Genomic DNA, 55269 nt, shown 5'->3' with positions numbered 1-55269 from the left:
CAGGCGGCTGTGAGCGGGCTGCGGTGCTCGCCCGAACGACCAGTTCGAAAGGCAGGATCAGGCGATGCTCGGCGATGCTCTTTCCTTCCAGCAGGGCGAGCAGCATGGCCACCGCGTGCTGGCCGAAGGCCTCAGCTGGTTGCGCGATGGTGGTCAGCGGCGGGTCGCAAAAGGCGGCGAAGGAGATGTCGTCGAAGCCGGCGACCGAGATGTCCTCGGGAACCCGCAAGCCGGCATGGCGAATACAGCGGATGGCGCCCATGGCCATTTCGTCGTTCTCGCAGAAGATCGCCGTCGGGCGCGGCTCGGCACGCAGCAGGTGCGCCGTCGCGGCATGCCCGGACTGGCAGTCGTAGTTACCGTCCTGCAGCAGGGCGGGATCGAGCTCGATACCCGCGGCGTCGAGGGCTTCACAATAACCGGCGAAGCGCTCGCGGGTCAGCGGGCTGTCCGGCGGCCCCTGGATCAGCCCGATACGGCGATGACCAAGATCCAGCAGGTGCTCGGTCATGGTACGGGCTGCGCCGCGGTTGTTCAGGCTGACCGTGGGCCAGGGGGCGTCGTCGACGATCTCGCAGATGTTCACCAGCGGCGGATGATCCTGGCGCGCGAACGGATCGAAGGCGCGCAGCTGGATGACCCCGTCGGCCTGCCTGGCATCCACCAGCTCGGCAAACTGCCGCTCGGTTTCCGGGTTGCCCAGGGTATTGCACAGCAGCACCCGATAGTCGAACGCGCTGGCCGCTTCCTGAATGCCGCGGATGACCTGGGCGAAGAAGGTATTGGCGATATCCGGCACCAGCACCACCAGATTGCGGGTGCGCTGGGAGCGAAACTGGATGGCCATCAGGTTGGGTTTGTAGCCGGCGTGCTCGACGGCATCGAGCACCTTTTCGCGGGTTTCCGGCGACACCTGGGCAGGGCTTTTCAGGGTACGGGATACCGTGGCGACCGAGACGCCAGCCAGTGCGGCTACCTTGCGGATATTTGTCATGCACCCTCTGTTTTCTGGCCAGCGGCGAGCGCCGGTTCGCCGTTAGATTACCGCAACCCGACCGTCGTGGCGCGCTTGACCTGGCTAAGGCCGAGGTCTATATATCTTTCAATGTAACCGGTTACATTGATGAGAATACCCATAAAAATAGCGCAAGACGGAGTTATTCAATGCCTGCTGCAAACGTAAGGCTGGGAATGATCGGCGGTGGCGCTGGCGCCTTCATCGGCAAGGTGCATCGCCAGGCTGCCGCCCTGGCTGGAGGTATCGAGCTGGTAGCCGGCGCCTTCAGCCGTGATCCGGCCAGCAATACCGAAACCGGTCGCGAGTGTGGCCTGCCTGCGCAGCGTGTGTACGCCAGTTGGCAGGCGCTGCTGGAGGGCGAAGCGGGCCTCGACCCCAGTGAACGCATCAACCTGTTGGCGATCGTTACGCCCAATCACCTGCATGCGCCCATCGCTGCCGCTGCGCTGCAAGCCGGCATTCATGTGTTCTGCGAGAAACCCGCCGCGCTGACCAGTGCCGACACCCGCAACCTGGCGCAACTGCTCGATAGCGCCGATGTTTTATACGGGCTGGCCCACACCTACCAGGGCTACCCGATGATCTGGCAGGCCCGGCACATGGTGCAGGCCGGCGAGATCGGCCGGGTGCGCAAGCTGTATGTCGAATATCCCCAGGGCTGGCTCAGTGACGACTTGGCCGGCCAGGGCAACCGCCAGGCTGCGTGGCGTGGTGACCCGCAGTTGGCAGGGCAGGGCGGCTGCATCGGTGATATCGGCACTCATGCTTTCAGCCTGGTCGAATTCGTCAGTGGTCAGCGTATCGAACGCATCTGTGCGCACCTCGCGACTCACGTGCCCGGCCGGGCGCTGGACGATGATTGCGCGATGCTGTTCCTCACCGAGCAGGGGGCCAGCGGCGTGCTGCTCGCCAGCCAGATCTGCGCCGGGGAAGAGAACGCCCTGAAGATCCGCATCTATGGTGACAAGGGTGGCCTGGAGTGGCGTCAGGAAGAGCCCAACAGCCTGGTTCATCGCTCACTCGATCAACCGATGCGCGTGCTGCGTGCCGGGGCCAACCACAGCTGGCTGTGTGACGAGGCGCTGCGCCGCATTCGTCTGCCGGCGGGCCATCCCGAGGGCTATCTGGAAGCCATGGCCAATCTGTATGGCGACTTCGCTCAGGCGATTGCCGGTTCCCGCAGCGCCGCTGCCGCACTGCCAGGCATCGAGACCGGCGCGCGTGGCATGGCCTTCATCGAAGCGGCGCTGGCCAGCCACGCCAGTGAGGCGAAATGGACGGTGCTGGCACCAACCGCAGGAGTACAGCCATGACGTCCAGTACAAAAGGTATTCGCGGCCCGGGCATTTTTCTCGCCCAGTTCCTCTCCACCGAGGCGCCGTTCGACAACCTGAAGAACCAGGCCGGCTGGGCGGCGTCGCTCGGCTACAAGGGCATCCAGTTGCCGACGCTGGGGCCGCAGTGCATCGACCTGCAACGCGCCGCCGAGAGCCAGACTTATTGCGATGAGCTCAACGGTATGTGTACCGAAGCCGGCGTTGCGATCAGCGAACTGTCCACTCACCTGCAAGGCCAGTTGGTTGCCGTACACCCGGCGTTCGACAGCCTGTTCGACGACTTCGCCCCGGTGCATCTGAGAGGCCGCCCGCAGGAGCGCACCGAGTGGGCGATCAGCCAGTTGAAGCTGGCGGCGAGGGCCAGTCAGCGGCTGGGCCTGTCGGCTCACGCGACCTTCTCCGGGGCGCTGCTCTGGCCCTATCTCTATCCCTGGCCGCAGCGCCCGGCGGGCTTGGTGGAAGAGGGCTTCGCCGAGTTGGCGCGGCGCTGGCTGCCGATCCTCAATGCCTTCGATGAGGCGGGTGTCGACCTCAGCTACGAGCTGCACCCCAGCGAAGATCTGCACGACGGCGCCACCTTCGAACGCTTCCTGGACGCGGTCGGCGGTCATTCTCGCGCGAACATCCTCTATGACCCCAGCCACATGCTGCTGCAGCAGATGGACTACCTGGGCTTCATCGACCGTTATCACCCGCGCATCCGCATGTTTCACGTCAAGGACGCGGAGTTCAGGCCCGATGCCCGTTCCGGGGTGTATGGCGGTTATCAGGCGTGGGTTGATCGGCCGGGCCGCTTCCGTTCGCTGGGCGATGGGCAGATCGACTTCAAGGCGATCTTCAGCAAGCTCACCCAGTACGGCTATCAGGGCTGGGCGGTGCTGGAGTGGGAGTGCTGCCTCAAGGACGCTGCCCAGGGCGCTGGCGAAGGGGCGGAGTTCATCTCGCGCCACTTGATTACCCGCGCGGAGCGCGCCTTCGACGATTTCGCCGGGGTCACCAGCAGCGCCTCGCGCAATCGGGGGCTGCTGGGCTTGGACTGAATATTTTTAACGCTGTCTCGTGAACAACAACAAGGATAAGAACATGAGCACTTTGACTGTCAGGTTGGGCGTGATGATGTTTCTCCAGTTCTTCATCTGGGGAGGCTGGTTCGTCACGCTGGGTACCTTCCTGGGGCGCACCCTGGAAGCCAGTGGCGGACAGATCGGCATGGCCTACGCGACCCAGTCCTGGGGGGCGATTCTGGCGCCCTTCGTGGTCGGCCTGATCGCCGACCGCTTCGTCAATGCCGAGCGCTTGCTGGCGATCCTCCACCTGGGCGGCGCGGTACTGCTGTACCAGCTCTACCGGGCCGAGGATTTCGCCACCTTCTATCCGCTGGTGCTGTGCTACATGGTGGTCTACATGCCGACGCTCGGGCTGGTGAATGCGGTGGCGTTCCGGCAGTTGAGCGACCCAGCGGCGCAGTTTTCCAAGGTGCGGGTGTGGGGCACGCTGGGTTGGATCGTAGCCGGCCTGGTGATCAGTTTCGTGTTCGCCTGGGATGCCCAGCAGGCCATCGCCGATGGCGCCCTGCGCAACACCTTTCTGCTCTGTGCCGGTGCTTCGCTGTTGCTCGGGCTGTACAGCTTCAGCCTGCCAGCGACGCCTCCGGTGCCCGGCCAGCAGACCGGCCTCAAGCGCCTGCTCGGCCTGGATGCCTTGCAGATGCTCAAGGATCGCGGCTTCGCGACCTTCTTTCTGGCCTCCATCCTGATCTGCATTCCGCTGGCCTTCTACTACCAGAACGCCAACCTGTTCCTGACCGAAATCGGCGTCGCCAACCCGACCGGCATGATGACCCTGGGTCAGGTTTCGGAAGTGCTGTTCATGCTGCTGTTGCCGCTGTTCATCAAGCGCTTCGGGATCAAGGCGACCTTGCTGGTGGGTATGGCCGCCTGGGCGCTGCGCTATGTGCTGTTCGCCTACGGCAATAGCGGCGAGCTGGTGGCATTTTTGGTCGCCGGTATCGTGCTACATGGCGTGTGCTACGACTTCTTCTTCGTCTCCGGGCAGATCTACACCGATGGCAAGGCCGGCGAGAGCATCAAGAGTTCGGCCCAGGGCCTGATCACCCTGGCCACTTATGGCGTCGGCATGCTGATCGGTTTCTGGGTGGCCGGCATGGTGTCCGACCACTACTCCATCCAGGGCGCTCACGACTGGTTCAGCATCTGGTTGTTCCCGGCGGTGTTCTCGGCTGGCGTGCTGCTGGCCTTCCTGCTGACCTTCCGCGAGCGTGCCGCGGGCAAGCCGGTTGGCTGAGGGTTGCCGTCGCAGGGGGCACGCCACCTGCGACGGCAGATCAGCCCTCGCAACGGGCCTCGGGATGTTTGAGCAGCATGCTCAATTGCTGTGGCGGGTGATGGATCAGACCGTTTGGTGTTTCGCAGACGCGCTGGATGAAGTTGTCGGTGAACAGCAGCTTGCCATGCACGAAATGCTCGTTGGGGCGCAGGTTGGGGTTGTCGATGCGCGTGCCGAGGCGCGCGGCCAGCCATTTGCCGGCCTCGTAATGGCTGATCCAGCGCTCCGCTGACAGGCTTGCCATGACCTGCGGCTGCGCCTCGCGGCCAATGACGATCACCGGCACGTCGCTGACTTCCGGCACCAGATCGTTGTGGCCCCAATGGCCTCCCTCGCCCAGGCGCTGACCATGATCGCCGGTGATGATCAGGTAACGCTCGCCCTCCAGGCGGTCGAAGTCGGCGATGACTTTGGCCAGCAGGCTGTCGAGGTAATGCACCGAGTTGTCATAGGCATTGCTCTGACCGTTCGCGCCCTGATCCGCCCAGGGCGCCGGCTTCGCCTCATGGCGGTAGTTCTGCGCATAGGGCAGGTGGGCGGTGCGCAGGTTGAGCACCATGAAGTTACGCTCGCCCCAGCGCTGCTTGTCGAGCACGTCGAGCAGGGCGCGATCCTGCTGTTTGAGGAAACGTACCGGGTGATCCTCGCGGGTGATCGATACATCCAGATAGCGGCTACCCAGGTTGGCCAGTAGCTTGGATTCCTGGGAGGAGATCCAGTGGGTGCGAAAGCCCGCCTGCTTGGCGAAGCGGAACAGGTTGATGTCGCCGGTGCGCAGCAGCGAATCCTGCCCCGGTTCACGAATCGGATTGATCAGGTAGGGCAGGCTGACATCGGTGGCCACCCCGGCGGCAATGCCGGGGCGTACGAAGGCGCTGGGGTGGTCACGCAGGTAACTGGCCAGCTGTGGCGTGGTATCGCGGCCGTAGCCGAACACCCCGAGGCGATCACTGCGCAGCGAATCGGCGACCACCAGCCAGACATGTTTCGCCTCGCTCAGGCTGGGGCTGAGCGCGTACGGCGTGAAGGGGGCGGGCGGCAGCTCGACTTCCGGTTTGAACGCCAGATGCACGGCCCAGGCGGAGAACACGTTGAGGTTGTTGTGCAGCGCGCTGCGGCTAGGGCTGGCGGCGAACGAGTCGAGGTTGCGATAGGTGGCGCGGTAGGGTTTCGAGAGCAGCACCACGGCGATCAGTACCAGTGCCCAGCGGCTCTCCGGCAAGCTGATTCTGCCCGGCAGGCGCAGGTGCAGGGCGAGCAGCAGGGCGTAGGGAATGGCCACGCAGAGCAACACCGGCCAGTGCAGGGCGAAGCTGTGAGCCGCGGTTTCGCGCACCTCGCCGGGGTCGTTGAGCAGTGACTGGATATCGATGGCAGTCAGCGGCTCGCCGAAGAAGCTGATATTGGCCAGCTGCATCAGTTGCATCGCCGCGAACAGCACCAGGATGGTCGCGCTCAGCCAGCGCAGGTTGCACAGCCACAGCCCCAGGCTGAACAGCCACAGTACGACGACGTAGCCGGCTTCCAGTTCGGCGTGGTTGTTGGCGGTGAACAACTGCTGCAGGAAGTCATCGGCGAGCAGCAACAGACAGCTGAGGGTGGCCAGGGCCACGAGCGACAACCAGGAGCGCAGCGCTCCAGAGCTAAAACGCGCACGTATGGGCAGCATGGGGTTTTCCTGAGGGATCAGCGGTCTTCGGAATGGGCGCGGCGCTTGCCGGTGATCATCGACAGCGGCAGGTTTTCGCGCAGGTGAACACTTTCGATGAGCGCGGCGGCCATGTGGACGACCACCAGCGCCGCCAGGCCATCAGCGACCCAGCCATGCAGCGTGAGTGGCCAGTCGACGCCCCACAGCGCGTCCACTTCCTGCATCAGGAAGCCGCTGATGCCCAGCGTGGCGATGGCCAGCATCATCAGCAGCATCACCACGGCGCCCAGCGGCGAATGGCCGAGGCGACGATAGGCACGGCCGCCGAGCAGGTGACTCAGGTGTTCGGCGAGGCGCGCGCGAGTCGGCCAGAAGTCTGCCCAGCGGGCGCTGCGCGAACCGACGAAGCCCCACACCAGGCGAACCGCCAGCCAGGCGCAGGCGTAGTAGCCGAGCCAGGTGTGCCAGTCGTCACCTTCCTCGGTGAAGAAATAGTTGGCGACGAAGACCCCGGCCACTGAAGCATGGAACAAGCGGATCAGCGGATCCCAGAGTCGTATCGTCGCCCCGTGCATCAGTCTTCGATCTCGGTCTTGATCGCCTTGCCGGATACCGGATCGTGATAGATCTCGACCTTGCGCTTGTCCTTGTCGAAGCCGTAGATCTCGTAGCAGTTGCCTTTGGTGATCTTGAACTTGTTGATCTGGTAACCCTGTTCCTTCAGTTGTGCCTGGAATTTCTCCGGGTCTTGCCAGGTCGAGCGGTCGGCGGTGGTGCATTCGGTGCTGGCCATGGCCAGCGGGCTGCCAAGCAGCAGTGCGAGAAGGGCGAAGTAACGCATGGTGGGACTCTCCTGTGGTGGTGAGCATCACCTTGCGACGCGAAGCTTAGGAAAGTCTTAATGGGCAAATCTCGGTAACAACAGTCCGTGCAAATCGGGCTGCAGACGGCGCATCATGGCGGCCGCCATATCTGACGAGGTGCGTCGCGTGCGTGTCCTGCTGGTTGAAGATGATCGCGCCCTGGCGCGCGGAATCCGGGTCGCCCTGCGCGGCGAAGGGTATACGCTGGACTGGCTGGAAGACGGCATCGAAGCCGCCCACGCCCTGCGCAGCGAGCAGTTCGATCTGGTGCTGCTCGACCTTGGTCTGCCGCGCCTGGATGGCATGACGCTGCTGCGCCAGTTACGCGCGCGTAGCGAGAATGCCGTGCCGGTTCTGGTGCTCACCGCCCGCGACGCCATGGAGGATCGCATCCTCGGGCTGGATGCGGGGGCCGACGACTATCTGGTCAAACCCTTCGATCCCGAGGAACTGAAAGCACGCATCCGCGCCTTGCTGCGCCGCAGCCAGGGCAGGGCGCAGCCGGTGCTGGAGTACGCTGGCGTGAGCCTCGACCCGGCTACCCAGGAAGTGCGCTATCAGGGCCGCAGCGTGCCGATGACACCCATGGAATATCAGCTGTTGCATCAACTATTGATCCGTCCCGGCGTGGTGGTCACCCGTGAACGCCTCGGCAACGCCCTCTACGGTTGGCAGGAAAGCGGGCCTGGCAACACCCTCGAAGTGCTGATTCACAACCTGCGCCGCAAGTTGTGCAGCGATCTGATCCGCACCGTACGCGGGGTCGGTTACCTGGTGGAGCGCGCGCCATGATTTCCATCCGGACGCGCATTCTTGCGCCGACCATCGCCCTAGTCCTCGCCGGTAGCCTGGCCCTGGTGCTGCTCGCCCTGCGCGACAGTCATCGGCAGACCGAGGCGGTCTACGACGCCCAACTGGTACAGGCCGCTCGTGTGCTGCAAGGCATGCTGCAGCAGCCGGATGGCCAGCCAATCGACTGGCAGTTCGTCAGGCGTGCGCTGGACAACGCCCTGGATCTATCGGCCGACGGCATCTTTTCGCACCCTTATGAAATCAACCTGGCGTTTCAGGTGTGGGCCGCAGACGGCACGCTGCTGGTGCGTTCCGAACACGCGCCGCCGCTGGCGTCGCCGCCCGCGCCAGGGATTCACGACTTCTTTCTCAACGATCAGGAGTGGTGTGGCGTGTTGCTGGAGGATGCCGGCCAAGGCCTGTTGATCTGGGTCGGCGAGCGTGAGGATCTGCGCCAGGATCTGATCCATCAGATTCTCCAGCACACGCTGATGCCGACCCTGGTCTGTTTGCCACTGCTGGCCGCCTTCATCTGGCTGCTGCTGGGCTGGGGACTGCGCCCGTTGCAGCGCCTGGCGCAGCAATTGCGCGATCGCCCCGAGCACAGCCTCGAGCCCTTGCCGGCCGGCCCGCTGCCGCCGGAGCTGGAACCGATGCGCCTGGCCCTGGATGACGTGTTGAGCCAACTGCGTGCGTTGCTCGAACGGGAGCGACGCTTCATCGCCGATGCCGCCCATGAGCTGCGTACGCCCCTGGCGATTCTCGATATCCATGTGCGCAACGCGTTGCAGGCTGACAGCGTGCAGGAGCGCGAAGAAGCCCTGGCATTCCTGCAGCAGGGCGTGCATCGCGCCACCCGCATCGCCAGTCAGCTGCTGACCATGGCGCGCCTGGAGGCCCCCTCGCAGAACCTGCAGCCTCTCGACCTGACGGCGGTGGTGCGCGAGGAACTAGCAGATCTGGCTCCGCTGGCACTGAACCGGCAGATCGAGCTGGAACTGGAGGCTGACGAAGCCGTGGTGATCCAGGGCGAGCGCGGGCTGATCGTCATCCTGCTGCAGAACCTGGTCAGCAACGCGCTGACCTTCTCGTCACCCGGCAGCGAAGTGAGCGTGCGGGTTCGCCGCGAAGGCAGGGGCGTGCAGCTGCAGGTCGTCGATCAGGGCCCGGGTGTCGAAGACGCCCGGTTGCCGCGTCTGGGTGAGCGATTCCACAGTGCGGGCAACCCGCAGGGCGCAGGATTGGGATTGGCCATCGTCGGCACCATCGCTCGCCACCTGGGTGGCTCCATCAGCTTCAGCAACGCCAGCCCGAAGGGCTTCAGTGTGCTGGTCAGGTTTCCCGATTCGGCGAGCTGATGACGGCCTGCCTTGCGGCAGGCAGAGGAGCAATGCTCAGAAACGCATGCCGAACAGGGTGAAGTGCTCGTTGGGGAAGCGTACCCGCACCGGCAGCGAATCCACGCGCCACTCGTTGGCCAACGGTTCGGTGAAGCGTGCCGGCACCATCAGGCCACGGGTCGGGCTGCGAAATGGCTGGCGCAGGTCGCTGGGCAGCGGGTTGGCGCTTTCCGCGGGGTTGATCACTTCGGCCTTGATCCAACCGCCATCGGGCAGGCGCACGTCGAGCTGCGAACCGGGGGTGGCGTGTTCGACGTCCTTGGGGTCCAGGTACACCCACAATTGCGCCGGGCCGCTGCGCTCCAGGCGCATCAGCAGGGTGCCAGGGCCGACGTTCTCACCCGGTGCGGTGACCACTTCGGCAACCCGGCCACCTTCGCTGGCGCTGACGTTCATCTGCTGCAACTGCCCGGTCAGCCACTGGCGCTCGAGTTGTTGCTGACGATCATAGCGATCACTTTCGCTGCTGCCGGCACCGCTCAAACTACGTTCGAAGGCCAGCAATTCGGCCTGGCGGCTGTCCAGTGCGTTCTGTGCGTCGACCAGTTCGCCGCGGGTGGCAGCACCCTGCTGCACCAGGCGACGAGTGTCGTTGACCCGCTGTGAAGCGCGATTGACCAGGCTCTGCAGTACCGCACGATTGCGCGTGCCAAGGTCACCGAGCGGCGCGGCAGCAGGCGCCGCACTGCCTTGCAGCAGGTTCAGGCGCAGACGCCATTCGGGGTTGTCGAGCTCCACCAGTGGCGTACCGATTTCCACGTGATCGCCCGCCTGCACGGGGATGTTGCGCACCTGGCCAGGCTGCATGGAGCGCACTTCCATGGTCGGCAAGCGAACCAGTGCCGGCGCTTCGATGCGCACCAGCTCGAGCCCGTAGCGGCCGGCCAGCCACAAGGCGGGCAGCAGGATCAGAAACAGGATCAGGTACCAGCGCAGGCGAAACGCCATGCGCTTGCCTGGGGCATAGAGCACGTCCAGGCCGTTGTCCTGAGTGGGATGTTTTTCCTTGGGACTATTGAAACGTATCTTCATCGGCTTCTCGGGTAATCAGTCCAGGATTGCCAGTCGATACCGCCCACTCCAGCCGGGCGCAGAGCGTTCTGCCAGTTCAGTACCTGTTGTTGCAATTGCTCATGGGAGGCGTCGGCCCAGCTCAGGTCGGCGGGTTGATCCACCTCCACGCTCTGTGCCAGGCGCAGCCTCAGGGCCGGCCATTGTTTGGCGATAGCCAGGACTCGATTGGTGCTGCTCTGCGGGCTGCGGGTGTAGATCATCAGGCTGATCTCGCCGACCCCGATGCGCTGCAGTTCGCAAGGCACGCAGGGATTGCGGGCCGCTTCTTCGGCGAACCAGCGTGGGTGGCTGGACAGGTTGAGCGGCCAGGGCGCGGCAGCCTTGGCTTCACGCAAGGTGTCGAGCCAGTCGCGTAGGCGCTGGTCTGGGACAGGCCAGCCGAGCTGCTCGACTTCCTGGTCCAGGTGCAGGGAATCGAAAGGCAGGTCCCTTGAGTTGACCGATCAGGCTGATCAGCCCCTGGCGCTGGCGTGGTTTCATCCAGTCCGGGTCACCGAGCAGCAAGGTGACCTGCATACCCTGCGCATGAGCGGCCTGCAGCAGGTCACGCAATGCCAGGCGGGTGAGCTGCATGTCGGCGACCTGCAGGCTGGTCAGGCCGACATGCAGCTGGCTGATACCCGCTTGCTGAAGGGCGCTCAATTGGCCAGGGCGCTGGCGTGGGTCGAGCAGGGCCGTGCTATCCCAGATGTAGACGCCCTGATTCCATTGGTTTTGCGCGACCACCTGTGACGGCATCACGGTATTTTCGCCCTGCCAATGCACCACACGGTTGCCGAGCAAACGCTCGAAGCCTGCGCTGTCGTCACCGAACAGGCGCAGCGCCGAGTCCTGCAGCCAGGCCCCGTGCCAGGCGGAAATCTGCGCGAAACCGGCGTTGTAATGATCGACCTGGGCCTGCAGCAGGCGCAGGCTGGCTTCACCTGCATCCAGGCTGCCGCGCTGGCGCCGTTCGGCGATGATCGTGTCCAGCGCGTCACGGCGCTCGCTGCGCCACTGGTATTCGTTGAGTTCGCGGCGCTGCTGTTCCAGCACCTTACCTAGCTCGCGCAGCACGCTGCCGCGCTCGCGCTCAAGCGCCTGCGCGGCGGCCTGGTAGCGTGCCTCGCCCTCACGGCCACGGGCGGAGCCGTAGTCGAGCAGGTCGAATGGTGCGGAGAAGGTGATGCCGGCGCTCAGGCCGCTGCCGTCATCGCTGGCGCCACTGCGCTGTTCCAGGGTCTGAGCAACATTCACGTAGGACTCGATGGAGCTGTACCACGGCTGCTTGCGACCCAGTTCGGCGTTGGCCAACTCGGCGTTGCGCCCGGCCACGCGCGGGTTGTCTTCCAGCTGCGTCTGCCAGGCTTGCAGAGGCTGCGGTTCGCTAGCCAGGGCGGTGGCGACTGGAGTGTCGTTGCCATCGACCTGCACGCCGAGGCTCTGCAGGCTGGCGCGGATATCTTCCAGCAGGCCGTTCTGCATGGCGCAGCGCTGGGTCACCGCTGTCCATTCGCTGCGCATCAATTGCGCGTCGGAAGGCAGAATCCAGTTGCCGTTCAGGCGCGTCTGCACCTGTTCGTCGGCGTCACGGGCGGCTTGCTGCACACCTTCGCAGAGGCGCTGTTCTTCAGTGGCGCGCCACCAGTCCGCATAGGTGCTGCGTATGGCCAGGCGTTGCTGGGCACGCCGATAACCCTGTTCGATCTCGCCGAGACGAATGTCGCGTTCGCTGTCGCGCACCGCGTCCATGCGGCGGCGCAGGCTGCCGAGCAGCGGGTAGCGCACGCCGACCGCGAAGCTGCGGCCGTAGTAATCATCGCGTACGTCGTCTGTTACCAGCTCGCGGTAGCGGCCAACGTTGGCGTTGCCAAACATCTCCCAGCCGGATTCGCTTTCGCGCTGCTCGCGGGCGGCATAGCGCGCTTCCAGTTCGGCATTGACCGCCTGGCTGCCGTCACCGGCCTGTTGCAAGGCCTGCTCCAGAGTCAGTGGCGCGGCGCTGGCCAGCAGCGGCGCGCAGCACAGCAGCGGCAGCAGCAGACGTGAAGGTCTTGGTGCAGTCATCAGGTAATAACGCCCTAAAATCGGTTGGCCCGTTTGAGAACCCACCAGGGCGCCATGCTCGATTCCTCGTGCCCGCGCCGCAGGGTTTCATTGAGAATGGCGACCACGCTCCAGCAGCGCAGGGCGTACATCGCCAGGGGATAGAAAGGCAGAACCCAGATCAGCGTCAGATCCTGACGCGGCCGCTCGCTGACCATCAGCATCAGGCCCAGGTACAGCAGCGAACTCATCATCAGGTACAGCGCGTAGATCAGCAGCGAATAGAAAACCAGCGCGGTGAACGGCAGGATGATCACCGCCACCAGGCTGTAGCCGACGATGATGAACGGCAGCACCAGCTGGAAGAACAGCCCGCTGACCATCAGCATCAGGAAGTTTGGCCAGCCGAGCAGGCGCGGCGTGAACACATGCCGATGCTTGCGCACGTAGACGAAGAACAGGTCGCCGTCCCAGCGCAGGCGCTGGTCGAGAAAGCTGCGCAGCGTCGCGGGTGCATCGGTGTGGCCGATGGCCTGGGGTTCGAACGGAATGCGCAGGCCGTAGCGGCGAAAGTACGCCTTGATGCGCAGGGTCAGGTCCAGGTCTTCGGCGGTGTGGGTGTCCCAGCCGCCGATCTGCTGAAGGAAGCTGCGGCGGAAGGCGCCAAAGGCCCCGGACACGTTGTTGACCAGGTTCCACTCGGCCAGGCCGATCTTGCACATGTGGATCGACAGCAGATATTCCAGCGCCTGAATGCGTGCTACCCAGGACTGCTTGGCGTTGCGTACGCGCAGGCTGCCGGCGACGGCGGGCACCTTGGGGTCACGGAAGTGGCTGACCATGCGCACCACCATGTCGTTATCGAACGAGGTGTCGCCATCGACGTTGATGAGGATTTCGCCGGTGCTGTAGGCCAGTCCGGTATTGAGTGACGACACTCGGCCGCCGCGCTGCCATTTGGCGATGGGGCGGATCACTCGATTGCGCGGCAGCCGTTGCTCGGCCTTGAAGCGGCGCACCACCTCGGTGGTCGCGCCGTTCGCGGCGGCGCCATCGATGATCGGAACGATCTCGATCATGCCAGGGTAAGTCTGCTCGGCCAGGCTGCGCAGGGTCAGCTCGACATCGCGACCTTCGCTGTAGCAGGTGATGATGCACGACACCCGCGGGTGCCAGGTGTTGTGCATCGGCACTGCGCTGCGTTTGCGCACGAACCAACGCAGGGTTCCGAGCAGCACCATCAGGTTGAGCGGCACTTCGAGCAGCAGGAAATACGGGAACACCATGAGAAACAGCCGCCAATGGCCATTGGCGCCGTAGATCTCGCCCAGCCAGGCGTGCAGGTGCTCGACCAGCGCGTTCATTACAGTTCTCCGGCGAGGCGCGCCATCAGCAGCTCGGCGTCTTCCTTGTCGATCAGGCCAGAGGGGGCGACACAGCCACTGGTGGTCAGGCGGATGTCTTGCAGATCCTCGCCGACGAACAGCTCGCTGATTTCATTGATGCGTTCGGTCACCCGGCGCAGGCCTGCGGAGTCGGTGTACATCAGCAGCAGCCAGAGTTGTTCCTCGCTGGTGCGGGTGCAGCGGTCGGTGTCGCGAATGGCCACCTGAATGCGTTCGATCAGCGTGTCGAGCAGGGCATGGCCGCGTTGCGGGCCCAGGCGTTCTAGAACCTTGCCGAGGTTGCGAAAGCGCATGCCGAGCAGCGCGAAGGTCGGTGCCTTGTGGCGCTCGATCAGCTCCAGCTGCCAGTCGAGCAGGGTCTTGAAGGTATTGGCGCCGACCACCGACAGGCCATTGAAGTAGTGGTCGGTGTTGCGCTCCAGACCTTGGCGAGCGGTGAGCAGACCGCCTTCGGAAAGCTGGTAGTCGCGGATCTCACGAACCTGCAGTTCGTCCGGCGCGTGGTGTTCGCCGCAGTCCAGGCAGCGGGCCTGTACGTCGGCGTCGACGAAGAAGGCATCGCAGCTGTTGCAGTTGTAGTTTTCCAGTGGCCGGTCGTAGTCGGTGCCGATATGACGCAGGCGGGTCAGGCAGTTGGGGCAGACCAGCGCGCCATCTTTGAGGTACTCGGTCTGGGCGCCGATGTGTCCGCAGGTGAAGCAGTGCAGCGACGGCTGCCGGGCGATATCCAGGGAATTGCATTCCACGCACACGTCGACGTAGTTCAGGTGGCCGCTGCCGCAACTGCGGCACAGGCGAATACGGTCTACCAGTGCGCTGCTGTCGAGCAGGTTGCGTTGCGCCAGGTTCTGCACCAACGCCAGGCCGTTGACCTGGTCATCGCCCAGGGCCTCGACCAGCGGGTAGACGTAATGGCGAGCCGACTGCGGCGCGCGCACGGCGTTGAGCGTACCGGGAGCGCGTAGCCACAGGTAGGCGAGCAGCTGTGCTTCCAGGCCTTCGGGGGCACGGCCGTTGTTGAAGACGTTGAGGCGCTCACGCCACTGTCGCCAGGCCTGCTGGATCACGCTGGCCTGCAGCGGCGGCGGCCCGTCGCTCAGGGCTTTGGCAAGTGGCCCCTGGCTGGTGCAGTAGATCAGCGCCAGGCGGTAGGCTGGATGCCGACGCAGCGCCTGCAGCATGGTCAGGTTTTCGGCATCGGTAGCGCTCAGCACGACGACGTCGAAAGCCGGGGCTTGCAGCAGGGAGGGCAGATCGCTGAAACGACTGGCGACAGAAAGACGCGCATCGTGGCCTGGGGCAACTTCAGCGATGCGAATGGTCAATTCGGTCATCGGCTATTCCAGTCAGGGGGCAAACGTCCGACTGGGGCTTACTTCGAAAAGTTCTACATCAAATCTTTCTTGTACAACTTTGTGCGAAGTGTTTTGAAACAGCGCACATTGCTGATAATCAGAAGATGAGCGCGCTATTGCCGATGATCGTTACAGCTGCAGCCCGCCGCTGGCTTTGTGCAGCGTGCGTAGGTGATCGCCAAGCAGCTTCAGATTGGCCTCGTTGGCCTCCAGCTCAGCGAGGCGCTGAGGCTCCAGCAGGCGACGCACTTCCTCGTCGAGGTCGGCGCTGAGCAGGCTCAGTTGCTGCTGGCGATTGCGCGTTTCGCTTTCCAGGCGCTGCCATTCACCCTGCTGCGGCAGGCCATAGCCGCCTTCGAGCAGTTCCGCCGGGCGACTAAGGAAGCCGGTGCCGGCGAGGATCTGCTCCAGGGCGTCACCGGCCTTGTCCAGGTTCGGATCCTTGGCGGCGCGGCCGGTCAGGTAGCGCTGCTTGAGTTCGTCCTGGGAGAGCAGTAGCTGACGGCGCATCGCCGCCTGTTCGAGCAGCAGCATGGCGGCACTGGCGCGCAGGTCGGCCTGCTCGAACCACTGTCGGCGTTCGCTGGACGGCTGCTCCAGCCAGTCCTCGACGCGTTGTTGGCGGATCGGCAGACGCTGCTGCAGCACCTTGAACATGGCCTGGTAGCGGTCACGGAACGAGTCGAAGCGGTAGCCTAGGCGCAGCGCCTCGCGGGAGTTCTCGAGCATGCTGCTATCGGCCAGGCCGCGTGCTTCGAGCACTTCCAGCAGGCCGATGGGCGTGATGCTGTCGAGATCCTGCAGGCGCGCCATATCGGTGCCGCTACGCAGCAGCTTGAGGGTTTCCACCGCACAGTTGTTGGAGACGAAGAAGTAGTCGCCGTCATAACTCCAGTGCTGCTCGACGGCACGGGCGACCAGTTGTTCGAGGCGATCGCGGGGCAGCGTCAGTGGCACCGAAGCCAGGCTGCGCAGTTCGACCTTGGTGTATTCCTCGATCACCTGGGCCAGGGGCAGCACGAACAGGCGCGAGGGGTAGGCGCCGGTGAGGCCGTCCCAGCTCGACAGCTGGACGTCACCGACGAAGGCGCGGTAAGACAGCACCAGATGCTGATCGAGATCCAGCCGGCAGTCCGGCCCACGTGGCCGGCCCGGTGCGCAGATCACCAGCCGCAGCATGCTGTGGCCCCAGCGACTGGCCATGTTCTGATTGGCTTCGGCGAGCAGATAATCCACTTCGTAGACCCGCTCGGGGTCGAGATTGGCCAGCGCCTGTTTGTCGAAATCGCGGCCTGCATTGAGGTAGGCATAGCCCGTGCCGCAAGGCGTGGCGTTCGCCGGTGACCAGCCGAAATGTTCACTGAAGAAGCGCGCCAGGGAAGGGCGACGGCAGGCGTATCCGGGGTCGAGGAGAAAGTACTCCATGTTCACCGCGACGAACTCGCGGGCGTTGCTCAATTCGTAGATGTCCGGGCTGCGCGCCACCTGGCCATTGTGCTGGTCGCGTTCACCCCGGGTGCCGACGCGCTGCGGCCAGCCGGCCAGATCGAGCAGGCGTGGATCATCGCTGAGGGTGAAGCGGCGTTCGGTCTGGCCACGGCATTCGGCCGGCAAACCGACTGCGCCCATGCTGCCGTTCTGGCGTTGGCAGCGCTGCAGCAGCGTGCGCTGTTCAGTGCCCCAAAAAGCGCCGCGATCATAGAGGTGCGTCACTTCATGGAGCACAGTGGCCAGCAGTTCGTTGCGCACGGTGCCATGGGGGCGCCCGGTGGCAGCCTTTGCTGCACTGCCGTCGGCGAGGCCTGGCAACAGGCTGGCATTGAGCTCGACACCACTGAAGCGGCCTGCGCGACCATAGATCTGCTCGGGCAGTGCGACCCAGCGCACTCTGACGTCGCGATCCACCGCTTCACGCAGCAGTGGAGGCAGCGCTTCTACGGCTTCGTCGAGCAGCGCCAGGCTGGCCTGGCGCTCGGCGTCGTTCAGTTGGCCGTCATCCAGGGTTAGCTTGAGCTGGGCGTGACTGGCCGTGCTGACCAGCAAGGTCAGCAACAGAAGCCAGCCGCGGGGGGCCATCACAGAGCGAGAATGGCTTCGGCCAGTACCTGATCGGAAGCATTCTGCGCTTCGGGAAGCTGGCTGCGCAGGGCACCAAAGGCTGCTTCCAGTTGGGCGCCGCGGATGTCGCCCTGGCTGGCGACGAAGCTGGCGGCGTCGTCACGGGCCTCGATGACGACTTTCATATCGCGAACCGACGTGGTGGTGTCCGAGGTGAAGTCGATGGTGCGGTCGAGGGCGCGGACGATGATGTTGCTGGTGGCCACCAGGGTCTGGGCCTGAACGGCGCCGGCGAACAGGGCAAGGGATACAGCGGCGGCGAACAACGGACGCTTCATGAACGGTCTCCGAACGGGGTGAGAATAAATTGGATTGGCTGGTTGGACGAATAACACCTGCCGCAGTTCCGGCAATCTGGAGCTGTTTACAGCGCCAGGATGGCCTGGGCCAGTTGCCCGTCATTGGCCTGCAGCGTCGGCAGGCGGCCGCGGATGTGTTGCAGTGCGGCTTCCAGGTGTGCACCACGCAGCGTGCCCTGGCTGGCGACGAAGCTGGCAGCGTCATCTTTGGCGGCCAGCACGACCTTGTTGTCGACTACCGAGGAGGTCGCGTTGGAGGTGGTATCGATGGTGCCTGCGAGTGCATCGACCAGGGTGTCGGTGGTCACCAGAAAGCTGCTGGCAGAGGCGCCGGCGGCCAGGCTGAACAGGCTGAGGAACGCGAGGGTGCGGGCGATGGGCATGGTCTGGACTCTACGGTTCACTGAAAGCGAGCATTCTAACCGCTCTGCGTTGAGCCGTTGAAAAAGACCTGCACAGTTTGTGTAAAAGCGAATGCGACCTGTCGCTTAGGCCTTAAACGACAAAACCCCGCAGGCGCTGCATGCCTGCGGGGTTTTGCGGGAGAAGCTCAACGGTCGCGATTAGCGCCAGAACGGTTTGCTCAGTTCGGCGTAACGCTGGCTTTCGCTGATGCCGGCATCGGCCAGCAGGCGAGTGTCGAGACGCGCCAGTTGGCGGCGGCTGACGATGCGACGCTGCCACAGGAGCAGAGTAGCGAGAAGATTCAGCGGCAGGCTGGTGGCAGATTTGGACGAGTTGTCGACAAGCAGATCGGAACTGAGGGTACGTTCCATGGTGTGCATCCTTCCGCTTTTGGCGGGGTTGGTAAGTTCTGGTGCCTATTTTCGTCCTTGCGCGGGGTTAGCAGTAGCCACAGCTGAAGTAAATAAGCTGCGTACTAGATAGGTTGCTTTGTAACTGTTTCGCTGATTTAGAGGGTAACTGTACCGGTGTTTGTGGATTTGCCGTGACTCGTGTCGTTTGGCAGTGCTTTGACCTGTAAAAATATTAGTTTTCAGGGATAAGCAACCGATACAGTTTCAATTGTGCGCTGTCGTTGCTTTGCTAATTATTTTTATTTTTTCGTCATCAAGCCCGAATCGCTCCATGCTGTATTTGTTGGCAAAGCCTGTGCAAGAGATTGCGGTTCGGCGTAGAGCAGAGGCGAGGGAAAATGCCGTCGCCTCTTAACCGTCAAGCAATCACTCGACCGCCTTGAGCATGTCCTCGATGACCTTCTTGGCGTCGCCAAAGACCATCATGGTCTTGTCCAGATAGAACAGTTCGTTATCCAGGCCGGCATAGCCGCTGGCCATCGAGCGCTTGTTGACGATGATGGTCTTGGCTTTGAAGGCTTCGAGGATCGGCATGCCGGCGATGGGCGATTTTGGATCGTTCTTCGCTGCCGGGTTGACCACGTCGTTGGCGCCAAGCACCAGCACCACGTCGGCCTGTCCGAACTCGGCATTGATGTCTTCCATCTCGAACACCTGGTCGTACGGCACTTCGGCTTCTGCCAGCAGCACGTTCATGTGCCCCGGCATGCGTCCAGCTACCGGGTGGATGGCGTATTTGACCGTCACTCCCTTGTGCGCCAGCTTCTCGGTCAACTCTTTCAGGGCATGCTGTGCGCGGGCCACAGCCAGGCCGTAGCCGGGGACGATGATCACGCTGTCGGCATTGCCCAGCAGGAAGGCGGCATCGTCGGCAGAGCCGGACTTGACCGGTCGCTGCTCACCGCTACCCGCTGCCGGGCTGGCATCTGTGGCGCCGCCGAAGCCGCCGAGAATGACGTTGAAGAACGAGCGGTTCATGGCCTTGCACATGATGTAGGAGAGGATCGCGCCGCTCGAACCGACCAGGCTGCCGGCGATGATCAGCATCGAGTTGTTCAGCGAGAAACCGATGCCAGCCGCTGCCCAGCCGGAGTAACTGTTGAGCATCGACACCACTACCGGCATGTCGGCGCCGCCGATAGGGATGATGATCAGCACGCCGATGATGAAGGCTAAGGCCAGCAGCACGGCGAACGCGGTCAGATTGCCGGTGAAGGTGAAGTAAAGACCGAGCGCGAGGATCGTCAGGCCAACAGCCAGGTTGATCAAGTGCTGTCCGGCGAACTGTACCGGTGCGCCCTGAAACAGGCGGAATTTGTACTTTCCAGACAGTTTGCCGAAAGCGATCACTGAGCCCGAGAAGGTGATGGCGCCGATGGCCGCGCCCAGGAACAGCTCCAGGCGGTTACCGGCAGGAATCGGGTCGGTAATGCCGCCAACGATACCCAGCGACTGCGGTTCGACTACTGCGGCGATGGCGATGAAAACGGCGGCCAGGCCGATCATGCTGTGCATGAAGGCGACCAGCTCCGGCATCTTGGTCATCTCCACGCGCTTGGCCATGATCGAGCCCGCAGTGCCGCCGACCAGTAGGCCGACAATCACGTAGCCGATGCCTTGCACGGCCAGTTCGCTGCCGAGTTTGTAGATCAGGCCGAGGGTGGTGAGTACGGCGATGCTCATGCCGATCATGCCGAAGGCATTACCGCGCCGTGAGGTGGTCGGGTGCGAGAGGCCTTTGAGTGCCTGGATGAAGCACACCGAGGCCACGAGGTAGAGGAGGGTGATCAGGTTCATGCTCATCGATTACTTCTCCACCGGGGCTTTCGGGGCCTTCTTCTTGAACATTTCCAGCATGCGCCGGGTAACCAGGAAGCCACCGAAGACGTTGACTGCCGCCAGGGCCACGGCCAGGGTGCCCATGGTCTTGCCCAGTGGGGTGACGGTCAGCGCGGCGGCCAACATGGCGCCGACGATGACGATGGCAGAAATTGCGTTGGTCACCGCCATCAGTGGGGTGTGCAGGGCCGGTGTGACGTTCCAGACCACGTGGTAACCGATATAGATGGCCAGCACGAAGATGATCAGGTTGTAGATGCCGTCGGAAATCAGATCCATCGGAGTGATCCTTTTTGTAGTGATTGGCCCTCTCCATAAAGAGAGGGAGGCCATCATTTGTTGATGCGCACGATCTCGCCGTCTTTGCACATCAGGCAGGCAGCGACGATGTCGTCTTCCAGATTGAGGTGGAAGGCACCGTTCTCGTCGATCACCAGCTTGAGAAAGTCGAGCAGGTTGCGGGCATACAGCGCCGAGGCATCGGCGGCGACCAGGGCCGCCAGATTGCCGTGGCCGACCAGGGTCACGCCGTGCTTGATCACTACCTTGTCCAGTTCGGTCAGCGGGCAGTTGCCGCCCTGAATGGCGGCCAGGTCGATGACCACCGAGCCGGGTTTCATGTCGGCGACGGTGGCTTCGTGCAGCAGCGTGGGAGCCTTGCGGCCAGGGATCAGTGCGGTGGTGATGACGATGTCGGCCTGCTTGGCGCGTTCGTGCACCGCCCTGGCCTGGCGCTCCATCCACGAGGCGGGCATCGGGCGGGCGTAACCGCCAACGCCTTCGGCGCATTCGCGCTCCTCATCGGTCTCGAACGGCACGTCGACGAACTTGGCACCCAGGGATTCGATCTGCTCCTTCACCGCAGGACGCACATCGGAAGCCTCGATCACCGCGCCCAGTCGTTTGGCCGTGGCGATTGCCTGCAGGCCGGCGACACCGGCACCGAGGATCAGCACCCGAGCGGCTTTCACCGTGCCGGCAGCAGTCATCAGCATCGGCATGAAGCGTGGGTAATGGTTGGCCGCCAGCATCACCGCCTTGTAGCCGGCGATATTGGCCTGGGACGACAGCACGTCCAGGCTCTGGGCACGGGAGGTACGCGGCGCCGCTTCCAGAGCGAAGGCGGTGATGCCGCGTGCGTTCATACGCTCGATGGTCTCGACGCTGAACGGGTTGAGCATACCGACCAGCACGGTGCCGGGCTGCATGAGCGCCAGCTCGGTGTCGTCTGGCGCTACCACCTTGAGGATCAGGGCTGCGCTGAATGCTGCCGTGGCATCGCCAATGCTCGCACCCGCCGCTTCATAGGCGCTGTCGGTAATGCTGGCTGCGATGCCGGCACCGCTTTGAACGGTGACCTGATGGCCCTGGCCTATCAGCTTCTTGATGGTTTCCGGCGTCGCGGCAACCCGCGTTTCGCCTGCATGGGTTTCGAGGGGAACACCAATGTGCACGCTTGCATCTCCTGCGATCGTTGCAGATTCACCCGGGGGCGACGGAGGTACGGTATCGACTAAAGTCGATAGCTCGCATTCTGCAAAGGAAGCGGATCAGTAAGCAATATTCATGGAGCGTTTATTTCGCATGACTACAAGTTATCGGAGATATTGTTATTTTTCATGTTGAATTATTATGATAAATAACCGATTTAAGTCGTTAAATTCAAGAAAATTGATGCTATCAGGAATAAATGTCTGAAAATTTGGTTGATTGTCTTTTTAGCGGGTGCGACGCGGTGTCACATCGTTCAAGATCATTTACAGGTGGTTGAACAGGGTTTTTGATCGTTATGTAGCGATATTAGGTTTGTGCTACAAGGTGTGGAGGCTGTATCGCTGGGCATCGGAACCTGGGTATCGCCTCGCTCGACGCCAAGCTACACAGGGGGCTGCGGTGCTTGGCTCGCAAGCGCCGCTGTCGGTAAGACTATGTGAGTCGAACAGACCGAAAGCTGTTCATGAGGCGTGCAGCCGAATGGCACGCCTGCGGTGTGATCGTTAAGCCGTAGCCTGGGTTGAGCGAGGATACCCAGGGCTGCATCCCGGTGCGATCAGCCCGTGCGCCAGGTGATTTCCTGCACGCCGTCGGCGCTGATGCGCAGCCACTGATCGGCCTGCTCATTGCTTTCCTCTTCTTCCCAGCTGCCAGGCGCGCAGCGGACTTCCACATCCAGAGCGGCGTAGGCAGCCTGCGCGCAGGCCAAGTCGTCTTGCCATGGCGTGGCGTCGCTCTCCAGGTACAGGCTGTGCCATTTACCAACGGCCTTGGGCAGCCAGGTCACGGGTACTTCGCCGGCGCGGCACTGGAAGGTCTGACCTTTCTGTTGCCAGTCGGAGCAGGGGCCCAGGGCTTGAGTCAGCCAGGCGGCGATGGCCTGGTGATCGGCGTCCTTGAGGTATATCTCGATATCCGGTTGGCGCATTTTCATCCTCATCTGGTCGGTGCGCTCAAGGCGCGTCACGCTCGATCCAATCGTAGCGGATGGCGACGGTCACTTTGAAGCTTTCGGCGATCACCGCCGCACGGCGCTCGGCACTAGCGCGCCAGCCATGGGGCGTCATCGCCAGCAGGTCGGCTCGTGCTTCTGGCGTGTCGAGCAGCAGGGGAAAACTCAGGGTTTCGCTGTGCGCCAGGCGCATGCCCGGCGGGATCAGCTCTAGGTGTTTCTGGTCATCGTAATCGCGCACCTCGTCGTAGAGCTTCTGGCGCAGCTCCATCAGGTGCTCGCGAGTAGGCCCCATGCGCAATAGGCCACCGCCGGGAGCGAGCAGGCGTTTGGCTTCCTGCCAGTCCAGCGGGCTGAACACACTGGCCAGTAACTGGCAGCTGGCGTCGGCCAGGGGCACGCGGGCCATGCTGGCGATCAACCAGTTGAGCTGAGGAGCACGCTTGCAGGCGCGCTTCACCGCTTCTCGGGAGATATCCAGGGCATAGCCGTCGGCCTCTGGCAGCGCCTCGGCGATCTGCGCGGTGTAATAACCTTCGCCACAACCGATATCCAGCCACTGCTGCGGGCCGTAGCCGGCCGCCAGTTGTGCCAGTCGGGCAGCCAGCGGCGCATAGTGGCCGCCATCGAGAAAGCGCCGACGCGCCTCGACCATGGCGGCGTTGTCGCCTGGGTCACGGCTGTTCTTGTGCTGTACCGGCAGCAGGTTCAGGTAACCCTGGCGCGCACGGTCGAAGCGGTGGTTGGCCGGGCAGGCCACGCCGTTGTCGACCGCCTGCAGCGGCGCCTGGCAGATCGGGCAACTGAGCATCAGGCGAGCAGCTTGACCAGGGTCTGGTAGTAGATCTCGGTGAGTACATCGAGATCGCTGGCCAGCACGCGTTCATTGACCTGGTGGATGGTCGCGTTGACCGGGCCGAGCTCGACCACCTGGGTGCCGAGGGTGGCGATGAAGCGGCCATCGGAAGTCCCGCCGCTGGTGCTTGGCGTGGTTTCACGACCAGTCACGCTGCGGATGCTGGCGCTGACCGCATCGAGCAGGGCGCCTGGCTCGGTGAGGAACGGCAGACCCGAGAGCGCCCAATCGATGTGATAGTCCAGGCCATGCTTGTCGAAGATGGCGTTGACCCGTTGCTGCAGGCCTTCGACCGTCGACTCGGTGGAGAAGCGGAAGTTGAACACCGCGGTCAGCTCGCCAGGAATCACGTTGGTCGCGCCAGTACCGGAATTGAGGTTGGAGACCTGGAAACTGGTTGGCGGGAAGAACGCATTGCCGTCGTCCCAGTGCTCGGCGGCCAGTTCGGCCAGGGCCGGGGCGGCCAGGTGAATCGGATTCTTCGCCAGGTGTGGGTAGGCCACGTGGCCCTGAATGCCGCGCACGGTGAGGGTCGCACCCAGGGAGCCACGGCGACCATTCTTCACCACGTCGCCGACCAGCGAGGTGCTCGATGGCTCGCCAACGATGCACCAGTCCAGGCGCTCGTTGCGTGCAGCCAGGCGCTCGACCACGGCTTTGGTGCCATGGTGAGCCGGGCCTTCTTCGTCACTGGTGATCAGAAAGGTGATACGGCCCTTGTGATTCGGGTACTCGGCGACGAAGCGCTCGACGGCGATGATCATCGACGCCAGGCTGCCCTTCATGTCGGCGGCGCCACGGCCACAGAGCATGCCCTGCTCGTCGATCAGCGCTTCGAACGGACCGTGCTGCCAGGCCTGTACCGGGCCGGTGGGCACCACGTCGGTGTGGCCGGCGAAGCACAGTACCGGGCCATCCTGGCTGCCATGGCTCGCCCAGAAGTTGTCCACGTCCTCGATGCGCATGGCTTCGATGGCAAAACCCACAGCCGCGAGGCGGCGAATCATCAGCTCTTGGCAGCCTTCATCCAGTGGTGTCACGGATGGCCGACGGATCAGATCGCAGGCGAGCTCGAGGGTGGGGGACAGGGCCGTCATGGGAACTCCGGTAAAGTAATGCGCGTAAAGCAGTGCAGGGCGGGAAGGGCGCATAGCTTAAAGCAAAACGCGCCTGCCTCGTAGGCGTTCAGCCTTTTGGCGCAAGATACAAAGGCGCTTCGCGCGACCCTGCTACAAGAGCCGATGCACTGCGCACCCGTAGCCTGGCGTTGAGCGAAGCGATACCCAGAGATTGTTTGCGCGGTTACCTCTCACCAATCCGAAAAAGAAAACGGCGGCCAATTGGCCGCCGTTGTCGTGTCGCTCACCGGGATCAGGCGTTCTCCGCCTCGGTCTGTACCACCGGAATTTCCAGCGGTTTCGGGCTGGACGACAGCAGCGCCATGATCAGTGCGGCGAGGTACGGCAGCGATTGCACCAGCAGCATGACCACCCAGAACTTCACGTCGTAGCTGGGCAGACCCTGAACGATGGCGATGCCCAGGGCTCCGCCCCACAGCAGGAGCATGATGAAGACTTCTTCGCGCGCTTCGGCGAGGGCCACCATCAGGCCGTGGCTGGAGCGCATCTTCGGCGTGCGGAAGAACGGGATGGACTTGGTGAACATGCCGTACAGCACCGCCTTGGCGATGGTGTGCGACAAGGCCAGCCCCGCTACCGCCGCGCAGAACGCATCCTTGAGGTTGACCCCAACTGCCCGCTGGTACAGGAAGATGATCTTGCCGACCTTGAACAGGAACAGCGTCAGAGGCGGGATCGCGAAGATCAGCAGCGGTGGATCGACCCGTTGCGGCACGATGATCATTGCCGCCGACCAGAGCAGGGCGCCGGCAGTGAAGAAGATGTTCAGACCATCGGCAACCCAGGGCAGCCAGCCAGCCACGAAGTGATAGCGTTGGCCGCGCTTGAGTTCGCTGCCCTTGCCGGCGAGCAGTTCGCGGGCGTGCCCCTTCATGATCTGAATGGCGCCGTAGGCCCAGCGGAAGCGCTGCTTCTTGTAGTCGATGAAGGTGTCTGGCATCAGCCCCTTGCCGAAGCTGTCATGGGCATAGGCGGCCGAATAGCCTTTCTCGAACACGCGCAGGCCGAGCTCGGCGTCTTCGCAGATGGTCCAGTCGGCCCACTTCAGCTCGTCCATCACGGTACGGCGGATCATGGTCATGGTGCCGTGCTGGATGATCGCGTTGCGGTCGTTACGGGTCACCATGCCGATATGGAAGAAGCCCTTGTATTCGGCGTAGCAGAGCTTCTTGAAGGTGCTTTCTTCACCGTCGCGATAGTCCTGCGGTGACTGCACCACGGCGATCGACGGATCGGCGAAGTGCGGCACCATGTGCTTGAGCCAGTTGCGGTCGACGCAGTAGTCGGAGTCGATCACCGCCACCACTTCGGCATCCGGTGCGGTGTGCGGCAGGATGTAGTTCAGCGCGCCGCCCTTGAAGCCATGCAGCGGAGCGACGTGGAAGAAGCGGAAGCGCGGGCCGAGCTCTTCGCAATAGTCACGCACCGGTTCCCACACCGCAGGGTCCTTGGTGTTGTTGTCGATGATCAGGACTTCGAAGTCCGGATAGTCGAGGTTGGCCAGGGCATCCAGGGTCTGTTTGACCATCTCCGGCGGCTCGTTGTAGCACGGCACGTGGATCGACACTTTGGGGCGGTAATCGCTATCGCCCAGCACCGGCGTGAAGGGGCGCCGTCGTTGCGTCCACACCGTCTCGGCCAGTTCGTGGGCCTCGGTGAGCAGGACGATGAACACGCCGATGGCGCCGACGCCGAGCAGCAGCCCGACCAGCATGCTGAACCAGGTGCTGTACTGCTGGCTGTAGTCGTAGCCGATCCACACCAGGGCCGAGCCGCCAGCGAAGGCGACGAAGGTCAGGAAGGTACGCCCACGCTGGTGCAGGGCACTGCCGTCGATGAGCATCAAGGCCAGGGACAGCAGCGCCATGACCACCGAGGCAACCGCCAGCAAGCGCCATTGCGGAATGGCGACTACCGGCCCTTCGAAGTTGAATTTCGGATTGCGGTCGAGGTTGTAGACGCCCCAGTAGGCGCCCACCGAACCTTCGTCACCGGCTTTCCACGGCTGGTCGAACGCCTCGATCACGAAGTAGTTGTAGCCCTGGGCGTTCAGGGTGGTGACCAGGGTTCGCAGGTAGATCGCCTGATCCGCCTGGGTCGCCTCGGCGCCCCCGCGCACGCGGCCATTGCTCGGCCAGCCGACCTCGGAGAGCAGCAGCGGTTTTTTCGGGAACAGCTTCTTCAGATCGCGGGCGCGATCGAGGGTGAACTGCGTGGAATCCTGCATGCGCATGAATTCCCAATACGGCAGTACGTGGGCCGCGATCAAGTCCGCGTGGTCGGCCAGCTCCGGGTATTCCTCCCAGATGTGCCACTGCTCAGAGGTAGTGACCGGCACCTTGACCGCCGAGCGTACCCGATCCATGTAGGCGGTCAGCTGCTTGACGGTAACCTCGCGGCGGAACAACGCCTCGTTACCGACCACCACGCGCACTACGCTGCGCGAGTTGTTGGCGATCTCGATGGCCTTGGTGATTTCGCGCTCGTTGCGCTCCTCGTCAGGGCTGATCCACACACCCAGCGTCACGCGCAGGCCGAACTCTTCGGCGAGCAGTGGAATCTTGTCCAGGGCATCATCCACCGAATAGGTTCGGATGCTATCGGTCTGCTTGGAGAGCAGTTCGAGATCCGCACGCATTTCTTCGTCGCTGGGATAGACACCCGTTTGCGGGTTCTGCCCCTGACGGAATGGCGAGTAGGAATAGCCGGATACCTGCTCGGGCCAGTCCGGCGCGGTCACAGGACGGTTGTAGAGCGCCCAGATACCGGTGAACAGGGCGGCAATAGCCAGGAAAACAATCAGATTGAGGCCGAACTTGCGCGAAAGCATGCTGTGTCAGGTTCCGAAAGGTGGAACGGGGAGAGGGCCGGCGAGCGCCGGTTGGCGCGCATGCTACTCCGTCGTTGAATGACTGTATAGCACAGCTCGGAGCGCTTGTTTGAGTATGAGCCGCAGCGTTTTCAGTGGCACCGGGCGTTCAGCTACGAAGCCCGCCAGATGGTGCTTGGGGTGAGCGCCCAGGCTTCCTATAATGCGCGCCCACCAAGAGGAGCCCGCATGTCGTTCGATGAGCAACGTTTCGCCGGAATTGCCCGGTTGTATGGCCGTGAAGGCGCAGAGCGGCTGACGGCTGCCCACGTGGCGGTGGTCGGGATCGGCGGCGTTGGCTCCTGGGTGGCCGAGGCGCTGGCGCGTTCCGGGGTGGGCGAGATTTCCCTGTTCGACCTGGATGATGTCTGCGTCAGCAATACCAACCGGCAGGCTCACGCCCTGCAGGGTCAGGTCGGCCGCGCCAAGGTCGAGGTGATGGCCGAGCGCCTTCGGGCCATCAACCCGGCCTGCGTGGTGCATGAAGTCGCCGATTTCGTGACCCGCGACACCATGGCCGATTACATCACCGTCGAGCTCGACGCGGTGGTCGACTGCATCGATAGCGTGGCAGCCAAGGCGGCGCTGATCTCCTGGTGCAAGCGCCGCAAGATCGCCATCATCACCACCGGCGGTGCGGGCGGGCAGATCGATCCGAGTCAGGTACAGGTGGGGGATCTGAACAAGACCTTCAACGACCCGCTGGCAGCCAAGGTGCGCTCCACGCTGCGCCGCGATTACGGTTTTTCCCGCACGCCGGGGCGCAACTACAGCGTGCCCTGCGTGTTTTCCACCGAGCAGCTGCGTTACCCCGGCGCCGATGGTGAGATTTGCCTGAGCAAGGCATTCGTCGGCGATGGCGTGAAGCTCGACTGTGCCGGTGGCTTCGGCGCGGTGATGATGGTGACTGCCACCTTCGGTATGGTCGCTGCCGCCCGCATCGTCGACAAGCTGGTGGCAGGTGCCCGCCGGCCTAGCGAGCGCAGCGCCTCGAACTCGTGATTCTTTTGTTTTGGGAAAACCTTCAGGCTGCCGATAGCTATCAAATGCTCCTGAAGCACAGGTTCCATGCCCAGCTCGGTGGCGCGGCGAAGTGGCTGTCACATGACGCGCGTCTTGAAGCCAAGAGCCGCTTGCCCTGATCTACCGTTCAGGCATCGATCAGCTTTGCTGCGTTGAGCCGCATCCACTCGGCCAGGGAGTCCAGGGTCGGTCGCAATGACCTGCCCAGCCCGGTGATCTGGTATTCCACACGTGGTGGTACCTCGGCGTAGATCGTGCGGTGTACCAGCCCGCGACGTTCGAAAAGGCGCAACTGCCGGGTCAGTTCCTTTTGCGTGATAGGGGCGATGGCGCGTTGCAGTTCGCCGAAGCGGATCGGGCTGTCGGTGACGATCAGCCGGTACAGAATGGGAATGGCCCATTTGCCGGCAATCAGATTGACGAAGTTCACCATCGGGCAGGGTTCTGTGCCGCTGGTGGCGGCCGAATAATTTGGCGGTGCCGGCTCCACGTAATTCGCCATGACGCTCCTCCAGCCTCTTTAGTATCCAATGGGTGCCTACTATGCAAAGGATACCATTGGGCAAACACTGCAGCTTCTGCATAAGCAATCAGGAGCTGTAGAGATGAAACGACTGCAAGACAAGTTTGCCCTGGTTACCGGTGGCACCAGCGGCATCGGTCTGGAAACCGCGCGGCAGTTCGTCGCCGAAGGCGCGACCGTGGCGATAACCGGTCGAGATGAAGCGGCGCTACAGGCTGCGCGACAGGAACTGGGCAGCGCGCTGCTGACCATTCGCAGCGATGCAGGGCAGGTTGAAGAGCAGCGCCAGTTGGCGCACACCCTCGTCCAGCACTGGCCGCGCCTCGATGTGTTGTATGCGAACGCCGGTGATGTCACTCACCGGTTGCTAGCGGATTGGGATGAAGCCACCTGGGATCAGCTAATGGCGGTCAATCTCAAGGGGCCGTTCTTCCTGATCCAGGCGTTGTTGCCGCTGTTGAGCCATCCAGCCTCGGTGATTTTGTGCGGTTCGACCAGCGCGCATATCGGGCTGCCGCAAAGCAGCGCCTACGCTGCGAGCAAAGCGGCGCTGCTGTCGCTGGCGCGCACGCTGTCGGCGGAACTGCTGGTTGCGGGTGTTCGGGTCAACGTACTGAGCCCTGGCCCAACCGAGACCCCAGCGTTGGGCAAGCTAGGGCTGGCTGCGGATCAACTGCATGCCATGCAGGCGCAAATCCGCGAGCTGGTACCTATCGGTCGCATGGGGACGCCCTGGGAGCTGGCGAAGGCAGCGGTGTTTCTGGCGTCGGACGAGTCGCGATTCGTGGTCGGAACCGAGTTGCTGGTCGATGGTGGTGTCGCCAATCTATAAGCGGCGCGTCGTCCGTCAGGTCTGCTCGGTCAGGCGACGCATCTGTTGCACGACTGCGTTGAGACCGTTGCTGCGAGACGGCGACAGCTGACGTGACAGGCCCAGCTGGGCGAACCAGTCAGCGACATCCACGCTGGTCAGTGTCTTCGCATCCAGACCGTCGATGCGTGCCAGCAGCAGCGCGAGCAGGCCGCGAAGCAGACGGGCATCGGTGGAGGCACGAAATACCCAGCGTCCGTCCAACCGTTCGCCGACCAGCCAGACCTGGCTTTCGCAGCCGTTCACGCGGTTAGCTTCGCTGCGCTCGGCCTCATTGAGAGGCTGCAGGCGCTCGCCCCACTGCATCAGCAGGCGTGCACGCTGTTCCCAGCCGGGGCAGGCAGTAAATGCGTCGAGGGCCTCGCGGGCGCGGTCGGGCAGGCTCATTGCAGCAGCTCCAGGGCCTTATCCAGTGCGGCGAAAAAGCGCTGTAGATCGCTTTCGTCGTTGTACAGGGCGAGGGACACACGGATCGCGCCGCTCACCCCCAGCCGTTGCAGCAACGGCATCGCGCAATGATGGCCGACCCTCACGGCGATGCCTTGCTCGGTGAGCAGGTGAGCGAGGTCGCCGCTGTGTATGCCCTCCACGGTAAAGCAGGCCAGCGCGGTTTCCGGCTCGCCGAGCAGGCGCAGGCCCGCGTAGCCTTGCAGGCCGGTCAGCAGCAGTCGATGCAGTGCGGCTTCATGGTCGCCGATGGCTCTGGCGTCGAGGCTGTCGAGGTAGTCCAGGGCCGCGCCAAGGGCGATGACTCCGGATACCGGCGGCGTACCGGCTTCCAGGCCGAGCGGCGCGTCGCGAAAGGTCGAGGCGAGGTAGTCCGCCTGCTGCACCATTTCACCGCCGAACTGCCAGTGCTGCAGGCGCTGTAGTGCACTACGCCGGCCATAGAGCAGGCCGACGCCATCCGGGCCATACAGCTTGTGGCTGGAGCAGACGTAGAAGTCGCAATCCAGGGCCTGCATGTCCTGGCGGCCGTGCACGATGGCCTGGGCGCCATCCACGACCGTTAGCGCGGCCTGCTCGCGGGCTAGCTTAATCAGTGTTTGCAACGCTTGCCTGCGGCCCAGCACGTTGGACAGCTGAGTGACCGCGAGCAGCCGCGTACGCGGGCCGATCAACATGGCGGCGTGATGCAGGTCGATATCGCCCTGGGGCGTCAGTGGCAGCACCACCAGCTTCAGGGCCTTGCGCGCTGCCAACTGCTGCCAGGGGAGCAGGTTGGCGTGGTGCTCGGCGGCGCTGACGACGATCTCGTCACCAGCCTCGAACAGGTGTTCCAGCCCGTAGGCGAGCAAGTTGAGGGATTCGGTGGCGCCGCGAGTGAAGACGATTTCTTCGCTGTCAGCGGCATTCAGCCAGCGCGCTGCCTTGTTGCGGGTGTCTTCGAAGGCGCGGGTGGCGCGCTCGCCGGGCAGATGTTGGGCGCGGTGCACATTGGCGGCACCACCGGCGTAGTAGGCCAGCAGGGCATCCAGTACCGCTTGCGGTTTCTGCGCCGTGGCGGCGCTGTCGAGGTAGGTCTGGCCTTCGCGGTCGAGGGCCAGCATGCCGGGGAAATCGGCGCGCCAGGGGGAAATCAGGGTCATCCGGATCTCATAACGCTAAATGTAAAAGCGGGCTGCGCCCGCGATGATCATCAAGTCTATCGCGTGCACAGCCCGCTCGGGCAAAGCCTGGCTCAGTTGTGAGCGTGCAGGGCTTCGTTTAGCTCAATCGCCGACTTGTTGGTCTTGCACTCCACCGCGCCACTTTGCGAGTTGCGACGGAACAGCAGGTCGGCCTGGCCAGCCAGATCACGACCCTTGACCACCTTGACCAGGTTGTTCTGGTCGTCGAGCAGGGCGATCTTGGTGCCAGCGGTCACGTACAGGCCGGCTTCGACGATGTTGCGATCGCCTAGCGGGATACCGATACCGGCGTTGGCGCCGATCAAGCAGCCTTCGCCCACGGAAATGACGATGTTGCCGCCGCCAGACAGGGTGCCCATGGTCGAGCAGCCGCCGCCCAGATCCGAACCCTTGCCGACGAATACGCCAGCGGATACGCGGCCTTCGATCATGCCGGGGCCGGCGGTGCCCGCGTTGAAGTTGACGAAGCCTTCGTGCATCACGGTGGTGCCTTCACCGATGTAGGCGCCCAGACGGATACGCGCGCTGTCAGCGATACGCACGCCGCTAGGTACCACGTAGTCGGTCATTTTCGGGAACTTGTCCACCGAGAAGACTTCCAGCAGGTCGCCCTTCAGGCGCGCTTCCAGTTGACGCTCGGTCAGTTCGACCAGATCCACCGCACCCTGGCTGGTCCAGGCGACGTTGGGCAGCAGCGGGAAGATGCCGGTCAGGTTCAGGCCGTGTGGCTTGACCAGGCGATGCGACAGCAGATGCAGCTTGAGGTAAGCCTCGGGGGTGCTGGTCAGGGCGGCATCTTCGGCCAGCAGAGTGGCGACCAGCGGCTTGGCGCTTTCCGCCAGGCGGGTGAGCAGGGCGCTCTGTACCGAGTCGATATTTTTCAGGGCACTGGCCAGTTCACCGGCCTGCTGGTTGGTCAGCGCGATGGCCTGGTTGCCGCCGCTGTAGCCGAGCTTCTCGGTGACCTTGGCAACCAGTTCGGCGCTCGGGTTGAGCAGGGGCTGTGCATAGAACACTTCCAGCCAGGTGCTTTGACGGTTTTGGGTGCCGACCCCGAAGGCCAGGCTGAACAGAGTGTTGGACATGATCTTTTCCTTGCAACGAATTCGATTTAGGTGACGGTATCAGGCCAGTTCGGCGGCATAACGCTCGGGTTTGAAGCCGACCAGCGTACGCGCGCCCAGATCCAGCACGGGGCGCTTGATCATCGACGGTTGGGCCAGCATCAGTTCGATAGCTTTGGCCTGGTCGAGATCGCTCTTCTGGGCGTCGTCGAGCTTGCGAAACGTGGTACCGGCGCGGTTGAGGATGGTTTCCCAGCCGTGCTCGTCACACCACTTCTGCAGATTGCCGCGGTCGATGCCGGCGGTCTTGTAGTCGTGAAACTGGTAAGCGATACCTTGCTCTTCGAGCCAGGTACGGGCCTTCTTCATGGTGTCGCAGGCCTTGATCCCATAAAGGACGTTACTCATTGATTTCCCTCGGAAGGATTCCACTCGTCGAATCCTCCTCAATACCTTGTTAATTGCGAGCGGTGGATTATGCCACGTCGGCCCGGCTTGCGGCGCTGTCAGGGCATAACTCAATCTTCGTGCCCTGCGCAGCCTCTATCCGACGCGTTAGAATGCAGAGCCCATGCGCGCCATGTGGCCTTGTTCGTAAAGGATCTCTCCCGTCATGCAGCTTCTCTACACCATCCTGACCATGTTGCTGGTGGTCAGTGGTACCCGTATCAGCGCCCAGTTCATTCCCCTGCCTCTGCCGATCCTGCAGATTCTGATCGGCGCATTGTTGGCGATTCCGGTACTGGGGCTGCATGTGCGGCTAGACCCCGAGTTGTTCCTCCTGCTGTTCATTCCGCCGCTGTTGTTCGTCGATGGTTGGCGCATGCCCAAGGGGCAGTTTCGCAAGCTGCGTACACCGATCCTGTTTCTGGCTTTTGCCCTGGTGTTCTTCACCATTCTCGGTGCCGGTTATTTCATTCATTGGTTGCTGCCTCAGGTGCCGCTGGCGGCCTGCTTCGCACTGGCGGCGGTGCTGTCGCCAACCGATGCGGTAGCGGTTTCGGCGATTGCCCACGGGCGCCTGCCCAGCACCTTGAACAACCTGCTGCAGGGCGAGGCGCTGATGAACGACGCCTCGGGCCTGGTGGCCTTCAAGTTCGCCGTGGCGGCGACGCTGACCGGGGTGTTCTCGTTTTCCGATGCCAGCCTGCAGTTCGTGCTGGTAGCCGTTGGCGGGCTGCTGATCGGCCTGGCGCTGAGCTATCTGTTGGGTCGCCTGCGGGCCTGGATGATCGCCCGCGGCTGGGAGGAGCCGGCGCCCCATGTGTTGCTGATGCTGTTGCTGCCTTTCGCCGCCTACGTGGCCGCTGAGCACCTGGGGCTGTCTGGCATTCTCTCGGCGGTTGCCGCCGGCATGATGCAAAGCCGCCTCGATCTGCTGCCACGGCAGACCACCACGCGCCTGCTCAATCGCGGGGTGTGGGCGATGCTCGAATTCACCTTCAATGGCCTGATATTTCTGCTCCTGGGCCTGCAGTTGCCGGACATCATCAAGGCCGTGATCGGTGATCACGCTGACTCCTGGCAACTGCTGCTGCCGGCGTTGGGTTACGTGCTGGCGGTGTATGCCGTGCTGATGGCGCTACGTTTCGTATGGGTCTACAGCTACTGGCGCACCTCCGGGATACTGCGCCGCTGGCGCGGCAAGTCGACCCGTTTCGCCGGACAATCGCGCCTCGCTCTGACTGCAGTGCTGACCCTGGGTGGCGTACGGGGTGCCGTGACGCTGGCCGGCGTAATGTCGTTGCCACTCCTGCTCAACAATGGCCAGGCGTTTCCCGAGCGTGATCTGCTGATCCTCATCGCTGCTGGGGTGATCCTGCTGTCGCTGCTGGTCGCCAGCGTGGCGCTGCCAAGCCTGCTGCCGCTGCTGCCTCAGGACAATGTGGCCCGCCAGGAGGGCGAGCTCAACCGTCACCGCGCTCAGGTGCTGCAGGCGGCCATTCGCTGCCTGGAGGCCGACGATGAAAAGGCTGCGGATACCGATGGGGCCATCGCTGCGGCCGAGATCCGCGCCAAGCTGATGAGCGAGTACCGCGATCTGCTCGAGCGCACCCGTACGCGCAGTGCCGAAGAGTCGCGTGACAACCAGCGCCAGGCCGACCAACTGGAGTACCGCATGCGTCTGCATGCGCTGCGTACCCAGCGCCTGGAGTTGTACCGGATGCGCAAGGAGCACCAGCTAGACGACGACATGCTGGCGGAAATCCTCCGCGACCTGGACAACGCCGAGGCGCGCCTGCTCAAGGGTTAAGGGCTGTTGACGTTTCAGCGCAAGCCGCGTTGCTGCGAGAAATCTCGCCAAGCGAGGCGGAGGACGCAGGGAATGGCATCCCCTTTTCAAGTCCTCCAACGACGCATGGCGAGATTTCCCGCGCAAACCGTAGGGCTCCGGCGCGGTCGTGCTGAAACATCAGCAGACCCTAGTCAGGGCTCGTAGTGCTTCAGCTGGCGGGCGATCAGCAAGCGCTGGATCTCGCTGGAGCCCTCGTAGATCTGGGTGATGCGCGCATCCCGGTAGTAGCGCTGCACCGGAAAGTCCTCCAGATAACCGTAGCCGCCATGCACCTGGAGCGCCTTTGAGCACACCCGCTCGGCCATTTCCGAAGCGAACAGCTTGGCCTGGGAGGCTTGCGACAGGCATGGCTGGCCGGCACTGCGCAGGCGGGCGGCGTGCAGGGTAAGCAGGCGCGCAGCGTTGATCTGGGTGTGCATGTCGGCGAGCATGTTGGCGATGCTCTGATGCTCGCCTATGGGTTTGTCGAACTGCACCCGTTCGCGGGAGTAGAGCAGCGCTGCCTCGAAGGCCGCGCGGGCGATGCCGACGGCCTGGGCGGCGATACCGATGCGTCCGCCCTCCAGATTGGACAGGGCGATGCTCAGCCCCTTGCCACGCTCGCCGAGTAGATTCCCTGCGGGGATGCTGCAGTTTTCCAGGGCGATGGCGCAGGTGTCCGAAGCGCGAATGCCCATCTTGTGTTCACTGCGTTCGATGCGAAAGCCAGAAGTGTTGGTCGGCACCAGAAAGGCCGAGATGCCTTTTTTGCCGAGCGTGGCATCGGTAACCGCGAAGACGATCGCCAGGCCGGCGCGGCGGCCGTTGGTGACGAATTGCTTGGCGCCATTGAGTACCCAGTGATCGCCGCGCAGTTCGGCACGGGTACGCAGGTTATGAGCCTCGGAACCTGCTTGGGGTTCGGTCAGGCAGAAGCAGCCGATCACTTCTCCACTGGCCAGGCGCGGTAGCCATTCGTCCTTCTGGCTATCGCTGCCGTAATTGAGCAGCGGGCCGCAGCCTACCGAGTTGTGCACGCTCATCAGGGTGCCGGTCGCGGCATCGGCGGCGGAGACTTCCTCGATGGCCAGCGCATAGGCCACATAGTCGAGATAACTGCCGCCCCAGGTATCCGGGACGATCATTCCCAGCAGGCCCATTTCGCCCATCTGGGCTACCACCGCGTCATCGATCCAGCCGGCTTTTTCCCACTCTGCTGCGTGGGGGGCGATGGCGCGCCGGGCGAACTGTCGGGTGCAGTCGCGGATCATGCGTTGTTCGTCGTCCAGTTCGATGTCGTGCATAGCGACCTCTCTGTTGTCATTGGCCCATGCCGGATCGCGGCAAGCGGGCAGGCACGGCCATCACGGATCACGTGGTTGGCCTGATTACAGGGTCGCCCAGGAACGGGCTAATCGCAAACGGTGAAGTGCGCGCGGTGACGGTCGTCACCGCGCGGGAGAGATCAGTTCTGCTGGCGCAGCTGCTCGATCAGGTTGCTGTCCGGATAGCCATCGGCTGGCCAGCCAAGTTGCAGCTGGAAGGCACGAATCGCTTTGCGCGTGTTGGCGCCAATGATGCCGTCCGCATGGCCAGAGTCGAAACCACGGGCGTTCAAGCGTTCCTGCAGTTCGACACGTTCGCTACGGCCCAGTTGCCGATCGCCTTCCGGCCAAGTGCCCTGCACGCCATTGCCACCACGCATGCTGTCCGACAGCAGACCGATCGCCAGCGCATAGGACGTGGAGTTGTTGTAGCGCAGGATGCTGCGGAAGTTGCTCAGCAGCAGGAACGCCGGTCCACGGTGCCCAGCGGGCAGCAGTAGGGTGGCACTGGCATCATCACGTGGGGAACCTAGCGGCTGCCCCACTGGGTGAATGCCAAGGGCACGCCATTCTCTCAGGCTGCGGCGCACTTCCGGGTCGGCCAGGGCGTAGTCGAAGCCCTGCGGTAGTTGCACTTCGAAGCCCCAGGGCTGGCGCAGTTGCCAGTTGGAGCCTTGCAGGTAGTGAGCCGCCGAGGCCAGGGCGTCGGCCTGGGACGTCCACACATCGCGCTTGCCGTCGCCGTCGAAGTCCACCGCGTGTTCGTTATAGGTGGTGGGCATGAACTGGGTCTGGCCCATGGCGCCGGCCCAGGAGCCGACCAGGCTTTCCGGGGCAATATCGCCATGCTGGAGAATCTGCAGGACAGCCAGCAACTGGCTGCGCCAGAAGGCCTGGCGGCGGCCCTCGTAGGCAAGCGTCGCCAGGGAGCGCACCACGTTGTGGCTGCCGATGTTGCTGCCGAAGTTGCTTTCCAGGCCCCAGATGGCGACCAGGGTTTCCGCGTCGACCCCATAGCGCTGCTCGATCTGATTGAGCAGCGCGCGGTTCTGCGTGAGCAGGATACGGCCACGGGCGACTCGGCTGGGGGAAACGGCCCCTTTCAGGTATTCCCATACTGGGCGGCTGAATTCTGGCTGGCTGCTGTCGGCCTTGACCACGTCCGGATTTGGGACGACGCCTGCAAAGGCGCGGTCGAACAGGGTCGGGCTAATACCGGCGGCCATCGCGTCGCTACGCAGCAAGTCACGCCACTGTTCGAAGCTCAGTTGCTCCTGAACCGGCTGGGTGAAAGCGATGTGGGTCGGGGCCTTGCTCTGCGGGATGCTCGGAGCCGCCAATGGCTGAGCAGGGGCGTCGGCACAGGCCGTGAGCAAAAGCAGAAAACTGGCCGCAGCGGTGACGGGCAGGCCGCGAGTGAACAGGTTGGGCATGATTATCTCAACACGTTTTGCAGGCGAGCACCTTAGCACGGATGAGCGAGAATGCGGGCTGTGGGAGCGCTCACGCGGCCTTGGCGGGCGCTTTAAAAAGTATCTGCGCTGTCATTACTGCACTGAATACAGGCTTAGAACGCTCGTTTCCAGTCAGTAAGTTGCGCGTTATTCAGGCTGTGTGAAAACTACTGCGCTCGGGCATGCGGCGTTAAAAACCAGCTCAAAATGCTCATTTACAACTCGTAAACTGCGCTTTTGACTCACTACGTTCGCCCTACGGGCCAGCCTTCGGCTGTTACTCCGCTGCGCTACGTTTCGCCGGTTTGCGGGGGCGCCCAGCCCTTGCCTGACCTTCGCTCGCTACGTTTTCACACGGCCTGTATTGCCTGCTTTTTTATTGAGCTGGCTGTCTCACTTGGGCTTTTCAACACCCTAAGAAACGAAAAAGCCTCCCAGTTTTGCTGGGAGGCTTGGCGGTTGTAGCTGCCTTTTCCTTTACCGGGGCGTTCCTGGCGTGAGCGGAACAGCGGCTGGGCAACGATGGATTTGGCCTTGTTCGGGCGTGCTTTTTTGCTCATGGCGTGTCCTTGATCAATGCTCGCGTCGATGCGAACGAAGCAAATGATGCGCTGCTACTAGGGTGATGTCCACACCCAATGTAGGCGTTAAGCACCGAGCTTCAGGCGCTGCCCGGCCATCATCAACACCAGGCGTGACAGGCTGGCCCAAGGATCACCTGCTGCCTGGCCCTTGACCTGGGCATCGATCTGCTGGGCGTCCATCAGCAGCGCATTCCAGCGTGCCGGCGAGTGACGCTGCAGGGCTTTGCTCACCAGCGGGCGGCGTTTGTCCCAGACCGGGGGGCGTGCCGAAGCGAAGGCCTTGTCCAGCGGTACGCCCTGGCTGAACTGATAGGAAATATTGGCCAGTTGGCGCAGCTCGCGGGCCAGCATCACCACGATGAACAGCGACTCCTGGCCTTCGCCACGCAAACCGTCAAGCATGCGCAGGGCGTGGGCGGCTTCGCCATTGAGGATGGCATCGATCAGGCCGAAAACGTCGTAACGAGCGCTATCGGCAACGGCTGCCTGCACGGTGCTAGCATCGATCTGCTGGCCGTCTGCGAGCAGCTTGAGCTTCTCGATTTCCTGGGCCGCGGCAAGCAAATTGCCTTCCACTCGTGCGGCAATCAGATCCACCGCTTCCGCAGTGGCGTTCATGCCGGCCTGGGCCAGGCGCTGGCGAATCCACTGTGGCAACTGGCTGGCGTCCACTGGCCATATCTGCACGAACTGGCAGTGTGGGCCGTCGATCAGGGCCTTGGCCCACTTGGTCTTCTGCGCGCTGCCGTCGAGTTTGGGCAGGCTGATTAGCAGCAGAGTGTCTTCCGGCGGGCGACCCAGGTACTCGATGATCGCTGCAGCGCCCTTGTCGCCAGGCTTGCCGTTGGGGATGCGCAGTTCGATGACGCGCTTCTCGGCGAATAGCGACATGCTGGCGCCGGCTTGATAGAGCACGCCCCAGTCAAAATTGGCTTCGGCGTGAAACACCTCGCGCTCGCTGAAACCTTGCGCACGGCTGGCGTTACGAATGGCGTCACTGGCTTCCTGGCACAACAGTGCTTCGTCGCCGCAGACCACGTAGACGGGAGCCAGGGAACCTTGAAGGTGTTTGCCGAGTTGGGCGGGAGCGAGTTTCATGGGTCGAGAAACCGAGGGGCCACCATAGTGGCCCCAGCCGGCTTATTGCACCGGCAGTTCGATGGGCGATTGCTGCGGCTGTGCGGCTTCGCGCTGGCGTGCGGCTTCCAGTGCGTCGGCTTCCGCCTTGGCTTTGGCTTCAGCTGTCTGCTGCAGAGCGTCGAGCTGATCCGGAGTGATCTGCTGCAGGCGTTGGGCCAGCTGCTGTACTAGGTCACGGCGCATTTCGGTGCGCAGTTGAGCCGACTCCTGATCGTTGCTGATCAGGTTGTTGGAGTCCTGTACGTAATAGGTCTGCACTTCCAGCTGGTTGCTCAGCAGCAGCAGATTCTTGGCGCCGCGAATCTCGTAGTTCAGAGTCAGGGTGCGCTCGTACTCGGCGCTGCGAGCTGAGCTGGTGTAGCTGGCGGAGCGCTGTGTTTCCTGTTCACCGGCCAGGTAGAGCTTGTAGGCGGCGCCAGGGAAGACGCGAACACCATTGCTTTCCAGCACGTCACGCACATCACGTACGGTTTCGCCGTAGCTGTCGCGTGCGCCGACCTCTAGTTCTTTGAGAGCGAACTGTACGTCGCCGGTACCGCGCAGCTGGAAGCCACATGCGCCGAGCAGGCTTGCCAGGCCGATTACCAACAGATTGCGCTTGATCATCTCGTTATCCCCTTGTCCTGCTGGCTCCGCTGGCCAGCATGGGCAGGCACGGGTGCCTGCGTTGCCGATACGTTGACCCGGTGCCGGCAGCATGCCGACACCTCAGTTGTCGCCTCAGTTGGCGACGATGTTGACCAGCTTGCCAGGCACCACGATGACCTTGCGGATCGTCAGCCCTTCGGTGAAGCGTTGTACGTTTTCGTTGCTGCGGGCAGCCGCTTCGACCGCCTCGCGGCTGGCGTCGGCCGGCACGTCGATCTGGCCGCGCAGTTTGCCGTTGACCTGAATCACCAACTGCAGGCTGTCTTGCACCAGAGCCGATTCGTCCACGGCTGGCCATGTGGCGTCGATGATCGCTTCCTCGTGACCCAGTTCCTGCCACAGTTCGTGGCTGATATGCGGGGTGATCGGGGCGAGCAGCAGGGCGACGGTTTCCAGACCTTCTTGCAGCAGAGCGCGCTGTTGATCGTTGTCCTGTGGGGCTTTCTCCAGCACGTTCATCAGGGTCATCACCTGGGCGATGGCCGTGTTGAATTTGTTGTGCTGGCCGATATCCAGGCTCGCCTGTTTGATTGCCAGGTGAATGGAACGGCGGACTTCCTTGCTGCTGTCGTCAAGTTCGGCGACATCCAGTACGCCCGGCAGCCCTTTGCTGACGTGGCCCTGAGCCAGGCGCCAGACGCGGCGCAGGAAACGGTTCGCGCCTTCAACGCCGGCGTCTGACCATTCGCAGCTCATGTCGGGTGGGGATGCGAACATCATGAACAGGCGGCACGTGTCCGCGCCGAACTGGTCGATCATCGACTGTGGGTCGACGCCGTTGTTCTTCGATTTGGCCATTTTCTCGGTGCCACCGATTTCCACCGGCAGACCATCGGATTTCAGCTTGGCGCTGATGACCTTGGCCTTGCTGTCACGCTCAAGCTCGACATCGGCCGGGTTGAACCAGGTAAAACCACCATTGGCTTCGCGACGGTAGTAGGTGTCGGCGACCACCATGCCCTGAGTCAGCAAGTTCTTGAAGGGTTCATTCGACGACACCAGGCCTTCGTCACGCATCAGCTTGTGGAAGAAGCGCGCGTAGAGCAGGTGCAGGATGGCATGTTCGATCCCGCCGATGTACTGATCGACCGGCAACCAGTGGTCGGCCGCGGATTTGTCTACCAGGCCGCCTTCATAATGCGGCGAAGCGTAGCGAGCGTAGTACCACGAGGACTCGACGAAGGTGTCCATGGTGTCGGTTTCACGCTTGGCCGGGGCACCGCATTTCGGGCAGTTGCATTCGTAGAACTCGGGCATGCGCGCCAGAGGCGAGCCTGCGCCATCGGGCACTACGTCTTCAGGCAGTACGACTGGCAGTTGATCTTCCGGTACCGGTACGTCGCCACAGGCGCCGCAGTGGATGATCGGGATCGGGCAGCCCCAGTAGCGCTGGCGGCTGATGCCCCAATCGCGCAAACGGAACTGAGTGCGCGAGGCGCCGAGTTGCTTCTTCAGCAGGGCGACTTCGATGGCGTCGAAGGCACCTTCGAAGTCCAGGCCGTCGAACTCGCCGGAATTGATCAGTTGGCCGTGCTCGTTGTACGCGGCTTGCCACGGTGCAGGTGTTTCGTCACCGGCACTGGTGCGAACCACGGCCTTGATCGGCAACTGGTACTTGATGGCGAATTCGAAATCGCGCTCGTCATGAGCGGGCACGGCCATGACCGCGCCGTCGCCGTAGTGCATCAGCACATAGTTGGCGACCCACACTGGCAGTTTCTCGCCGGTCAGTGGGTGCTCGACGAACAGTGGCGTGGGCATGCCACGCTTTTCCTGAGTGGCGACGTCGGCTTCCGCCACGCTGCCGGCTTTGCATTCAGCGATGAACGCCTGCAGCTCAGGGTTGTTCTGTGCGGCCAGCGTCGCCAGCGGGTGTTCGGCGGCCACCGCGACATAGGTCGCGCCCATCAGGGTGTCGGGACGGGTGGTGAAGACTTTCAGTACACCCGCTTCGCCGATCGAGTCGACGTCGTAAGGGAACTGCACTTCCATGCCGCGGGATTTGCCGATCCAGTTGCGCTGCATGGTCTTGACCTGTTCTGGCCAGCCATCCAGTTCATCCAGACTGCTCAAGAGCTCATCCGCGTAGGCGGTGATCTTGAAGTAGTACATGGGGATTTCGCGTTTCTCGATCACTGCGCCGGAGCGCCAGCCACGGCCGTCGATGACCTGCTCGTTGGCCAGTACGGTCTGGTCGACCGGATCCCAGTTCACGGTGCCGTTCTTGCGATAGATCACACCTTTTTCGAAAAGGCGGGTGAACAGCCATTGTTCCCAGCGGTAGTAGTCCGGCTTGCAGGTGGTGATTTCGCGAGACCAGTCCACCGCCAGGCCCAGGCTACGCAGCTGGGTCTTCATGTAGGCGATGTTTTCGTACGTCCACTTGGCGGGTGCCACGTTGTTTTTCATGGCGGCGTTTTCCGCCGGCATGCCGAAAGCGTCCCAGCCCATGGGCTGCAGCACGTTCTTGCCCTGCATGCGCTGGTAGCGCGCGATCACGTCACCGATGGTGTAGTTGCGCACGTGCCCCATGTGTAGCTTGCCGCTCGGGTAGGGGAACATCGACAGGCAGTAGAACGTCTCCTTGCCGGGTTGTTCGCTGACTACAAAGGAGTTCTGCGAATCCCAGTGGGATTGCGCGGCGGCTTCGATTTCGCGTGGCTGATACTGTTCGTGCATGGCTACTTTGCGCTAGGGAAATGGGCTTTCGGGAAACGCCGTAGCATACATGACCCCCCTTGACGGAGGGAAACGCTGATTGCTCTGGCGGGCGTGTGGCTCACCGTTTGTCGCGGTACACGGCTCGCCCCAGAGGGAGCGCTAAGCTGATCTGAAGGGCGCGTTGCCCGGAGGTGTACGATGGAACATTCAGCGAATAACGATGGTGGCGGTGACCCCTATGGACGCCTGCTGCAACGGCTGACTTCGGCCCTCGATGAAGCCGACAGCCTCGCGCGTTTGTCCGACGCGCCTTGCGCTGACATGGAGGTACGCGGTTTGTCCGCTGCAGAACTGGCACTGATCACCGCGTACATGAGCAATGATCACCAATGGCTGAAGGGCTGGCACGCCACTACTGCGCAGCACTACCTGTCCGGTGTGGCATCTTTGGAGCCCGTGCAACCTCCTTTCGAACGTCATTCAGTCTTCTATTGTGGGCAGTGGCACCCATCCGCTGCGGTTCTTCCCGACATCTAGCGTTCAGGTTCGTGTTGGCGATTGAGTGCGGCTCCGCTCGTGCAGTACGGTTTTTCTCATCTCAAAAGGCGGCGCGGGTTGTACTGCAGTCGCAACTGCCTCTAGGCTTCGACCCTTTCCGGAGGTGCTCGATGCCGCTTCGCTACATGCTCAAGCAATTCTTCATGCCGCCCGGCATTCTCCTGCTGTTGCTTGTGCTCGCCTGGTTTCTGCGGCGGCGCTTTCCGCGGCTGGCGGCAGGCTGTTTCGCCATTGGGCTGGGCGGGTTGTGGTTGATGAGCCTGCCGGTGACGGTGGAGTGGGCGGCGCGGCTGATCGAGCGTGAGCCTGCGCTGGTTCAGGAAAGTTGGGCTGGATTGGCGCAACATGCGGACGTTATCGTCGTATTGGGTGGCGGACGGGATTCTGCAGACCCGGCCTGGGGCGCAGATCAGCCCAGTGCCATAGCGTTGGAGCGTACCCGCTATGCTGCGCGCCTGGCCAAGGCTTCCGGGTTACCGGTGCTGACCACCGGTGGGCTGCATTTCGGTCGGCCGCCGAGTGAAGCGAGGCTAATGGCTGACGTGATGAGTGAGGATTTCGGTGTCGAGGTGCGCTGGCGGGAAGAGCGCAGCCGTACGACCTGGGAAAACGCGCTAGAAAGCGCCGCCATGCTGCAGCCCGGAGGTATTCGCCGTGTGGTGCTGGTGACCCAGGCCTGGCACATGCCGCGCTCGCGCTGGAGTTTCGAACAAGCTGGCTTTGAGGTGGTGGCCGCGCCCGTGGGGTTTATCGGCGGGCCCAACGATCGTCCGCTAGGCGGCTGGCTGCCAGAGGGCAAGGCCGTATGGCAAAGCACCTTGCTGCTTAACGAAGTGGTGGGCAGCTTGGCATACCCGCTGGTCTATGGGCGTTAGCGTTTTGTCATCGCACGTGATGGCGACGCATGGGAGGGCATTGCGATCGTTGGGTTGTGGATGGAGCACACGTCTGGTGTGCGCTCCATCCACTCGATTGGCACTTCTGCCATCTATTGCCCAGCGGTCTGCCGGCGCCTGAACAATGCCCAAACCAACAGCAGGCCGCACAGGATGATCAGCGGCCAGGAGCGCCATTGCAGGTACGGCGTCAGGTGCTGCATGGGCTGCACTTCACCGTAAAGGGTGCCTTGCTCGAACTGCGGCAAGCGTTCGGTAATGCGGCCGAAGGGATCGATCAGTACGGTCACGCCATTGTTGGTGGCACGAATCATCCAGCGGCCGGCCTCTAGGGCGCGCATCTGGGCCATTTGCAGGTGTTGCAGCGGGCCGATCGAGGTGCCGAACCAGGTGTCGTTGCTCACCGTTAGCAACAGATCACTCTGCGCGGCGAGGTTTGCGGCGAACTCTGGGTAGACCACTTCGTAGCAGATGAATGTCGCGATGCGATGCCCTTTGGCCTCCAGTAGCGGCTGATCGGCGTCGCCGCGGGCGAAATCCGACATCGGCAGGTCGAAGAAGGCGATCAGGCCGCGCAGCACTTCCTGTAGCGGTACGTATTCACCGAAAGGTACCAGCCGCTGCTTGAGGTAGTCGCCACTACCCTGGCCGACCACGCTAACGCCATTGTAGTAACGCAACTCACCGTGCTCGTTAAGCTGGCGAATCGGTACGCCGGTGATCAGTGCGCTCTGGCGGTCGCTGGCGAAACGATCCATCACGCTGAGATAGCCGGTGGCTTGTTCTTTGAGTACCGGGACGGCGGTTTCCGGCCAGATCAGCAAGTCGGTCGGCTTGCTGCTGAAGCTCATGTCGCGGTACAGCGCGAGTTGCGCATTGAGCTGTGCCGGATCCCACTTGAGGTTCTGCTCCACGTTGCCTTGGATGGCCGCAACGCTTAGTGGCTCGCCAGCCGGCGCTGTCCAGGCGTGATCCTTGAGTAGCGCGCCGCTAAGCCAGGTTGCGATCAATAGGCCGAGTGCTGCAGCCAGTTGCGGCTTATGTCTATAGGCGCGTGGCAGATTGACCAGCAGTGCGGCGCTCAGCACCAGCGCAAAGGACAATAGCCAGACACCACCCACTGGCGCGAGGCCGGCCAGCGGGCCGTCGAGCTGGCTATAGCCGGCATAGAGCCACGGGAACCCGGTGAGGAACCAGCCACGAAAGGCTTCCTGAACGACCCACAAAGCGGCGAAAACCAGGGCGTCCGTTACCAGTGATGCATTGCGGCGCAGCAATAAAGCCCACAACCAGGCCAATAGAGCGAAGAACAGGCCGAGACCGGCGACGAAACCCAGGGTCAGAAACGCAGCCAGGGGCGGTGACGCGGCGCCGTAGTCGTGAATGCTCACATACACCCAACTGGTGCCTGAAGCGAACAGGCCGAAACCGTACCACCAGCCGCGCCAGGCGGCCTGGCGCGGCGTCAGGTCGCGTAGCCCGCGGTAGAGCAGGGCAATCGACAGCAGTGCCAACGGCCAGATGCCGTAAGGCGCCAGTGCCAGGGTGATAAGCGCACCGGCGAGGAGGGCGATCAGATTGCCGGGCCAGCCGGGGCGGAACAGTCGATTCATCAGGATGCTCGTGAGGGGAGTGAGAAGCGCCCCGCTTGCAGGGCGCTACAACGCGTCAGCGGGCCAGCGGCGTCAGGCGCAGCAGGTGTACGCGGCGGCTGTCGGCATTCAGTACGCGGAAACGGAACTCGCCGATCACTGTCACTTCGTTACGCTTGGGCAGGTGGCCGAAGGCGCTCATTACCAGGCCGCCGACGGTGTCGAACTCGTCGTCGGAGAAGTCAGTGGTAAAGGCTTCGTTGAAGTGGTCGATAGGCGTCAGCGCCTTGACCAGGAAGTCGCCGCTGGGCAGTGGTTTGACGTAGCTGTCTTCCTCGACGTCATGCTCGTCCTCGATGTCGCCGACGATCTGCTCAAGCACATCTTCGATGGTCACCAGGCCGGCGACACCGCCGTACTCGTCGATCACCACGGCCATGTGGTTGTGGTTGGCGCGGAACTCGCGCAGCAGCACGTTGAGGCGCTTGGACTCTGGTACGAAAGTCGCCGGGCGCAGCATGTCGCGGATATTGAAGTCGGGCTGGTCGGCTAGCAGCAATGGCAGCAGATCCTTGGCGAGGAGGATGCCGAGCACATCATCGAGGGTTTCGCCAATCACCGGATAACGTGAGTGCGCCGCTTCGATGATCACCGGGAGGAATTCTTTGGGAGACTGGCTGGCCTTGATGGTGACCACCTGGGAGCGCGGCACCATGATGTCGCGGACCTGCAGGTCCGCGACCTGGATAGCGCCTTCGACGATGGCCAGCGCCTCGCTGTCGAGCAGTTTGTTTTGGTGCGCATCGCGCAGAACTTCCAGCAGTTCCTGGCGGTTCTTCGGCTCATGAGCAAAAGCCTGGGTCAGTTTATTCAACCAGGACTTCTGCTCGTTGCTCGATCGGTCTTCGCTCATGGGGGTTTACTCGGGATCCTTGCTTCTATTCGTCGCCGGCATACGGGTCGGGATGACCCAGCTCGGCGAGCAATAATCGTTCCAGCGCTTCCATCTCCTCGGCTTCCTCATCATCGATGTGGTCGTAGCCGAGCAGGTGCAGGCAGCCGTGTATCACCAAATGCGCCCAGTGCGCTTCCAGTGTCTTGCCTTGTTCGATGGCTTCGCGCTCGACCACTGGTACACAGATCACCAGGTCGCCGAGCAGCGGGATATCCAGCAAATCATCAGGTACATCGGCGGGAAAGGACAATACGTTGGTGGCGTAGTCCTTGTGTCGCCAGGTGTGATTGAGCTCGCGGCCTTCCGCCTCGTCGACCAGGCGAATGGTCAGTTCCGAGTCGGCAGTGCGCTGGCGCAGGGCCAACTCACACCAGGCTTGAAAGGCACCCTCGGCGGGTAAGTGGTCGCCGTCACTGGCGACCTGCAGATCCAGCTCGATCATGTGTCTGACCTGGCACCCGGGTCGTTGTCCGCCGGGCGGCGGTCGAAGGGCTTGTGTTCGGTTTCGAAGCGCTCGTAAGCCTCGACGATGCGCTGCACCAGTGGGTGGCGCACTACGTCCTTGGGTTTGAAGTGAGTGAAGCTGATGCCCGGCACGCCATTGAGTACCTCGAGCACGTGAGTCAGGCCACTCTTGGTGCCGCGCGGCAGGTCGACCTGGGTGATGTCGCCGGTGATCACTGCCGTGGAGCCGAACCCGATACGGGTCAGGAACATCTTCATCTGTTCCATCGTGGTGTTCTGGCTCTCATCGAGAATGATGAAGCTGTTGCTCAGCGTGCGGCCGCGCATGTAGGCCAGCGGCGCGACCTCTATCACCTGTTTTTCGATCAGTTTGGCAACCTGCTCGACACCCAGCATCTCGTAGAGCGCGTCGTACAGCGGGCGCAGGTAAGGGTCGATTTTCTGCGACAGGTCGCCAGGCAGGAAGCCCAGCTTCTCACCGGCCTCGACCGCCGGGCGTACCAGCAGGATGTGGCGGATCTGCTCGCGTTCCAGTGCATCGACTGCGCAGGCCACGGCCAGGTAAGTCTTGCCTGTACCTGCCGGGCCGATGCCGAAGTTGATGTCGTGGTCGAGGATCGCTTTCACGTAAAGCTGCTGGTTGGCGCCACGCGGACGAATCATGCCCTTGCGGGTGCGCAAGGCGATGTGGGTGTGGGCGCTGGGGTTGTTCAGCTCCTCGATACCCGATTCTTGCAGGAACAGGTGCACCGTATCCGGCGACAGCTCGGCGCTGTCGGTTTCGCGATACAGGCGACGTATCAGGTTCTCGGCAGAGGTGGTTTGCCCTGGCTCGCCGAGCAGCTCGAACTGATTGCCACGGTTACGGATCTCGATGCCCAGACGTGATTCGATCAGGCGCAGATGCTCGTCGAATTGCCCGCTGAGGTTGGCGAAGCGCTTGGCTTCAAAGGGTTCGAGGGTGAAACGATGAGGTTCTATGGATGTATTCAAAGTTGTATTTTGGCCGCCAGTCGGCTGAGTTGAAGGCAGAGAATAGCGCTAGCCGTCGCCGGGGAAAAGCACGGTCGATGACCGTGCTGCGCGGTGGCATGTTTTAGAGCGTCCTGCGCTCAGTGGCGCTCGATCAGCGTGCCACGCAATGAATGTGGCATCGCCTCGTCGATATGTACATCGACGAATTGGCCGATCAGCTGTGGGTTGCTGCACGGAAAGTTGACGTAGCGGTTGTTCTCGGTGCGGCCCTGCAGCTTGCCGGGATCTTTTTTCGAAAAGTCGTTGACCAGAATGCGCTGCACACTGCCGACCATACGCCGACTGTTTTCGAAACCCTGCTGGTTGAGGCGATTTTGCAAAATTTTCAGGCGCTGCTTTTTCACTTCTTCCGAGGTGTTGTCGACCAGATCGGCCGCCGGGGTACCGGGGCGCGAGCTGTAGACGAAGGAGTAGGAGAAGTCGAAACCAACCTCTTCCACCAGCTTCATGGTTTGCTCGAAATCTTTCTCGGTTTCGCCGGGGAAGCCGATGATGAAGTCCGAACTGATGACGATATCCGGCACTGCAGCCCTGAGCTTGCGGATGCGTGATTTGTATTCCAGTGCGGTGTGGTTGCGCTTCATCGCCGCAAGAATACGGTCAGAGCCCGATTGCACCGGCAGGTGCAGGAATTTCACCAATTCTGGGATCTCGGCATGGGCCTTGATCAGCGCGTCGGAGAACTCCAGCGGATGGCTAGTGATGTAGCGGATGCGGTCGATGCCATCGATAGCCGCGACCAGATACAGCAATTCGGCGAAGTCGGTGATACCGCCTTCGCGATTGGTACCCCGGTAGCCGTTGACGTTCTGGCCAAGGAGGGTCAGTTCACGCACGCCGTTTTCGGCTAGATGGATGATTTCGGTCAGCACATCGTCCAGTGGGCGGCTGACTTCCTCACCGCGGGTGTAAGGCACCACGCAAAAGGTGCAGTACTTGCTGCAGCCTTCCATCACGGACACGAGCGCGCTGGGGCCGTCGACGCGGGGCTCGGGCAGGCGATCGAACTTCTCGATCTCGGGGAAGGAAACATCCACTTGAGCGATCTTGGTGCTGCGTGCCGCATCGATCATCTCTGGTAGGCGATGCAAGGTCTGCGGGCCAAAGACCACATCGACATAGGGTGCGCGATCACGAATCGCCGCACCTTCCTGGCTGGCCACGCAGCCGCCAACGCCGATCACCAGATCTGGGTTCTCCAGTTTCAATTCACGCCAGCGGCCTAGTTGAGAGAACACCTTGTCCTGGGCTCTTTCGCGGATCGAGCAGGTATTGAGCAGGATGATGTCGGCGTCTTCCGCACGCTCGGTCACTTCCAGGGCCTGATGCTCGCCCAGCAGGTCGACCATGCGCGAGCTGTCGTACTCGTTCATCTGGCAACCGTGGGTTTCGATATAGAGCTTCTTGGTCATGGCACTGCCTGGAGTGATTGAAAAATAGTGCGAAGAATTTTTAACGTCGCGTCAGCGACGATCCACAGGATGGCCGCCAGCAGCGGGCCATAAATATGACCGCGCAGTATAAGGGCCTTGGCCGACCGAGGCCACAAGCTATGGATAAGACGAGGCGACCTCGTGCCCAGCAGGCGTGCTAAGATTCGCGCCCTCTTATTGACTGCCAGCCAATAGCTACCCATGACAAAGCGTGAACCGATCTACAAGGTGATTTTCCTTAACCAGGGCCAGGTGTATGAGATGTACGCCAAGCAGATCTTCCAAAGTGATCTGTGGGGCTTTCTGGAAATCGAGGAATTCGTCTTTGGCGAGCGCACCCAAGTGGTCGTCGACCCCAGCGAGGAAAAGCTCAAGGCCCAGTTCGATGGCGTGGTGCGCAGCTTCGTGCCGATGCATTCGATTGTGCGCATCGATGAAGTCGAACGCCTGGGTACGCCGAAGATCAGCGAGGCCAAGGGCGGCGGCAATATCATGCCGTTCCCCATGCCGATGCCTGATAAATAAGCAACAGGCTGCAGGCTGCTGGCAACCCGTTGGTTTTGACGGGAGCCTGCCTGGCGTGACTTATTTCAGTGGGGCGAAAGGCGACAGGCCGTCGGCGGCCTGCAGTTCCTGCAGATAATTGCGGAAAATCTGCCCCAGCACCTGGGTGGCGACTTCGAGCTCGGCTCTTGGCATTTGCAGCGATACTTCGTCGGCGCTGTCCATGGCTTCGTCTGAGCCATTGACCGCGGCCATCTTCAGCACGATATAAGCCTGCACGTTATTGGCGGCCACACCCTCGCCACGGAAGAACATCATGCCCAGGTGATATTGCGCCTGCGCATGGCCTTGCAGCGATGCGCGCTCGAACCAGCTGAGTGCCTGGGGAAGGTCGCGCTCGGTAGCCCTGCCGTCGTAATAAAACTCGCCAAGCTCGTACTGCGCCTGAGCATCACCGCCTTCGGCAGTCTGCTGGCAGGCCTGCAAGGCGTCGGGCAGGTCTTCGGGGGCGACGTTCAGCGAGCAGCTGCCGGTCGCCGGGATCAGCAATGAGTTTCCGTCCGCCAGTGCTAGCAATGGCAGCAGGAGCAACAGGCAGCCCAGAGACAGGGTGCGGCCGGTGCGCTTCATGAAGATCCAGATACCTCGAGGTGCTGACAGGGTGGATGACGGCGAAGCAAATGCGTCCGCCATCACATTATGAAATAAGCCGCACCGTTCTTACAAAGTGTTTGGCGCCTTTTCTGCCCCATCGTGGCGCGCATCGACCGCCTGTTAGCTGCGAATTGCGCGCCGATGCGGCTAAAATCGGCGGCTGATGCCTTATAGAGGATCAGCCGCAGAGCCACAGGCTCGACCATTATGCGCGCGAATCAAGAAAAGCCGCGCATGAACGATCGAGATCACGCCTGCTTGAGGCTGGCGAACGCGCGTTCGGCGGCGTCCAGAGTCAGTTTCAGCTCGGCTTCGCCGTGGGCGATGGAAGTGAAACCTGCCTCGAACGCACTCGGTGCCAGGTACACACCGCCTTCCAGCATCAGGTGGAAGAAGCGCTTGAAGCGTTCTGCATCGCTGGCCATTACGTCGTCGAAGGTGACGATGTCGTCAGCGCCGCTGAAATACAGGCCGAACATGCCGCCCGCCTGAGTGGTGACGAAGGGAATGCCGGCCGCATCGGCGCGCTCTTGCAGACCCTGCAGCAGCTTGCTGGTGTAGTCGCTCAGTTCGGCATGGAAGCCCGGGCGGCTGATCAGCTTCAGGGTGGTCAGGCCGGCGGCCATGGCCAGCGGGTTGCCGGACAGTGTACCGGCCTGGTAGACCGGGCCGAGCGGGGCGATACGCTCCATGATCGCGCGCTTGCCGCCGAAGCAGCCCACCGGCATGCCGCCACCGATGATCTTGCCGAAGGTCGACAGGTCCGGCGTGACACCGTAATGCGCCTGGGCGCCGCCGAGGGCGACGCGGAAGCCGGTCATCACCTCGTCGAAGATCAGCACTACGCCGTGCTTGTCGCACTGCTCACGCAAACCTTCCAGGAAGCCTGGCGCTGGTGGTACGCAGTTCATGTTGCCGGCGACCGGCTCGACGATGATGCAGGCGACCTCGCTACCGACCTTGCCGAGCATCTCGGCGACGGCGTCGATATCGTTGAACGGCAGGGTCAGGGTGTGCTTGGCAAAAGCTGCTGGCACGCCCGCAGAGTTGGGTACGCCCTGGGTCAGCGCCCCGGAGCCGGCCTTGACCAGCAGACTGTCGGAGTGGCCGTGGTAGCAGCCTTCGAACTTGATGATGCTGTCGCGGCCGGTGTAGCCGCGAGCCAGGCGGATGGCGCTCATGGTCGCTTCGGTGCCGGAGCTGACCATGCGCACCATTTCCATGGATGGCACCAGTGCACAGACCAGATCGGCCATCTCGGTTTCCATGGCGGTCGGGGCGCCGTAGGAGAGGCCATGGTCGAGCTGACGGCGTACCGCGTCGATCACTTCCGGGTGGCTGTGGCCGAGGATCATCGGCCCCCAGGAACCGACGTAATCCACATAGCGCTTGTCGTCCTCATCCGTCACGTAGGCGCCTTCTGCGTGCTTGAAGAACAGCGGCGTGCCGCCCACGCTCTTGAAGGCGCGAACCGGCGAGTTGACGCCACCGGGGATGTGTTTCTGGGCGTTGGCGAAGAGGATTTCGGAGCGTGACATGGTAGAGCCTCTTGGAAATGAATTAGGCCGATTGGAACAGGGCGCTGAAGGCATGCGCGCGGCGCTCCACTTCGGCAGCTGAATCCGCGGCGAACAGGGCGTGGATCACCGCGATCATGCTGGCGCCCCTTTCGATCAAGGGGGCGGCGTTGTGCAGGTCAATGCCACCAATGGCGACGATCGGCAACTGCACGCGTGCTTTGGCGCTGGCCAGCAGGTCGAGCGTGGCCGCTGGTGCGCCGGGTTTTGTGTGGGAATTGAAGAAGCGCCCGAAGGCCACGTAGCTGGCGCCTTCGCGGGCGGCCTGTTCGGCCAGCTCCAGGCGGGCGTGGCAGGTGCCGCCGATGACCGCCTTGCGTCCGAGCAGGGCGCGGGCCACGGCCAGCGAACCATCTTCCTGGCCTAGGTGCAGGCCGACACCCAAACGGGCGGCCAGCTCGGCGTCGTCATTGATGATCAGCGCCGCGCCGTAGCGTTCGCAGAGACCACGCAGGGCCTCGGCCTCGCGCAAGCGGCGGGCTTCATCACCGGACTTGTCGCGGTATTGCAGCACGCGTGCACCGCCAGCCAGGGCCGCCTCGACATAGGGCAGCAGCTTGCCGCCAGCGAGCAGTTGGCTATCGGTGATCGCGTACAGACCTCTTAGCTTGGCGCGGCGGGCGGGCATCAGGAGAGATCCAGCGGCAGGCGGCGAGGGATGAACTGGCCGCGGCCCGGCTGTTCAGCGTCGCGCAGGGTGCGCCAGGTGTAATCCAGGGCTGTTTCGACCGCGCTGATCAGATCCTGCCCCAACGCTATACGCCCGGCGAGGGTGCTGGCCAGGGTGCAGCCGGAGCCATGATAGCTGCCAGGCAGGCGTGGGCAGGTGAAGGTGTGCTGGCTGCCATCGCGCAGGTACAGACGGTTGTGCACCGCATCGCTTTCGTCGCCATGGCCGCCGGTGATCAGCAGGTGGCGGATGTGCGGCAGCAGCTTGTCCGCACATTCGTCAGCCGTGCCGTCTGGCAGTTCGGCGAGGATGCGTGCTTCCGGCAGGTTGGGCGTGGCGATGGTGGATACCGCGAACAGGCGCTCGCGCATGGCGAAACCGACTTCGTCCTTGCCCAGAGCGCCGCCACCGCCGGCACGCAGTACCGGGTCGCAGACCAACGGCACGCCTGGCAGTTTGTCCATGATCATCAGTACGGTTTCGACCATTTCAACCGAGCCGAGCATGCCCAGTTTGACCGCCGCTACCGGCATGTCGGCGATCACCGCATGGGCCTGAGCGAGCACCCAGTCGCGGTCGAGTACGCGAAAGTCGCTGACGTCGACGGTGTCCTGCACGGTCAGTGCGGTCACCGCAGGAGCCGCGTGGCAACCCTGGGCCAGCAGCGCTTCGATATCGGCCTGCAGGCCAGCGCCGCCGCTCGGATCGTGACCGGAGAGGCACAGCACCACTGGGCGCGAGGGGGCGAGGCGGGCGGTGCTGCGCGCGTAATCAGGGAGGCCGAAGTCGATCATCTGTGTCGCGGGTTCCGGTTGGCGGGTACGGCGGCAACTGCAGTACCTGGTTGGTCGGGGTTCACTGCAGCGGTTAGCTGGCGGCGTTTTTGTGGGGCGTGAGCTTAACATTTAATAAGTTGCGATGAGGCTGGATAGTCTCGCCGGATGGATGGGCCGCACAGGTAGGCGGGCAGTGCTATCGCCGTTTCTGAGGTTGTCACCGAGGCTCTACTGCGCCTATTGGCACAATGAGCGGTCTGGTTTTTCGTCGCCGTAGCGCTTGCGATAAAGCGCTGGCAGACTCTAGAGTTGCCGGCATTCCTATTTCGAGCCGTGCAAGCCAGTATCATCAAGAGGGCGTGGGGCCTTACGGTACTGCTCGACACAGCCATTAGCGGGGCTGCATGCGTTTTTTTCTGATCATTCTTTTGGCAGTTTGCCCGGTATTGGCGAGTGCTGCGCGGCTGGCCGTGTTCGACGAGAGCACACGTGCCTTGCCGCTTGGCCAGATGATGTCGGTGTTCGAGGACGTGCGTGGCGACAAGAGCATCGACGACGTTACCTCCAGCGCCTTGCAAGGTAGTTTTCGTGACCACGATAAATCGGTGCTGAACGCGGGTTATTCCCGATCCGCATTCTGGTTGCGGATCGATCTGCATTACTTGCCCCAGGACGCCTCCGTATCCGCTCGCCATCATCAGCACTGGTTGCTGGAGCTGGCTTATCCACCGCTGGATCGCCTGGAGCTTTACGAGGTAGGTGCCGATGGTCGCTTTCACCTGACGCAACGCACTGGCGATTCGCTGCCGTTCTCCAGTCGGGAAATTCGCCAGAACAACTACCTGTTCCCCCTCGACTTCAAGCCGGATCAGGTTCGACGCGTCTACCTGCGTATTGAAAGCCAGGGCTCGATCCAGGCGCCGCTGACCCTCTGGTCGCCCACCGCCTATCTAGAAGAGCAGCCGGCGCGTATCTACATGCTGGGTATCATCTACGGCGTGCTGCTGGTGATGCTGATCTACAACCTGTTCATCTTTATCAGCGTCCGCGATACCAGTTACCTCTATTACATCCTCTATATCGCCTCGTTCGGGCTGTATCAGGTGTCGGTCAACGGTGCTGGCATCGAGTTCTTCTGGCCCAGCAACCCGTGGTGGGCGAACGTTGCCACGCCGTTCCTGATCGGTGCCACGGCACTGTTCGGCTGCCAGTTCGCCCGCAGTTTTCTGCAGACTTCCGAGCACAGCCCTTGGGTTGACCGTTGCCTGTTGCTGCTGATGCTGTGGGGCACGACGGTGATGGTG

Annotated in this window: 51 protein-coding genes and 1 pseudogene (2 of these 52 running past the window's edge); 12 read left to right on the top strand and 40 right to left on the bottom strand. The window is 62.7% G+C overall.

The window, feature by feature from the left end; all coding sequences use genetic code 11:
- Window positions 1-994 carry the 5' portion of a LacI family DNA-binding transcriptional regulator gene (locus tag K5Q02_RS23355; RefSeq protein WP_225834857.1) on the bottom strand. 11 nt of this gene lie to the left of the window's left edge, so 994 of the gene's 1005 nt are visible here — the first part of the coding sequence; it begins with the start codon at window positions 992-994; its stop codon lies beyond the left edge, outside the window.
- Window positions 995-1164: 170 nt separating this feature from the next.
- Here K5Q02_RS23355 and K5Q02_RS23350 point away from each other — a divergent pair, with 170 nt between their 5' ends.
- Genes K5Q02_RS23350 through K5Q02_RS23340 form a run of 3 tightly spaced genes read left to right on the top strand, consistent with a single transcriptional unit; the run spans window position 1165 to window position 4659 of the window.
- Window positions 1165-2331 (top strand): Gfo/Idh/MocA family protein, encoded by a 1167-nt coding sequence (locus K5Q02_RS23350; protein ID WP_225834854.1) that lies wholly within the window; start codon window positions 1165-1167, stop codon window positions 2329-2331.
- Window positions 2328-3395 carry a sugar phosphate isomerase/epimerase family protein gene (locus K5Q02_RS23345; protein ID WP_225834852.1) on the top strand — a complete coding sequence of 356 codons (1068 nt, stop codon included), beginning with the start codon at window positions 2328-2330 and terminating at the stop codon, window positions 3393-3395. Before K5Q02_RS23350 ends, K5Q02_RS23345 begins: the two co-directional genes overlap by 4 nt.
- 43 nt (window positions 3396-3438) lie before the next feature.
- On the top strand, window positions 3439-4659 hold the full coding sequence (locus tag K5Q02_RS23340) for a nucleoside permease (RefSeq protein WP_225834850.1): 1221 nt from the start codon (window positions 3439-3441) through the stop codon (window positions 4657-4659).
- Between the two features lie 40 nt (window positions 4660-4699).
- Here the strand turns inward: K5Q02_RS23340 and K5Q02_RS23335 are convergent, their stop codons facing one another.
- From K5Q02_RS23335 to K5Q02_RS23325, 3 genes are read right to left on the bottom strand one after another with little or no spacing between them, the layout of a single operon-like run.
- Window positions 4700-6370, bottom strand: coding sequence for a phosphoethanolamine transferase (locus tag K5Q02_RS23335; protein WP_225834849.1), 1671 nt, complete (start codon window positions 6368-6370; stop codon window positions 4700-4702).
- A 17-nt stretch (window positions 6371-6387) separates the two neighbouring features.
- Complete coding sequence (locus tag K5Q02_RS23330) at window positions 6388-6927, bottom strand: cytochrome b/b6 domain-containing protein (RefSeq protein ID WP_225834848.1); 540 nt, start codon at window positions 6925-6927, stop codon at window positions 6388-6390.
- On the bottom strand, window positions 6927-7193 hold the full coding sequence (locus K5Q02_RS23325) for a PepSY domain-containing protein (RefSeq protein WP_225834847.1): 267 nt from the start codon (window positions 7191-7193) through the stop codon (window positions 6927-6929). Before K5Q02_RS23325 ends, K5Q02_RS23330 begins: the two co-directional genes overlap by 1 nt.
- A 148-nt stretch (window positions 7194-7341) precedes the next feature.
- Here K5Q02_RS23325 and K5Q02_RS23320 point away from each other — a divergent pair, with 148 nt between their 5' ends.
- Window positions 7342-8007: a response regulator gene (locus tag K5Q02_RS23320; protein WP_225834846.1), complete on the top strand. Its 666-nt coding sequence runs from the start codon at window positions 7342-7344 to the stop codon at window positions 8005-8007.
- Complete coding sequence (locus K5Q02_RS23315; RefSeq protein ID WP_225834844.1) at window positions 8004-9365, top strand: ATP-binding protein; 1362 nt, start codon at window positions 8004-8006, stop codon at window positions 9363-9365. The genes K5Q02_RS23320 and K5Q02_RS23315 overlap by 4 nt, the downstream gene beginning before the upstream one ends.
- Window positions 9366-9401: 36 nt before the next feature.
- Here K5Q02_RS23315 and K5Q02_RS23310 read toward each other — a convergent pair whose 3' ends face one another.
- From K5Q02_RS23310 to K5Q02_RS23235, 16 genes are all read right to left on the bottom strand, one after another.
- Window positions 9402-10439, bottom strand: coding sequence for an HlyD family secretion protein (locus tag K5Q02_RS23310; protein ID WP_225834842.1), 1038 nt, complete (start codon window positions 10437-10439; stop codon window positions 9402-9404).
- On the bottom strand, window positions 10436-10816 hold the full coding sequence (locus K5Q02_RS23305) for a hypothetical protein (protein WP_225834841.1): 381 nt from the start codon (window positions 10814-10816) through the stop codon (window positions 10436-10438). Before K5Q02_RS23305 ends, K5Q02_RS23310 begins: the two co-directional genes overlap by 4 nt.
- Window positions 10809-12527: a hypothetical protein gene (locus K5Q02_RS23300; RefSeq protein WP_225834840.1), complete on the bottom strand. Its 1719-nt coding sequence runs from the start codon at window positions 12525-12527 to the stop codon at window positions 10809-10811. Before K5Q02_RS23300 ends, K5Q02_RS23305 begins: the two co-directional genes overlap by 8 nt.
- Before the next feature lie 14 nt (window positions 12528-12541).
- Entirely contained in the window at window positions 12542-13870 is a 1329-nt protein-coding gene (locus tag K5Q02_RS23295) for a glycosyltransferase family 2 protein (protein ID WP_225834839.1), read from the bottom strand.
- Window positions 13870-15246: a diguanylate cyclase domain-containing protein gene (locus K5Q02_RS23290; protein ID WP_225834838.1), complete on the bottom strand. Its 1377-nt coding sequence runs from the start codon at window positions 15244-15246 to the stop codon at window positions 13870-13872. Before K5Q02_RS23290 ends, K5Q02_RS23295 begins: the two co-directional genes overlap by 1 nt.
- 150 nt (window positions 15247-15396) lie before the next feature.
- The gene (locus K5Q02_RS23285) at window positions 15397-17343 is read right to left on the bottom strand and encodes a DUF7844 domain-containing protein (RefSeq protein WP_225834835.1); all 1947 of its coding nucleotides are present in this window, start codon (window positions 17341-17343) and stop codon (window positions 15397-15399) included.
- Window positions 17343-17663: a DUF2388 domain-containing protein gene (locus K5Q02_RS23280; protein ID WP_225834834.1), complete on the bottom strand. Its 321-nt coding sequence runs from the start codon at window positions 17661-17663 to the stop codon at window positions 17343-17345. The genes K5Q02_RS23285 and K5Q02_RS23280 overlap by 1 nt, the downstream gene beginning before the upstream one ends.
- Window positions 17664-17749: 86 nt before the next feature.
- Window positions 17750-18067, bottom strand: coding sequence for a DUF2388 domain-containing protein (locus tag K5Q02_RS23275; RefSeq protein WP_225834832.1), 318 nt, complete (start codon window positions 18065-18067; stop codon window positions 17750-17752).
- A 180-nt stretch (window positions 18068-18247) separates the two neighbouring features.
- On the bottom strand, window positions 18248-18460 hold the full coding sequence (locus K5Q02_RS23270) for a DUF1127 domain-containing protein (protein WP_225834830.1): 213 nt from the start codon (window positions 18458-18460) through the stop codon (window positions 18248-18250).
- A 408-nt stretch (window positions 18461-18868) separates the two neighbouring features.
- Window positions 18869-20305: an NAD(P)(+) transhydrogenase (Re/Si-specific) subunit beta gene (locus tag K5Q02_RS23265; RefSeq protein ID WP_225834828.1), complete on the bottom strand. Its 1437-nt coding sequence runs from the start codon at window positions 20303-20305 to the stop codon at window positions 18869-18871.
- Window positions 20306-20308: 3 nt separating this feature from the next.
- Complete coding sequence (locus K5Q02_RS23260; RefSeq protein ID WP_225834826.1) at window positions 20309-20620, bottom strand: NAD(P) transhydrogenase subunit alpha; 312 nt, start codon at window positions 20618-20620, stop codon at window positions 20309-20311.
- Between the two features lie 53 nt (window positions 20621-20673).
- Window positions 20674-21795, bottom strand: coding sequence for a Re/Si-specific NAD(P)(+) transhydrogenase subunit alpha (locus tag K5Q02_RS23255; RefSeq protein ID WP_225834818.1), 1122 nt, complete (start codon window positions 21793-21795; stop codon window positions 20674-20676).
- A gap of 596 nt (window positions 21796-22391) precedes the next feature.
- Entirely contained in the window at window positions 22392-22763 is a 372-nt protein-coding gene (locus K5Q02_RS23250) for a hypothetical protein (protein ID WP_225834816.1), read from the bottom strand.
- Between the two features lie 25 nt (window positions 22764-22788).
- Window positions 22789-23598: a putative RNA methyltransferase gene (locus tag K5Q02_RS23245; protein ID WP_225834814.1), complete on the bottom strand. Its 810-nt coding sequence runs from the start codon at window positions 23596-23598 to the stop codon at window positions 22789-22791.
- On the bottom strand, window positions 23598-24740 hold the full coding sequence (gene dapE, locus K5Q02_RS23240) for a succinyl-diaminopimelate desuccinylase (RefSeq protein WP_225834812.1): 1143 nt from the start codon (window positions 24738-24740) through the stop codon (window positions 23598-23600). Before dapE ends, K5Q02_RS23245 begins: the two co-directional genes overlap by 1 nt.
- Window positions 24741-25014: 274 nt before the next feature.
- Complete coding sequence (locus K5Q02_RS23235; RefSeq protein WP_225834810.1) at window positions 25015-27612, bottom strand: glycosyltransferase; 2598 nt, start codon at window positions 27610-27612, stop codon at window positions 25015-25017.
- A 228-nt stretch (window positions 27613-27840) separates the two neighbouring features.
- On the opposite strand from K5Q02_RS23235, the gene tcdA reads away from it, so the two are divergent.
- A complete protein-coding gene (gene tcdA / locus K5Q02_RS23230; RefSeq protein WP_225834801.1) occupies window positions 27841-28653 on the top strand; it encodes a tRNA cyclic N6-threonylcarbamoyladenosine(37) synthase TcdA in 813 nt (270 codons plus the stop codon).
- A 148-nt stretch (window positions 28654-28801) separates the two neighbouring features.
- Here the strand turns inward: tcdA and K5Q02_RS23225 are convergent, their stop codons facing one another.
- Complete coding sequence (locus K5Q02_RS23225; RefSeq protein ID WP_225834799.1) at window positions 28802-29176, bottom strand: winged helix-turn-helix transcriptional regulator; 375 nt, start codon at window positions 29174-29176, stop codon at window positions 28802-28804.
- A gap of 103 nt (window positions 29177-29279) precedes the next feature.
- Here K5Q02_RS23225 and K5Q02_RS23220 point away from each other — a divergent pair, with 103 nt between their 5' ends.
- Window positions 29280-30029, top strand: coding sequence for an SDR family oxidoreductase (locus K5Q02_RS23220; RefSeq protein WP_225834797.1), 750 nt, complete (start codon window positions 29280-29282; stop codon window positions 30027-30029).
- A 15-nt stretch (window positions 30030-30044) separates the two neighbouring features.
- On the opposite strand, the gene K5Q02_RS23215 is transcribed toward K5Q02_RS23220, so the two are convergent.
- From K5Q02_RS23215 to K5Q02_RS23200, 4 genes are all read right to left on the bottom strand, one after another.
- The gene (locus K5Q02_RS23215) at window positions 30045-30455 is read right to left on the bottom strand and encodes a SufE family protein (RefSeq protein WP_225834795.1); all 411 of its coding nucleotides are present in this window, start codon (window positions 30453-30455) and stop codon (window positions 30045-30047) included.
- Complete coding sequence (locus K5Q02_RS23210; RefSeq protein WP_225834787.1) at window positions 30452-31657, bottom strand: aminotransferase class V-fold PLP-dependent enzyme; 1206 nt, start codon at window positions 31655-31657, stop codon at window positions 30452-30454. Before K5Q02_RS23210 ends, K5Q02_RS23215 begins: the two co-directional genes overlap by 4 nt.
- A gap of 92 nt (window positions 31658-31749) precedes the next feature.
- Window positions 31750-32784, bottom strand: coding sequence for a 2,3,4,5-tetrahydropyridine-2,6-dicarboxylate N-succinyltransferase (dapD, locus tag K5Q02_RS23205; protein WP_225834785.1), 1035 nt, complete (start codon window positions 32782-32784; stop codon window positions 31750-31752).
- Between the two features lie 39 nt (window positions 32785-32823).
- Window positions 32824-33171 carry an ArsC family reductase gene (locus K5Q02_RS23200; protein ID WP_225834783.1) on the bottom strand — a complete coding sequence of 116 codons (348 nt, stop codon included), beginning with the start codon at window positions 33169-33171 and terminating at the stop codon, window positions 32824-32826.
- Window positions 33172-33376: 205 nt separating this feature from the next.
- Here K5Q02_RS23200 and K5Q02_RS23195 point away from each other — a divergent pair, with 205 nt between their 5' ends.
- Window positions 33377-35017 (top strand): Na+/H+ antiporter, encoded by a 1641-nt coding sequence (locus K5Q02_RS23195; protein ID WP_225834782.1) that lies wholly within the window; start codon window positions 33377-33379, stop codon window positions 35015-35017.
- A 173-nt stretch (window positions 35018-35190) separates the two neighbouring features.
- On the opposite strand, the gene K5Q02_RS23190 is transcribed toward K5Q02_RS23195, so the two are convergent.
- The 6 genes and pseudogenes from K5Q02_RS23190 to leuS all read right to left on the bottom strand — a co-directional run bounded on the left by K5Q02_RS23190 (window position 35191) and on the right by leuS (window position 42868).
- Window positions 35191-36342 carry an acyl-CoA dehydrogenase family protein gene (locus K5Q02_RS23190; protein WP_225834780.1) on the bottom strand — a complete coding sequence of 384 codons (1152 nt, stop codon included), beginning with the start codon at window positions 36340-36342 and terminating at the stop codon, window positions 35191-35193.
- Window positions 36343-36503: 161 nt separating this feature from the next.
- Window positions 36504-37796, bottom strand: a complete 1293-nt coding sequence (locus K5Q02_RS23185) for a lytic murein transglycosylase (RefSeq protein WP_225834778.1) — start codon at window positions 37794-37796, stop codon at window positions 36504-36506.
- Between the two features lie 449 nt (window positions 37797-38245).
- A pseudogene (gene arfA, locus K5Q02_RS23180) lies at window positions 38246-38377 on the bottom strand (alternative ribosome rescue factor ArfA); the annotation flags it as partial.
- An 87-nt stretch (window positions 38378-38464) separates the two neighbouring features.
- Window positions 38465-39499 (bottom strand): DNA polymerase III subunit delta, encoded by a 1035-nt coding sequence (gene holA, locus K5Q02_RS23175; protein WP_225834776.1) that lies wholly within the window; start codon window positions 39497-39499, stop codon window positions 38465-38467.
- Window positions 39500-39541: 42 nt separating this feature from the next.
- Complete coding sequence (locus K5Q02_RS23170) at window positions 39542-40147, bottom strand: LPS-assembly lipoprotein LptE (protein WP_225834774.1); 606 nt, start codon at window positions 40145-40147, stop codon at window positions 39542-39544.
- Window positions 40148-40261: 114 nt separating this feature from the next.
- The gene (gene leuS, locus K5Q02_RS23165) at window positions 40262-42868 is read right to left on the bottom strand and encodes a leucine--tRNA ligase (RefSeq protein WP_225834772.1); all 2607 of its coding nucleotides are present in this window, start codon (window positions 42866-42868) and stop codon (window positions 40262-40264) included.
- Between the two features lie 180 nt (window positions 42869-43048).
- Between leuS and K5Q02_RS23160 the strand changes: the two genes are divergently transcribed.
- Both K5Q02_RS23160 and K5Q02_RS23155 read left to right on the top strand, forming a co-directional pair.
- On the top strand, window positions 43049-43387 hold the full coding sequence (locus tag K5Q02_RS23160) for a hypothetical protein (protein ID WP_225834750.1): 339 nt from the start codon (window positions 43049-43051) through the stop codon (window positions 43385-43387).
- 131 nt (window positions 43388-43518) lie between these two features.
- Window positions 43519-44283 (top strand): YdcF family protein, encoded by a 765-nt coding sequence (locus K5Q02_RS23155; RefSeq protein WP_225834748.1) that lies wholly within the window; start codon window positions 43519-43521, stop codon window positions 44281-44283.
- Window positions 44284-44396: 113 nt separating this feature from the next.
- On the opposite strand, the gene lnt is transcribed toward K5Q02_RS23155, so the two are convergent.
- The 5 genes from lnt to miaB all read right to left on the bottom strand — a co-directional run bounded on the left by lnt (window position 44397) and on the right by miaB (window position 49763).
- Window positions 44397-45917 (bottom strand): apolipoprotein N-acyltransferase, encoded by a 1521-nt coding sequence (gene lnt / locus K5Q02_RS23150; protein ID WP_225834746.1) that lies wholly within the window; start codon window positions 45915-45917, stop codon window positions 44397-44399.
- 55 nt (window positions 45918-45972) lie between these two features.
- Entirely contained in the window at window positions 45973-46809 is an 837-nt protein-coding gene (locus K5Q02_RS23145; RefSeq protein WP_225834744.1) for an HlyC/CorC family transporter, read from the bottom strand.
- A gap of 25 nt (window positions 46810-46834) precedes the next feature.
- Window positions 46835-47293, bottom strand: coding sequence for an rRNA maturation RNase YbeY (ybeY, locus tag K5Q02_RS23140; protein ID WP_225834743.1), 459 nt, complete (start codon window positions 47291-47293; stop codon window positions 46835-46837).
- Window positions 47290-48309, bottom strand: coding sequence for a PhoH family protein (locus K5Q02_RS23135; protein ID WP_225834741.1), 1020 nt, complete (start codon window positions 48307-48309; stop codon window positions 47290-47292). The genes ybeY and K5Q02_RS23135 overlap by 4 nt, the downstream gene beginning before the upstream one ends.
- A 119-nt stretch (window positions 48310-48428) precedes the next feature.
- Complete coding sequence (gene miaB, locus K5Q02_RS23130; protein WP_225834739.1) at window positions 48429-49763, bottom strand: tRNA (N6-isopentenyl adenosine(37)-C2)-methylthiotransferase MiaB; 1335 nt, start codon at window positions 49761-49763, stop codon at window positions 48429-48431.
- 222 nt (window positions 49764-49985) lie between these two features.
- Between miaB and K5Q02_RS23125 the strand changes: the two genes are divergently transcribed.
- Window positions 49986-50309 carry a DUF1820 family protein gene (locus K5Q02_RS23125; protein ID WP_225834737.1) on the top strand — a complete coding sequence of 108 codons (324 nt, stop codon included), beginning with the start codon at window positions 49986-49988 and terminating at the stop codon, window positions 50307-50309.
- A gap of 60 nt (window positions 50310-50369) precedes the next feature.
- Here K5Q02_RS23125 and K5Q02_RS23120 read toward each other — a convergent pair whose 3' ends face one another.
- From K5Q02_RS23120 to K5Q02_RS23105, 4 genes are all read right to left on the bottom strand, one after another.
- The gene (locus K5Q02_RS23120; protein WP_225834735.1) at window positions 50370-50918 is read right to left on the bottom strand and encodes a tetratricopeptide repeat protein; all 549 of its coding nucleotides are present in this window, start codon (window positions 50916-50918) and stop codon (window positions 50370-50372) included.
- 272 nt (window positions 50919-51190) lie between these two features.
- The gene (hemL, locus tag K5Q02_RS23115; RefSeq protein WP_225834733.1) at window positions 51191-52480 is read right to left on the bottom strand and encodes a glutamate-1-semialdehyde 2,1-aminomutase; all 1290 of its coding nucleotides are present in this window, start codon (window positions 52478-52480) and stop codon (window positions 51191-51193) included.
- 22 nt (window positions 52481-52502) lie between these two features.
- On the bottom strand, window positions 52503-53147 hold the full coding sequence (gene thiE, locus K5Q02_RS23110; protein ID WP_225834731.1) for a thiamine phosphate synthase: 645 nt from the start codon (window positions 53145-53147) through the stop codon (window positions 52503-52505).
- Entirely contained in the window at window positions 53147-53983 is an 837-nt protein-coding gene (locus K5Q02_RS23105) for a bifunctional hydroxymethylpyrimidine kinase/phosphomethylpyrimidine kinase (RefSeq protein ID WP_225834730.1), read from the bottom strand. The genes thiE and K5Q02_RS23105 overlap by 1 nt, the downstream gene beginning before the upstream one ends.
- A 386-nt stretch (window positions 53984-54369) precedes the next feature.
- Between K5Q02_RS23105 and K5Q02_RS23100 the strand changes: the two genes are divergently transcribed.
- Window positions 54370-55269, top strand: the 5' end (the start) of a protein-coding gene (locus tag K5Q02_RS23100) for a hybrid sensor histidine kinase/response regulator (protein ID WP_225834728.1). Its footprint extends 1512 nt past the window's final position; only the first 900 of its 2412 coding nucleotides appear in the window; it begins with the start codon at window positions 54370-54372; its stop codon lies beyond the right edge, outside the window.

This window comes from Pseudomonas sp. MM211 (genome assembly GCF_020386635.1).
GTDB lineage: Bacteria > Pseudomonadota > Gammaproteobacteria > Pseudomonadales > Pseudomonadaceae > Aquipseudomonas.
Note: the sequence above shows the minus strand (reverse complement) of the source record. Positions and strands in the feature narration are given on the sequence as shown.

Excerpts from the sequence above, each read along its gene's own strand:
- K5Q02_RS23105 (WP_225834730.1), bottom strand. The coding sequence starts at position 53,983 with ATGATCGACTTCGGCCTCCCTGATTACGCGCGCAGCACCGCCCGCCTC.
- K5Q02_RS23245 (WP_225834814.1), bottom strand. The coding sequence starts at position 23,598 with ATGCTCAGTTGCCCGATCTGCCAGGCGCCGCTGCAGGCGGTCGACAAC.
- K5Q02_RS23265 (WP_225834828.1), bottom strand. The coding sequence starts at position 20,305 with ATGAGCATGAACCTGATCACCCTCCTCTACCTCGTGGCCTCGGTGTGC.
- lnt (WP_225834746.1), bottom strand. The coding sequence starts at position 45,917 with ATGAATCGACTGTTCCGCCCCGGCTGGCCCGGCAATCTGATCGCCCTC.
- K5Q02_RS23300 (WP_225834840.1), bottom strand. The coding sequence starts at position 12,527 with ATGACTGCACCAAGACCTTCACGTCTGCTGCTGCCGCTGCTGTGCTGC.
- K5Q02_RS23125 (WP_225834737.1), top strand. The coding sequence starts at position 49,986 with ATGACAAAGCGTGAACCGATCTACAAGGTGATTTTCCTTAACCAGGGC.
- K5Q02_RS23270 (WP_225834830.1), bottom strand. The coding sequence starts at position 18,460 with ATGGAACGTACCCTCAGTTCCGATCTGCTTGTCGACAACTCGTCCAAA.
- K5Q02_RS23215 (WP_225834795.1), bottom strand. The coding sequence starts at position 30,455 with ATGAGCCTGCCCGACCGCGCCCGCGAGGCCCTCGACGCATTTACTGCC.
- K5Q02_RS23340 (WP_225834850.1), top strand. The coding sequence starts at position 3,439 with ATGAGCACTTTGACTGTCAGGTTGGGCGTGATGATGTTTCTCCAGTTC.
- K5Q02_RS23160 (WP_225834750.1), top strand. The coding sequence starts at position 43,049 with ATGGAACATTCAGCGAATAACGATGGTGGCGGTGACCCCTATGGACGC.
- dapE (WP_225834812.1), bottom strand. The coding sequence starts at position 24,740 with ATGACGGCCCTGTCCCCCACCCTCGAGCTCGCCTGCGATCTGATCCGT.
- K5Q02_RS23275 (WP_225834832.1), bottom strand. The coding sequence starts at position 18,067 with ATGCCCATCGCCCGCACCCTCGCGTTCCTCAGCCTGTTCAGCCTGGCC.
- K5Q02_RS23310 (WP_225834842.1), bottom strand. The coding sequence starts at position 10,439 with ATGAAGATACGTTTCAATAGTCCCAAGGAAAAACATCCCACTCAGGAC.
- hemL (WP_225834733.1), bottom strand. The coding sequence starts at position 52,480 with ATGTCACGCTCCGAAATCCTCTTCGCCAACGCCCAGAAACACATCCCC.
- tcdA (WP_225834801.1), top strand. The coding sequence starts at position 27,841 with ATGTCGTTCGATGAGCAACGTTTCGCCGGAATTGCCCGGTTGTATGGC.
- K5Q02_RS23190 (WP_225834780.1), bottom strand. The coding sequence starts at position 36,342 with ATGCACGACATCGAACTGGACGACGAACAACGCATGATCCGCGACTGC.
- ybeY (WP_225834743.1), bottom strand. The coding sequence starts at position 47,293 with ATGATCGAGCTGGATCTGCAGGTCGCCAGTGACGGCGACCACTTACCC.
- K5Q02_RS23155 (WP_225834748.1), top strand. The coding sequence starts at position 43,519 with ATGCCGCTTCGCTACATGCTCAAGCAATTCTTCATGCCGCCCGGCATT.
- K5Q02_RS23325 (WP_225834847.1), bottom strand. The coding sequence starts at position 7,193 with ATGCGTTACTTCGCCCTTCTCGCACTGCTGCTTGGCAGCCCGCTGGCC.
- K5Q02_RS23350 (WP_225834854.1), top strand. The coding sequence starts at position 1,165 with ATGCCTGCTGCAAACGTAAGGCTGGGAATGATCGGCGGTGGCGCTGGC.
- K5Q02_RS23285 (WP_225834835.1), bottom strand. The coding sequence starts at position 17,343 with ATGGCCCCCCGCGGCTGGCTTCTGTTGCTGACCTTGCTGGTCAGCACG.
- K5Q02_RS23220 (WP_225834797.1), top strand. The coding sequence starts at position 29,280 with ATGAAACGACTGCAAGACAAGTTTGCCCTGGTTACCGGTGGCACCAGC.
- K5Q02_RS23345 (WP_225834852.1), top strand. The coding sequence starts at position 2,328 with ATGACGTCCAGTACAAAAGGTATTCGCGGCCCGGGCATTTTTCTCGCC.
- K5Q02_RS23335 (WP_225834849.1), bottom strand. The coding sequence starts at position 6,370 with ATGCTGCCCATACGTGCGCGTTTTAGCTCTGGAGCGCTGCGCTCCTGG.
- K5Q02_RS23235 (WP_225834810.1), bottom strand. The coding sequence starts at position 27,612 with ATGCTTTCGCGCAAGTTCGGCCTCAATCTGATTGTTTTCCTGGCTATT.
- K5Q02_RS23145 (WP_225834744.1), bottom strand. The coding sequence starts at position 46,809 with ATGAGCGAAGACCGATCGAGCAACGAGCAGAAGTCCTGGTTGAATAAA.
- leuS (WP_225834772.1), bottom strand. The coding sequence starts at position 42,868 with ATGCACGAACAGTATCAGCCACGCGAAATCGAAGCCGCCGCGCAATCC.
- K5Q02_RS23210 (WP_225834787.1), bottom strand. The coding sequence starts at position 31,657 with ATGACCCTGATTTCCCCCTGGCGCGCCGATTTCCCCGGCATGCTGGCC.
- K5Q02_RS23330 (WP_225834848.1), bottom strand. The coding sequence starts at position 6,927 with ATGCACGGGGCGACGATACGACTCTGGGATCCGCTGATCCGCTTGTTC.
- K5Q02_RS23195 (WP_225834782.1), top strand. The coding sequence starts at position 33,377 with ATGCAGCTTCTCTACACCATCCTGACCATGTTGCTGGTGGTCAGTGGT.
- K5Q02_RS23260 (WP_225834826.1), bottom strand. The coding sequence starts at position 20,620 with ATGGATCTGATTTCCGACGGCATCTACAACCTGATCATCTTCGTGCTG.
- thiE (WP_225834731.1), bottom strand. The coding sequence starts at position 53,147 with ATGCCCGCCCGCCGCGCCAAGCTAAGAGGTCTGTACGCGATCACCGAT.
- K5Q02_RS23185 (WP_225834778.1), bottom strand. The coding sequence starts at position 37,796 with ATGCCCAACCTGTTCACTCGCGGCCTGCCCGTCACCGCTGCGGCCAGT.
- K5Q02_RS23225 (WP_225834799.1), bottom strand. The coding sequence starts at position 29,176 with ATGGCGAATTACGTGGAGCCGGCACCGCCAAATTATTCGGCCGCCACC.
- K5Q02_RS23200 (WP_225834783.1), bottom strand. The coding sequence starts at position 33,171 with ATGAGTAACGTCCTTTATGGGATCAAGGCCTGCGACACCATGAAGAAG.
- miaB (WP_225834739.1), bottom strand. The coding sequence starts at position 49,763 with ATGACCAAGAAGCTCTATATCGAAACCCACGGTTGCCAGATGAACGAG.
- K5Q02_RS23250 (WP_225834816.1), bottom strand. The coding sequence starts at position 22,763 with ATGCGCCAACCGGATATCGAGATATACCTCAAGGACGCCGATCACCAG.
- K5Q02_RS23170 (WP_225834774.1), bottom strand. The coding sequence starts at position 40,147 with ATGATCAAGCGCAATCTGTTGGTAATCGGCCTGGCAAGCCTGCTCGGC.
- holA (WP_225834776.1), bottom strand. The coding sequence starts at position 39,499 with ATGAAACTCGCTCCCGCCCAACTCGGCAAACACCTTCAAGGTTCCCTG.
- K5Q02_RS23295 (WP_225834839.1), bottom strand. The coding sequence starts at position 13,870 with ATGAACGCGCTGGTCGAGCACCTGCACGCCTGGCTGGGCGAGATCTAC.
- K5Q02_RS23315 (WP_225834844.1), top strand. The coding sequence starts at position 8,004 with ATGATTTCCATCCGGACGCGCATTCTTGCGCCGACCATCGCCCTAGTC.
- K5Q02_RS23290 (WP_225834838.1), bottom strand. The coding sequence starts at position 15,246 with ATGACCGAATTGACCATTCGCATCGCTGAAGTTGCCCCAGGCCACGAT.
- K5Q02_RS23280 (WP_225834834.1), bottom strand. The coding sequence starts at position 17,663 with ATGAAGCGTCCGTTGTTCGCCGCCGCTGTATCCCTTGCCCTGTTCGCC.
- dapD (WP_225834785.1), bottom strand. The coding sequence starts at position 32,784 with ATGTCCAACACTCTGTTCAGCCTGGCCTTCGGGGTCGGCACCCAAAAC.
- K5Q02_RS23120 (WP_225834735.1), bottom strand. The coding sequence starts at position 50,918 with ATGAAGCGCACCGGCCGCACCCTGTCTCTGGGCTGCCTGTTGCTCCTG.